The sequence below is a fragment of the Pontibacillus litoralis JSM 072002 genome (assembly GCF_000775615.1).
GTDB lineage: Bacteria > Bacillota > Bacilli > Bacillales > BH030062 > Pontibacillus > Pontibacillus litoralis.
Map to the genome: position 1 here is coordinate 57,672 of NZ_AVPG01000005.1, position 57,671 is coordinate 115,342.

The window sequence follows — 57,671 nt, forward strand, 5'->3', positions numbered from 1 at the left end:
TTTAGAAGGATGTTCACTCCACGCTGATTGATGCTCTTCTACATAGTGACCAACATCTCCTAAATACAATACTAAAAATCCATTAGGTTGCTCTGGTATATGAACGAGACACGTTTGCTCACGGATGGTGCAGGTTCTCGTTACCGGTGATCGAGAGTTATCCATTCTAGTTTCATCCTTTTACATCAATGTTAATCTTCTATAATGTATGTATAATTTCTTGTGGTGTATAGTTAGATGCCTTAATCATGATACATATTAAGAAAAGTTTCTGTTCCTTTTTTGAATGACCTTTGATAAAATAGTAATAGAATGTCGAAATAGAGGTGAGCATTTTGCGCTTATTCTGGACCATTTTTTGGAGTTTTCTGTTAAGTTCTATGGTAACTTACGTCGTATCTAGCATGAATGGTGGAACATTTGATCTTACAAATGCAATTGTTCTAACTGTTGGATTCGTCCTAGCAGTTATCTTATTAGCTGAAGGTGCGCTAAGAGAAGATACAAACGCATAACAAAGGCTATTTCATTTTTTCGTGAAGAAAAGCTAAAATCCTCCTTCTTGCAGAAGAAGGAGGATTTTTTTCTGTTGTTCATGGTTTTCGTTTATACGTCCAAACGCGATCTTTATTAGTGTTTGGCGGAAAAACTTTGCCTGCTTCTAAATGAATTTGTTGGGGATTTTGAACCATACTTCCTGTTTCCCCAATTTCAACATATACACCGTTATTAGGTGCTTTTTCACCGTGTTTAAATTGATGTCTTTGCCCCATATTTCTATACTCCTTTACGTGTCATTGTTCATAGTTTGACTAATCAATGAAGAAATATACGAATCGACGATGGTTGGGGAAAGGTACATTCTCGTCCGTTCATCTGTTTAGATATTTAAACGGATACATAAATTTGTTGCATGTACAATATATAATAGAATAAGCCGTATATGGACTTTTCAATTCAATTAATAAATACCATATACGTTTTGTTGCAATACAGGAGGATATTATCATGGAAAAATTAATCGAGCTTATTCAATTTTTATTTCTAGGGTTATTCCAAGGATTTACAGAACCAATTCCTATTTCGTCTAGTGGACATTTAGTTATGTTACAAGATTTATTTGGCGTTGATTTACCTGGCTTATCCTTTGAAGTGTTCGTTAACTTTGGATCTCTTATTGCGGTAGTAATCATATACCGTAACGACTTAATCCGCTTAGCATCAAATGGATTAGCTTACTTATTTAAACAAAACCGGGAAGCAAATGTCCAAGAAGATTTCCGGTTCATTATGTATTTACTCATTGCCACAATACCAGCAGGTGTAATTGGATTACTGTTTGAAGATTGGATTGAAGGAACGTTTAGCAGTGCCAAAATGGTCGGTATCACCCTTATCATTACAGGTATTGCTTTATGGATTATTCGTAACTTAAGAGGGACAAAAGGGGACCATGACCTTAACTGGAAAGCAGTCATCATTGTTGGCCTTGCGCAAGCAGTTGCTTTAATTCCTGGCATTAGTCGCTCTGGTGCAACCATTGTAGCTGCGATGTTGTTAGGGTGGAAGCAAGAAACAGCACTACGCTTTTCCTTTATGTTGTTTATCCCAGTAAGCGCAGGAACGCTTCTCTTAGATTTGAATGAGTTATTTAACAATCCGAACATCATTCCTTATTTAGTCGCCTTTATGGCATCGATTATCGCAACGTACTTCTCCTTACGATGGTTTATGAACATCATGGCAAAAGGAAACTTGAAATACTTCTCCTTCTATTGCTTTATCGTAGGTGCATTGGCGTTTCTTTTATTGTAAATGAAAAAGCATAGGCTTAGTCGCCTGTGCTTTTTTAGTAGCTTTATTAATTATCCACCACTAACAGGGGGAATAAAGGCAACCACATCTTCATCCTGCACTGTGGCGTTCGTTGTTGCATATTCTTCATTCACTGCTACCATAACGTCATCTAACCCTTGCACGCCATATTGTTGTTGCAGCATTCCCTTTATCGTAGCAATCGTTTCACCTGCTGCATCGATTTTTATTCGATCTTCTCCTACTGCTTCTTTCAAATGCGCAAACAATAATACTGTAACCATTACATTTCCTCCTTACTTGGTTTACCGAATGGATAAGCCTTTGTTTCTTGTTGGTTGCCAATCCATTCTGTTCCATCATGCCAATGTTCTTTTTTCCAAATAGGGACAATCTCTTTTATTCGTTCAATAGCATACCGACTCGCTTCATAAGAATCTGCTCGGTGAGGTGTGGATACAGCAATGATAACCGCTATGTCTGAAATGTGTAATTCCCCAATCCGGTGCGTAATCGCACATTGCGCATCTGGCCATCTTGCTGCAATTTCCTCCCCTATTTGTGCTAGTTTCTTCTCCGCCATCGGAATATATGCTTCATACGTAAGAGATAGTGTTTGCCTTCCTTTCGTCCACTCTCGCACTGTTCCAAGAAAGGTATTAATAGCGCCACATTCTCGTCTCGTCACTTTATTTACAACCTCTTCTATTGAAATATTTTCTGACGTTATTGCATACAACTTACTCATTGGTCACACCTCTTCATTAATTCTGCTACGATCCATGACACATACGCTTTTTCATCATTGATGGAGAAAGTACTGACTTGACAATCGCTTCCTTTCCACTCAACTACACATTGAACATTTTTTAATAACAGCAAACCCTTATCTTCCTTTGATTTCAACAGGACACATTTCGGATAATTCGCATGCTTATACCCTTCCACCAAAACAACATCCAGCTCAAAAGAAATATAGTGAGCTAAAGCTTTTTCTAACGTCCATTGATCTTGTTTTGAAGACAAAATCATTTGCCCTCCACCTTCGACTCCGCTAACAATAGCTCCTGCATCTCGATGACGCCCACTATCTGTATCGTCATCACAAAAAGTAGGCTTCCCCCCATGACCGTGGTGCTTCAACGTACCGACTCGCAGTCCACTTTTTTGCAGTTCTTCTACAAGCGTCGTCATTAGCGTCGTCTTCCCACTTTCTTTATAGCCAACTACTTGCCATACGACAAAAGGAAACTGCTCCATATGAACTTCCCCCTTTAGGATGAATGTTTCACTTTGCTTTTGCTACGAAAAGGCAACCACCAATTCCAATCTCCTAATAACTTCATTAAGCTTGGTACTAGCAATAAGCGAATTATCGTTACATCAATAAAGATAGCAATTGCGATACCTATACCAATTTGTTTAACAGGGACTATATTTGTAAAGGCGAATGCACCAGTAATAACAATCATGATAAGCGCAGCTGATGTAATAATTTTGCTCGTATTTGCAAGCCCTTGCGCTGTCGCTTCTGTATTATCACCCGTTTGACGATAAAATTCATGGATACGCGAAATCAAGAATACTTCATAATCCATACTTAAACCGAACACAAGGCTAAACACGATTACAGGTAAAATTAACGCAATATTTGTTTGCTCAAGCCCGAAATGTCCTCCTTGAAAGAGCCAAACGAGAATACCAAATGTCGATGTAAGACCAATCACATTCATCGCTATTGCTTTTAGCGGAATAACAATGGAGCGAAAAGCAATCATTAAGATAAAGAAGGTCGAAACGATAATGATTAACAGCGTTAGCAACACATTATCTAATATTTCCTGGTAAATCTCTTGATTGAATTTCGGTAATCCACCGAACATGACGTCTACATCCCACTTTGTATGACTCCAATCCGTCATTAATTGATGCGCCTCTGAAGAATTATCAGCCACCGTTAAATGAACAGGGATGAACAACTGATCACCTGTAATAAATTGGTCGATAGCTGGCTCAAGCTGTTGCTTCACCTCCGGCTGCTCAAGTGCGGCTGCTAGTTGTTCCGATGATGTAAAATCACTTACGGAAAAGAGCGTTTCTACCGAATCAACAACACTAGGTTCTTTTAGTCGATCCTCTAGCTGTTTCATATCTTCTAGCCCTTCATTTGTCAGCCAATCGCCATCTCGCTCCGCAATTACATAAGTTGTACTTTCATATTCAGACATAAATGTTTCATGAATGGTTTCATACGCTGCACGTGATTCATAACTTTCGGGCAGCGAATCAATGGTCGGGATAGAGACATTCATATTCGAAACAGGTATAATACCGATTCCTAACACAATGAGAGCCAATACTGTTACGATAATAGGACGTTCCATCACTTTACGAGCGAATGTACGCCATTTCGTTTGTGTATCGTTCCTGATTGGTATAATCGACCATTTATGAATGTTATCCCCTATCACATATAATAATGCTGGTAACAGAGTTAAAGAGGTAAGCACTGCCATTACAACGACAACCGCTCCACCAATCGCAATATTCATAAAGATGTCTACTTGAATTACACTCATAGCAACTAAGCCGATAAAAACACATAAAGCAGAGAAAAGAATCGATCGACCTGCTGTTTGGATCGTCGTAATGAGCGCTTCTCTTTTATTCGATTGTTGCATTTCTTCTTTATAACGGTTAATAAACAATAGGGAAAAGTCAATGGAAAGTGCTAAACCAATCATAGGAGCAATGTTTAATATAAATATGGATAACGAATACGCATCACCTATAATCGATAGCAAACCAAATCCTGCGATAATCGTAACCGCCCCTACGACTAACGGCAAAATAGAGGCAACAATCGTACGTAAGGCAAATAATAAGATAAGAAGTGCAATCGGTAAGCCTATTAATTCAGCTTGTTTCAAATCGTCTTGACTAGCTTTGTTAATATCTTCAGAAATAACAGGAGCACCTGTCAATTGCACACCATCCCGCTCATCTGTTATCGCTTTCACACTTGAAATTACGTCGTTCATTTCTAATGATTCATCATTCACATGCACAGCAGCATAAGCAACGTCTTCTCCATACATCGAATCATCATCTAATGGAGATTGAATGCTACTGGCTATTTGTAACGAATTTATATCTTTTATTATAGATGCCATCGCTTCATCTGATTGATTCTCGAACAGCACAAGTAACGTAGATTTCGGAAAACCAAATGACTGTTGTAATTCTTCTTCCACTTGTTCATATTGGCCATCCGTACGGAATCCATCTCCCTCTAATAAAGAAGGTAACTGAAATGCGAAATATCCCATCACTCCAATGAAGATGATCCAACAAGCAAGCAACCATTTATAGCTACGAACCATTTTAGACGCTATCTTCCCCATACCGCATCAATCTCCTTTACGTTTCTTAACCCTTCAGATAAAAATACCCCTTGCTGGGACTTCCAACAAAGGGTATGTGTGCATCAATCTGGAATGCCTAGCGCAATTTTCGCATAACGAGACATTTTATCTTTCGTCCATGGTGGGCTCCATACAATGTTAACGACTGTCTCTTTCACTTCTGGTAAATCAGCAAGAACACGTTTAACATCTTCCTCTATTGTACCTGCTAAAGGACAGCCCATTGTTGTAAGAGTCATCGTAACTTGAGCAACACCATCTTTGTCCATATCGACTCCATATATTAATCCAAGGTTCACTATATCAATGCCTAATTCAGGGTCAATGACATTTTCTAATGCACCCATCATATTATCATGTAATATTTGATCCATAGGTGGTTTATCCCCCTTCTTCATCGTTATTGCTAATTATATCGAATATAACCTAAGAATGAAAGGAAGACCTCTTCTTCTTATAAATGCAAGTCAAACCAATTCGCCGTTTCTTCTATTGCATACGTCGATACTTTGTGATCTCGATCCAATTCTCTTAAGAAACGAATGTTTTCAGGGTTTTTATAATGCGGAATTGCATCTGTATAAAAGCTGTAAGCATGATCAAAAGGTACCACATTGTCCTTCTCTCCATGCCAAAAAAACAACGGTCTTCCTTGTAATCGATCTATTTGCAAGGAAAGGTCAATAGGTGCCAGCTTTTGAATGAATTGTTGCTGCTCTTCTTCAGTAAATGGCACATCTAAACCCGTTTCCTTTACATAAGCTACTTGCTCTTTTGCAAATCGAACTGGTTGTGGTGTACCCATTAATACAGCCGCAACTTTAATCCAATCAAATTGAGTAAGCGCTGCACTTGTAGTAATCCCACCCATACTCGTACCAGCTAAACCGAAACGATTGCCGTCTAGTAAATGGCGCTTCTTCATGTTCTCATAAATAACTGGAATTTCTTTTAAATTGTGCGCAACAACGTCCCACAATCGGTACATTAACTGTTCATTATTTAATTGTGTTCGTCGTTCGCCATGCAAGTAGCAGTCAGGTAATACTACTCGATAACCTTTTGTCGCCAGTGCATATGCAATCGGTAAATTTTGTTCTTTCACACTTGTAATCCCATGAATGTATGTTACTACAGGTAACGGTTCATTTTCTTTTGTAGCATCTACTACGATTAATACCGGAATATCCTCAATCTTTTCTCGGTAAACCCCTATCATGTTGTATTTTCCCTTCCTTTATTAACATATATATGTTATATTTATGTATTTTCACAATACCTATGCTACCATTGTGTCTTAAGAAAAGAAAGGAAAACGGTTTTGTCCCTTTACATGACATATAGGACAAGTTTACACTTAAACAGTCAAAGGTGGTGCTTATATTGGAAAAACATTTAATTGCATTAGATTTAGATGGTACGTTATTAACCGATGAAAAAGAAATTAGCAGTCGAAATAAAGAAATTATCACAGCCGCACGTGATCAAGGTCATATTGTATGTATTGCGACAGGCAGACCACACCGTGCGAGCATTCGTTATTATCATGAACTAGGATTAGACACACCAATGGTCAATTTCAATGGGGCATTGATTCATCATCCATTAAACGATCAATGGGATGCTATTCATTCCCCTATGTCCATTCGAACAGCTCAAGAAATTATACATACATGTTATGAACTTGGTATGAAAAATGTATTAGCCGAAGTACGAGATGACCTTTATTTAGATAAACACGATCAAGAGCTGCTTGATATTTTCCATTCAAGTAACACTCCGATCACAATCGGCAACTTAAGTCAAAACTTAAAAGAAGACCCCACTTCTATTCTAATTCATCCAGAGGTAGATCAGGTTCAACCGTTACGTGACCAATTAACGAATAAACACGCTGAGATGATCGATCATCGTAAATGGGGTGCACCATGGCACGTTATTGAAATCGTTCGCGCTGGCTTAAACAAAGCAGTTGGACTACGTAAAGTTGCTCATTATTACCACATACCTCAAGAGCGAATCATCGCATTTGGAGATGAGGACAACGATTTAGAAATGTTGGAATATGCCGGAGTCGGTGTTGCTATGGATAACGCAATATCTCAATTAAAAGATGTTGCCAACTACGTAACAGCCTCCAATGAGGGAGATGGAATTGCAGAATTTCTAATCGATTACTTACAACTACACAACATTATGAAATAGCAACTTTCCCCACACATGAAAATGATTAATTGAACCATACTAGGCTTGAACACCTTTATACGTGTTCAAGCTTTTATTTCTTTGTTGTGGGGGGATATACGTTGAGCAAAAAGAGCAAATCTAAGCGCTTCATTCAGCAAGGTACAGACGCTGTAAAGAAGCATGATGAACGTTTCCCATATCGAGATATTTACGCCAATGTGGAAAATAAACGATAAACACTACGGGAGGTTTTGATTCGTATGGATAGAAGTAGTAACTTATTTCAACAAGCTGTACAAGCCGTCAGTAGCATAACCAATCGTAACGGTACTGTTGATCAGGAAGAACTTAGTGTAGCTCACAGTTGTATTGAAGCCGCCCAGCTTAATGCCTCGCAAGAAGAATTAGAGCAGTTGCAACAGTTCAAACAGCAACTAAAGCAACAACAAAAGTAAGTACGAATAAAAATGATTTAAGTGGCTTTAGCTCTATATTGCATAGAGCTAAAGCCACTAATATTTATGTAAATAATACTTCTCATTTTGACACATTTCTAACTCAGTTAGTTCATGTTCACTCCATCCTTTAACGCTTACTATGATTTACAAACATTCTACTTGTGATTTTTCCTCAAACTTTTTCAATCCAAAGTCTTCATTTGTTTCTAAAACCACACTTTGTGTTAAAAAAATTTCTTTTTCAAGTGGATTTAATTTCGAAAATTCTTCTCGTGTAATCATCCTATCTTCAACATATGCAAATGGGAAATTAGCTTCTGTTTTCGCAATAATAAAAGCTGGATTTGCATTTGATCGGTGTATAACTTCATAACTATGTGGAATATGTGGTTCATTCACTTCTTCTGTAAGTATATATTCGATATTAAAGAAATGATTTGCGTTTATTATTTCCACTATCTACTTGACAGGGGACAGTTCTTTCCTAAACTTTTTAATTTTGTCAATACTTTTTTACTACAAAAACAAAGAGAATTGCGCTTTTTGATAGTATTATGAACATTATGTACATCTTCGATGAAAACGTTTTAATTTTAGTATAATAATAATGAGAGATACTGTCATCACTTACATCTAGCACTATACATGATAGAAAAATGACAGAATAGTTACTGTTCTGCATCATTTTTTGAAGGAGAGATAAATACCAGATGGAGTTTAGACAACTGAGATACTTCGTTTCCATAGTGAACACAGGTAGTTATTCAGCCGCAGCAAAGAATTTATTCGTAACACAACCTACGTTAAGTTATAACATACAGAAATTAGAAAAGGAATTAGGAACCCATTTATTCTACCAATCGAATCAAAGTTTAAAATTGACTGATTCAGGTAGACTGCTTCATGAAAAAGGACAAAAAGTATTAGAAGAAATGGATGAATTAGTTGAGACGATCCAAAGAAAGAACATCACGAAGAAGAATAGTTTAAAAGTAGGGATTACTGTTTTATTCGCTATTCAATATATGAGACAGATTGTACATTTCACGTCCACTAATCCTCATATAGATGTACATTTTATACAAAGCGGATCCATTGACTTACAGAAAAAGCTCGCCAATGAAGAAATTGATATAGGACTACTATCCTTCCCTATATATGAACCATCTATCCATATAGAATGTATTAATACATCTAATTCAAATTATTCTGTTGATGTTGTTATGCCCTTTCATCACCCATTAGCACGTAAAAAATCAATTTCATTTGCTGATTTAGAGCCGCACACTATATGCGCTTTTTCAAAGGACTTCGTGCTTGGACGTGTTCTTCATGAACGATGTCAGGAGTTTGGATTTAAACCAAATATCATTTTTACTAATAACAACTGGGAAGTGCTATTACAAAATACACTCATAACCAATGGTTTGACCTTAATGCCTAATGAGTTAAAACAGTTTAGTAATTTTATTAATTTGAAATGGATTCCGCTCAAGGATAAAGCAAACTTCTTCGAAATAGGTATTGCTAGGCGTCGAAATGAAGAATTAAAAGATGCCGCCGCTCGTTTTATTGAGTACATTAAAGACAATTAAACACGTAAAAAGGAACCTACTTAACATGTGAACTGAATCCTTATAGGGTTCAGTTCAATCAGTAGATTCCTTTTTTTATTGACGTATTTTGAATTGTTATTGAAATAACTCTCAAAACATCCTAAAAATCCTAGCCAATAGTACTCAAATGAGGTTGAGCATATTCACCTATAGTGTAACCAACATTTTTGTAATACTCCTCTAAATGCCGTATAGGATATGGACGAGTCGAAGAATATAGATCCGTAGCTGGGATATAACCTACCAAAAATTTAAAAGTGCATGAAATCAAATATACAAACCTTGATTTCATGCGCTTTTCATTTTCCTTTATTCATACATTTCAATGCTATTTCGACTTCTGTCCCAAACTCTTTTTAAAGTAATTAATGGCTTCTCATTGTCTTTGTTAACATCAACAGCTTAAATATGACAAACCGTCTATTGAAATTAACTCACGAATATTACCATTATTTAACCTCTAGTATTTGTTCTTTCGCGTGGATTAATTGGGTAATTAACTCGTTATATGGAGCTTCATGTTCGAATTCTTTCGACATTCTAGCTACTGCCCCATTTAAGAAATCCACTTCTGTATAACGGTGATTTTGGACTAAATCTTGGTGCATGGATGGGTAATGAGAGCCAATGTTCTTGGACGCTTGCAAAACGTAATCAACTATTTCTTCCTCGTTTAGACTAGCTCCTTTTTTATTCGCAACGATAACAAACTCTTTTACAATTTGTCTTGTAATTGGCTCTGCTTGATCGGTAGAACAATATTGGTGTAAATTACTATCTAACAATGCACAAATTGCGTTCATTGCTCCATTTGTACACGCTTTACGCCAAATGGAAGTAGTAACATTTGTGCTATAACTTGTGTTTAATCCTGCTTCATTTAATAATTCAACAATTTGTTTTGCTTCTAACTCTTCTTTTTCACCAACGACAAAGTTCTGAATTTCTACTTTACCAGTACCGTTGAAATAAGCATGTCCTGGGCCTTTTAAACTAGCAGTATAAAGTGTCACTCCCATAAAAATATTATGCAAAGAAATATGTTCTTGAAGAATCGTTTCGTGCCCAACACCATTTAATAAACAAATAATCTTCGTATGTTCGCCAATTACCGGTTTAATATCTTCTATCATCTCCTGAAGTCCCATTGATTTCGTAAATACAAACACAAGATCCATTGTTTCTTTCACTTCAGAAGGATAGAATACAGGAATGTTCACGTACCTTTTTTCTTCCCCATTATCCACTAATAGCCCATTTTTACGAATTAGTTCAATATGTTCAGGCCACTTATCAATCAAAGTCACTTCATTACCAGCATCATGTAACATTACACCAAATCGACTACCTAACGCTCCTGAACCTGCAATTGCCACTTTCATTAGGATCACTTCCTATTCTTTTTATTTACTAGCTACTATTGCTTCATTTTCGATGAATGTATGAGCATGTTCTTGACCAGTTAGTACACGTCTTGCTCCTTTTGCTAAAGCAAGTAGCTCTTCTTCTCCTGGAACTATATGAACCGGCGCTAGAAAGGATACTCTTTCTTTCACCATATTCATTACATATTCTGAATAAGCCAACCCACCAGTTAAAATAATGGCGTCTACTTTCCCACATAAAACAGTGGCTAATTCGCCAATTGTTTTTGCAATTTGATAGGCCATAGCTCGTAAAATAAGTTGTGCTTGTTCATCCCCGTTCTTCGCTTTTTCTTCTACTATACGAGCGTCATTAGTACCGAAATAAGAAACAAGGCCACCTTTTTTACGAGTAAGCTCCGTCATTTCTTTTTGAGTACGTTGAAAACACATTGGAATAATCTCTTTTAATGGTAAGCCTCCTGACCGTTCCGTTGAAAATAGTCCTTCATCGTCAGAAACAAGGTCAATAATTCTACCATTCCTATGCGCACTAGCCGAACTTCCACCGCCTATATGAGCAACAACTAAGCGACTCTCTTCATACGGCTTTCCTAGCTGTTCATCGGCTATTTTCATACTTACGGCACGCATATTTAACACATGTCCTATACTTTTTCGTTCAATGGAGGCTGATCCCGAAATGCGAGCGACATCTTCCATTTGATCGACGGTAACAGGGTCATAAATAAAAGCCTGACAATCTTCAGTTCCGAAAACTTCTGCAATTCCTTTTGCCAAACTAGCCCCTAAATTAGAAGCATGTTGTAACACTGGGCGATGTTCTAAACAATCAAGCATCGCTTCATTCACTCGATACGCACCAGCCTTTACTGGTGGTAACAATCCACCACGACCTACGACAGCATCGAAGGAACCGATTTTCATGTCCATTTCTTGAAGAAACGTTGCAATATCTTGGTAGCGAAGATGATATTGTTGCATAATCGAATCGTATTGCGAAATTGTTTCATAATGATAAGTAAATTCTTTTTTAAATGTTAATTCATCATTTTCATAACAAGCAACCTTCGTTGAGGTAGCTCCTGGGTTAATCGCTAAAACACGATGCTTCATTTAATCAACATTCCTTTCTCGCATTAGCGCGACTAATTTGTAAGGCTAGCAATAGGGAACGCCTTTTTTCTTCCGCCGTTGAACTTCTTGACGTTAATATGATTGGAGCTTGGGCACCAATGATAAGCCCTGCCATTGCACCATTACCTAGTAGGATCATACTCTTCGATAAGGTGTTCCCATTCACGACATCGGCCGCTACTAATACATCGGCATCACCTTGGATGCGACCTTTGTATTGCTTTTCTGCCGCGATCGCAGGAAATAGTGCTAAATCTAATGAAAGAGGACCTTCCACAATACAATTCTCACTAGGCTCAAATCGTTTCGTTAATTCTTCCGCATCTACAGAAGGTTGTAATTTCGGTTGTACAACTTCCGCAGCTGATAAGACGGCAAATTTAGGCTGTTTGTATCCTAATGCTTGCATCACTTCTGTCGCATTGTTAATAATCGACTCCTTCTGATCCACATTAGGAGATAAAAGCATCCCACCATCTGTCACCCCAATGAATCTAGGATAATGAGGCGTTTCAATGAGTGCTAAATGAGATAGTACATCACGCTTACGAATACCAGTTTCTCGATTAACTACTTGTTTCAGTAACGTACCTGTTTGAATATTACCCTTCATAATAAAACCACATTCACCATTTCTTACTAATTCCACACCTTTAAATGCAGCTTCTTCATCTGACTCGACGTGGACAATATGATAAGAAGTGTGATCGATATCCATGTTCATTAATAACGGGTCTAACATTGCTTGATCATCTATTAAAAATGGAACAATGAGCCCTTGCTTGGCTAATTCAAACACGCTTTCCAATGCACTAGAACTGGCCGCTTTCACAACTGCCACTCGTTGCATTTCTTCTTCTTGTTTCATTAATGATTGCTCTAATTCATGAAAGTTACGAACCATTTTACCTCCACCTGCCTATTCGATATCCAATTTATAATCTTCCGGGGAAATGATCGGCCATACTTTAGTAAACAAATGATTAAATATGATTCCAAATACAACTGGTGCAATCACGAATACCCCAGTAGTAACCATGACGTTCATAATCGTCCATCCACCTTCAACTAAGTTGATATGGTTGATTGGTCCTACAAGTCCACTAAAACCGAATCCAGCACTCATCGGAGTACCTTGAATATTGAATACAGCAGCTAAGATTCCTACGCAAGCCGCATTACAAATAATTGGAATCATAATTTTAGGTTTTGCAAAGAAATTCGGCATCGACATTTTTGGTGATCCAATGAAATGAGCTAAGTTCGTTCCAATTGGATTCACTTTCCAACCTGCGATTGCTAAACCGAAACCAGCTGCACAAATACCTAAGTTACCAGCACCAGCACCAAGCCCTGTCAAAGATATGGCTACCGCTATTCCAACCGTAGTGATTGGAGATACGATTAGAAGAGAAAACGTAATTGCAATAAGAATACTCATGATAATCGGTTGGAAGTTCAACAGTTGTGCGACAAACATGCCGATTAACGTTGTAATATGAGCAACATAAGGAAGCAAGAACACACCGAGACCACCAGCAACAACTAAAATAATAGTCGGGATCAGCAAGATAGAATACGCCTTTAATCGATTTCCTAGTAGAAGGACAAGTCCAGCTGCAATAGCACCAGTAATCCCCATGTTAATGACATCACCAGTACCACTTAATGTCATGGCTCCTTCAGAAAAGTTAACGGCCCCTCCACCAAACAATACAGCGAGACCAATTGATGCGGATTGAATCGGTGTAAACTTAAATTGATAGCCGATAATGACACCGACTACTAATCCTAGTACAGATGTAGCCATACTTGTCGCATTTAGAATCACTTGACCTTGAGGGAATACTCCTAACAATGCTTTAAATAATTCCCCTAATAATGCTCCTGGTATTAAAGCAATAACGGTACCAATAGCTAGCCCATTTAATACGTTCATTGTAAATTTTTTTGCGGTTAATTTTTCCGTTTCCATATGAATTCTCCTTTTTCAGTTGATGAAAAGCATATGTTTGTCATGTAAACCTTGCTCAACATTTCACAATTAATAAAATATTTATAGCTAACCATGAACAAGGATACGGAGAAAAAGTACGATTACTGAAGGATAATTGTAACGTCTAAAGGCTTCATGATCGCGCTTTATATAGAAGCCTTTAGTACGTTATTTGATAACATTATCATTTGATTGGTTTAGCGTTTACTTGCGAACTTCCCACTTAGGGCGTTTGTCATGAGAGAAGAAGCTGTTACGCTTTCTGCGACTTTGCATACGTTCTTCACAAAATACATTAGCCGCTTCAGAAGTACATTGACCATTCGCTTCTGCTTGTTGATAAATCTTTAATAATGAATCATAGATTGCTTTCGTTTTCGCAAGCACACGCTCTTTGTTAGGTTCATATAGCTCATCCGCTACTTGGATAAGTCCTCCCCCGTTTACAATATAGTCAGGAGCATACAATATTCCTTTCTGCTGCAACACCTTGCCATGATAACTTTCTTGCAACTGGTTGTTGGCTGATCCAACCACACCTCTTACGTTGATGCGTTCAATTGTGTCATCATTTATAATGCCACCAAATGCACATGGGACAAATATATCTGCATCTACATCGTAAATCTCTTCTCCAGATACCACTTGCACAGAGGCTCCTTTTTCGGATGCCCTTTTTACTACTTGATTAATCGCTTCTTCATTAATATCGGATACATATAAAGATGCACCTTCATCGATTAAACGATTTGCTACTTTGCTACCAACTTTACCTAGTCCTTGTATAGCATAAGTACGACCACTTAATTCATCTGTGCCGAATAACGTTTTGTTTGTTGCTTGTAAGCCATAAATAACACCTAGTGCAGTTGGAATGGAAGAATCTCCACTTCCTCCATATGCTTCTGGTACTCCTACAATACAACTTGTTTCTTTTAAGGAGTGAATAAAATCTTCAGGTGCTGTCCCCATATCTGTTCCTGTATAGAACCTGCCATTTAAAGAATCAACAAATTGTCCAAAAGCACGGAACAATTCTGGTGACTTATCCTTCTCGGGATCACCGATAATTACGGACTTGCCTCCACCAAAATCAACATCTGCTGCTGCACATTTATACGTCATCCCTTTTGACAAACGCAACACATCTTTAAGTGCGGCATCAAAACTCTCATAAGGTTGCATCCGGCAACCACCTAATGCTGGACCTAATGTAGTATCATGTATGGCAATAATAGCTTTTAAGCCAGTTTCCGGATCGTTACAACATACAATTTGCTGATGTTCGTGCATTTGCTCAAATAATTCCAATGATATACCCCTCTCTTTTTCTCTATTTGTTAGTAGTAGTACATTTTTTTTCCTACTACTATTCCACTAGCATCTATCATTGTTTTACATTTGTTTCTTCCTATTAAATTATATATGGATTGGATTACCTAGCGCTAATTCAGCAGCATCCATTATACTCTCTCCCATTGAAGGATGACTGTGAATAGTTAATGTAATATCCTCTGCTGATAAACCATTTTCAATTGCAACTGCTAACTCAGCAATTAAATCGCTAGCACTAACACCTGCAACTTGTGCACCTAATATTGCATTACTTTGCTTTTCCGTAATAAGTCGAATAAATCCTTGCGTTTGGTTTAACGATAACGCGCGGCCATTCCCTGCTAACGGAAATTTGCTAGCTTTAACTTGATAACCAAGCTCTTTTGCTTCTTTTTCGGTATAACCGACGGTTGCAAGCTCTGGTTCTGTAAAGCACACTGCTGGCATTGCTAAATAGTCAACCGCTACACCTTTACTTCCACTAATTGCTTCAGCAGCTACTTTCGCTTCATAGCTTGCTTTATGTGCTAATGCCGCTCCAGGTACAACATCCCCTATAGCGAAGATGTTCTTCTTATTCGTTCTTCCTTGTTCATCTACTTCAATTAGTCCATTAGCCGCTACTTTAATACCAGCTAATTCTAATCCAAGATCGTCTGTATTCGGACGACGCCCAACGGATACTAGTACGTAATCAGAGTCAACAGTATGCTCCTTGCCATCCTGTTCGTACGTAACCGTTACTTGCTCATCTGATTGAGTGACCGATTTCGCCGTGGCATTTGTCATAATAGATACATTTTTACGTTTGAAGTCATCTTCTACAAGCTTAACCATATCACGCTCAAAGCTTGGCAAAATATGCGATGTACCTTCTAATATCGTTACTTCAGATCCGAAGTTTGCATAAACGCCTGCTAGCTCTACTCCAATATACCCGCCGCCTATGACCGTCAGCTTCTTAGGAATCTCTTGTAAGTTTAGTGCGCCAGTCGAATCAATAACGCGCCCTTTAAAAGGAAACCCTTTTATTTCAATCGGACGGCTACCCGTTGCAATAATCGCATGCTTAAACTGATACGATTGACCGGATGCTTCATCAAACATCACTCGAATTGTAGTGCTATCAATAAAATGGGCTTCTCCTTTAATAATCTCCACTTTATTCTTCTTCAGTAGCATTTCTACACCTTTAGTCAGCTTGCTAACCACATGATTGTCTTTCCATGCTTGGGTTTCTTGAAAGTTAATCGATGTATCATTAGAATGAATACCTAATAATTTAGAATCTAGTGACACTTGAAACTGATGACTTGCATTAATAAGTGCTTTAGATGGAATACACCCTACATTTAAGCAAGCTCCACCAATAGATCCCTTTTCAATGATGGCTACTTTTTGACCAAGCTGGGCAGCACGAATGGCTGCCACATACCCACCTGGTCCTGATCCGATCACAACGGTATCCAACTCTTTTGCGAAATCTCCTACTACCATGAGTTACTCATCACCCTTCTACAAAAAGTAATTCTGGATCAGCTAAATATTCCTTCAAATCATTGATTGCACTTTGTGCGGTAGCACCATCAATAATACGGTGGTCAAAGCTAAAGGAAATCTTTAACATCGGTGCTACAATCGGCTGTTTGTTCTCATCAGGAATGACTTCATCCTCAATTCTAGCAACACCTAAGATTGCTACTTCTGGTTGGTTAATAATTGGTGTGGACCATACACCGCTTGTAGCAAGTGAACCTACGTTCGTAATCGTCATGGAACCATTTCGCATATCCGCGCTAGTCAATGTTCCATTCATTGCTTTTTCCGTATTTTCTTTTAGACCTTCTGCTATTTTGAATAGACTTTTGCGTTCTGCATCACGAATCATTGGAACGAATAAACCTTTATCCGTATCTGTTGCAATTCCTACGTTATAATAGTGTTTGTATACGATTTCATCTGTTTTTTCATCAATGGTTGCATTTAATTCTGGATAACGAGATAGAATAGCCACAACTGCTTTGACAAAATAAGCTGTGTAAGTAAGTTTAATACCTCGCTCCTTAGCAATGACTTTGAAACGATCTCGATGCTCTACTAGTTTCGTTACATTTACGCGATCTAAAACAGTCACATGAGGTGAAGTTGCTTTACTATTCACCATCGCTTTAGAAATCGCTTTACGTGTTGATGACATCTTCACTCTCGTTTCCATTGCTTGTACATTTGGTTGTGAAACAGGCGCTACTTCTGGAGTCTCAACTGGCTGTATAGTTTCTTCCACTTGCTCTTCCTTCGCCTGTCCTGTAGCCAAATAGTGATCGATATCTTCTTTTGTAACGCGATTATTTTTGCCTGTTGCAGGAACTTTCGTAAGATCGACTTCTTGCTCTCGAGCGTATTTGCGTACTGCTGGAATCGCTAACATACGAACATCAATCGATGCTGCTTTCTGGGACTGTTCGGGCTTATTTGTGGAAGCACTTTCTTTTGTTGGCTCTTCTACCTTTGGCGCTGGAGCGGCTTCTTCTTGTGCTTCTCCTTCTATTTCAATCTCGACAATTGCCTCGCCGACTTTCGCCACTTCTCCTTCTTCAAACAACAATTGCTTTACAATCCCTGTCACAGGAGATGGCAATTCGACAACCGCTTTATCACTTTGGATTTCTACAATTGTATCGTCTTGCTTTATCTGGTCACCCGGTTTAACTCCCCATTGCACAATTTCACTTTCATGTATTCCTTCGCCACTATCAGGTAATATGAATGAATATACCATGCTGCATCCTCCCTTATTTAAAAGTCGTAAACTTCCTTCACTTTCGCAATAATATCTTGATGATCCGGAAGCCACTCTGATTCCGCTGCACCAAATGGATAAACAGAATCCGGAGCAGTTACTCTAGAAATTGGAGCTTCTAAGTACATAAACGCACGCTCACCGATTTCAGACATCAATTGACCTGTAACGCCAGATTGACGCTGCGCTTCTTGTGCCACGACTACCCTTCCTGTTTTCTTCACTGATTCTATAATTGTTTCCATATCAACAGGTGCAATCGTTCTTAAATCTAGTACTTCCACGGAAATATTCTCTTTCTCTAATTCATTAGCTGCTTTTAACGCTTCACCAATCATTAAACCGTAACCAATGACCGTTACATCTGTACCTTCACGAGTAATAGCTGCTTTATCTAATGGAACACGATAAGCTTCTTCTGGCACTTCTTGTTTAATAGAACGATATAATTTCAAGTGCTCTAAGAAAATAACAGGATCATTGCTTTCAATAGAAGAAATAAGTAAGCCTTTTGCATCGTATGGATTACTTGGTATAACGATGCGTATACCAGGGATTTGAGCCAATATACCTTCTAAACTATCAGAATGAAGCTCTGGCGTATGCACTCCTCCACCATATGGCGCCCTTACCGTTATTGGCATACTTCTTGAACCTGCCATACGATAACGCATACGGGAGAATTGAGCCGTAACAGGCGACATCGCTTCCAAAATAAATCCTAAAAATTGAATTTCCGGAACAGGTCTAAATCCTTCTGACGCTAATCCAACAGACATACCTAGAATTCCTGACTCTGCTAAAGGCGTATCAAATACTCGATCAACACCATGCTTTGCCTGAAGTCCATCTGTTACACGGAAAACGCCTCCGTTAGGTCCAATATCTTCTCCATACATTAAAACGTTCTCATCTGTTTGCAGTTTATAATCCAATGCATCATTAATGGCTTGTACAATCGTTTTTTCACTCATGATCGGTCATCTCCTTTGCTTCGTATTCAGCAATTTGTTCTTGAATATTTTGAGGAGAAACTTCATACATATTTTTTAGGAAATCTGAGATTTTTTGCTTATCTGCTTGGCCAATAGCTGCTACAGCTTGCTTAATTTCCTCTGTGCACGCTTCGACTACTTCATTTTCTTTCTCTTCATTCCAAAGACCTTTATCACCTAAATACTTTCTCATTCGATGAAGTGGATCTTTACGTTCCCAGTCAGTTAGTTCTTCTTCACTACGATAACGAGTTGGATCATCGGACATCGTATGTGGACCAAAGCGATACGTTAACGCTTCAATCAATACAGGCCCTTTACCCGCTAGAGCGTGTTCACGAGCATATGACACAACAGCATACATAGCAAGAGGGTCCATACCATCTACTTGAATACCAGGAATTCCAGCTGCTACCGCTTTTTGAGCAAGTGTTTCAGCTTGTGTTTGTTGTTCAACAGGAACAGAGATACCGTACCCGTTATTTTGTACAACTGCTATATATGGCACTTCATAAACACCAGCAAAGTTAATTCCTTCGTAGAAATCTCCTTGTGACGTAGCACCATCTCCATTTAAGGAAAGTACAACATTCTTTTTATTTCTTTTCTTCATGCCTAGGGCTACACCCATCGCATGTGTAATATGTCCACCAACAATAACTTGTGGAGAATAAGCGTGTAAATCTTCTGGATAGTTATTCCCATCCATATGCCCTTTGTACCATAGGAATGCCTTTTCAACAGGTAAACCGTGCATTATAAGAGGAACTAAATCACGATACGTACCTGCAAAGAAATCCCCTTCACCTAGGGCGTATTGAGAAGCCACTTGGCTCGCTTCCTGGCCACCACCTGGGGCGTAGTTGCCTAGCGCTCCTTGTCTGTTTAACAATGTAACACGTCGATCATACGTTCTTGCCCAAACGAGTCTTCTCATTAATTCCGTTAATTGCTCGTCAGACATATTTGGCTCTAGTCCGCGATCCACAACCTTACCGGATGGATCTAGAACTTGGTAAAAAGGGAAAGCATCTTTATAACCCTTCACAAGGTTATCGAATTTTAATTTTGTTGCATTTTTTGTAGCCATAATTACATCCCTTTCTGTGCTTATTTGTAAACGCTTTACACTTATAGATTAGCATGCTTTGTATGGTTGGGATAATTGAACTAATCTATAAGCACATAGAAAACCTATAAAACGCTTTCATATCACGTGTTGAATCACAGAAGAAGTCGAAATATGTCGTAATTGTGACGAGAAAATGAGGTGTTGATAACCCTTTTTCTCGTCATTTTCCCTTCCCAATCATTAAAAAAATCCTCAAAGAGATGATCATCTTCTCTTTGAGGTTCTTTCTTCTTTATTCAGATTCTATAATAGCTGTCATAGACTCGATGACAGTCATATGCTCATTATCCCATTCATCAGCGGATGCTTGTGGGTTAATCAATACTGCTTTCATATTCATTTGTAATGCCGGAGCAATTTCATTAATAAAGTTATCTCCAATTGATACAGTTTGTTCCGGTGTTACATTCCACTTATCCATAATACGTGTAAAATGCTGCTTCGTATTAGCGGGCTTCTTAGCAGAGGTTACGACGTCATGGAATAGATTTTCTAAGTCTAGCTCTTTCAATAAATTTCGAACGTCATATTCTTCGCTGTTCGTAACGAGTATAATCGTTTTGCTTTGTTTCCATTTCAACAATTGTTGTTTTAGTCCTTTTGTTTTCGTTAACGTGAATTGACCTGACACCATATATTCTTTTGTTTTAACGTAGCTATCATATGTATCCTTCGTCGTGAGTCCGTAATGAAGGGCGTTGGCAAACGGAAACCACCAGCCGTCACCAATTGCAATCATTTGTTCAAAATCAAATTCAATCACAGTTGGATACGTCTGTTGCACCGCATCCTTTGACCATTCTTCTCCAGCCCAATCCCAAACTTGCTCTACGATAAATGTCTCGGGATTAATCGCTAAAATGGTATCGCGCTGAACATCATACACTTTCCCAATTGTAAGGACGTGAAGGCCGCTTACCATCTGCTCGTACTCTTTCCAGAAACGATCTTGCACACCATCTGGTAATTTATGTTTCAACTGCTTTGCGTGATAAGAAAAATGATCCGTATCTTCATATAATGTTCCATCTAAATCAAAAATCAACAGTTCTGCATTTTTCACTAAATTCATTTGTACACACTCCTCTTCATTATCCATTTTCAACTTGAAAGTTTATGCTCGTATTAATTAAATATTAAATCTATGTAAATGTGTGTTAAATCTCGTACTAGTATATTGTAACTACTTCTTATTTATTGAATAATTTTACTAGAGTTCTTACTCAATACATTTTAGGGGGATTTATTAATGAAGAAGTGGTTAGCATTTTTAATGGCACTTTCACTTGCACTAGTATTAGTAGCTTGTGGCAGTAATGAAGAATCAGATGAGCAACCTTCTGGTGAAGAAGATACAGAAGCATCTGAAAATAGTACTGAGTCGGAAGGAGAGGAAACCGATTCCGAAGACCCAGAGAAAATCGTAATGGGCTTTGTTCCTTCCACAGAGTCAGATAAAATCGCTGATACAGTTGAACCTCTTGCTAAACAACTTTCAGAAGAGCTTGGCGTTGAAGTTGAGGGCAAAGTAATGAGTAGCTACTCTGCAGTAGTTGAAGGGATGGGTAGTGGACAAATCCACATCGGGTTCCTTCCTGCATTTGCCTACGTTCTTGGTAATGAAAAGTACGACATTGATGTAATGCTTAAATCAGAACGTTACGGAAGCGATCAATACCGCGCTCAATATGTTGTTTCTGCTGATTCTGACATTGAAGAACTAGCAGACTTAGAGGGTAAAACTTGGGCTATCCCAGATATTAGCTCCACTTCCGGTTTCTTATTCCCTTCAGCACAAATCATGGATGAATTTAGTGTAGAAGACGTTCAAGAAGGATTCTTTTCTCAAACAATTCCTGCTGGTGGTCATGACAATGCTGTTATTACAGTTCTTGAAGGCAATGCTGATGTTGCAACTACATTCGAGGATGCACGTGAAAACGTTCAAGAAGATTATCCTGAAGTAATGGATGAAACGAAAATTATTGGTTACACAGATTGGATTCCAAACGACACGATTTCTGTTATTCCATCTTTAAGTGACGACATGAAAACAAAAATCGAAGAAGCATTCCTTTCTTTCAATGATAATGAAGAAATGATTAAAGTCATGAATGAAGTATATAGCTGGGATGCAATTGTAGAAGCAAACCACGAAGATTATGAAATCGTTGCGAATACGTATGAAAAGTTCAAAGATCAAATTAATATTGATGATATGTAATCGATATTACCCCTTATCTATTATTCTTTCATCGTAGAAATAATAGAACGTTTCATAATTCCACGTTTAACGATGCAGGAGAACGACGAAGGGAAAAGAAGGGAGAGTTTATTCTCCCTTCTTTCTTTTTTCTTGTAGATTCCAAACTGAGACATAAGGAGTGTCCATATCCATGATTGAATATAACGATGTATCTCTCGTATATCCTAACGGGACGAAAGCGTTGCAAAATATAAACCTTACCATTAATCAAGGCGAGTTTGTTGTCATAGTTGGTCTATCAGGAGCGGGGAAATCCACACTAATTCGAAGTATAAACCGGCTCGTTACCCCTACTGCTGGGCAACTACTCGTGGATAACCAAGACATTTTAAAGCTGAACACGAAACAATTACGTCAATTACGCACTAAAGTAGGGATGATTTTCCAACACCATAACCTCGTCAAGCGTTCCACCGTCATAAAAAATGTAATCGCTGGCCGTTTAGGATATACAAACACGCTAAAAAGCATTTTGAACCTATACTCAAAACAAGATTTACAATTAGCATATGACAGTTTAAAGCGTGTCAACATTGAAGAAAAAGTGTATACGCGGTCTGATCAATTAAGTGGTGGACAACAGCAACGCGTATCCATTGCTCGCGTGTTAACCCAACAACCAAATATTATTTTGGCAGATGAGCCAGTAGCCAGTTTAGACCCCCCTACTTCTCATCAAGTCATGACCTATTTGAAACGAGTAAATCGAGAAGATAACATTACGACCATCGTGAACTTACACTTTATTGATATGGCCATGGAATATGCGGATCGAATTATTGGCATGCGTGATGGAAAAATTGTCTTTGACGGACCTGCTTCTATGGTAAATGAAAGTACATTTGAACAAATTTATGGTCGAAAAATAAGAGATGATGACATTAGAGGAGGGACAACCGAACATGAACAAACCTCAGTCAACCCAAGCAACTAACGATTCGGTTCCCGTTATCAAAGGACTAGCATCATCGAAACAAAAACTAAGAAACCTACTTATTTTGCTCATTGTAGGCTCTCTATATCTGTACAGTTCCATTCAAACAGAATCATTTATCACCCGCTTTAATAGTGAATTCTTCAGTAATGTAGGAAGAATGCTCGGGCAAATGTGGCCACCAAATATGGAGTTTGCAAGCACCGTTTGGCCGAAGTTAGCAGAAACAGTGCAAATGGCCGTAATTGGCACATCTATCGCAGCTATGTTTAGTTTGCCTTTAAGCTTATTGGCTTCTTACAATATTATACCTAGCAAAATCGTGTACCGCACAACGAAGTTCTTTCTGAATGTGCTACGAACGATTCCAGAAATATTACTTGCGGTAATATTTATTAGTTTAGTCGGGATCGGTGTATTCCCTGGTATATTAGCACTTGCCGTATTTTCTGTCGGCATTCTCGCTAAACTTATGAGTGACACGATAGAGTCGATTGATATGAACCAAGTGGAGGCATTACGCGCATCTGGAGCAAATACGTTACAAGTAATCCATTACGCTGTTCTCCCACAAATTATGCCCCAGTTTGCTTCTTTCTCTTTATATGTCTTTGAAATAAATGTACGTGCATCAGTCGTGTTAGGATTCGTCGGCGCTGGTGGTGTTGGTTTATTATTAAATCAACAAATCTCTTTCTTTAATTATCCAAATGCGATGGCACTAACAATCATTATTTACGTCGTCGTTGTTTTCATTGATTATATTAGTAATAAAATTAGGGAGGCGCTATTATGAATAGACAAGCGGTATTACCTCCTCGTCCAAAGCGAAGTTTGAAAAGCATGAGCAAAACGTACGGCTTAAGCTTGTTATTTCTATTCATATTTATTTGGTCTGCCCTAGGAACAATCGATAAAGTGAATTGGAGCCGCGTATTTAGCATGCACACAATCGCTAACATAGACCGAGTCATTCCGAAGTTATTCCAACCAAACTTTGACAAACTGGATCGGGTGCTAGAATTGATGTTTGAGACGTTGTTCATCGCTTTTACCGGCTCTTTGATGGCAGCCATTTTAGCAATCCCTTTAGGTTTTCTAACTGCCAAAAATATGATGGGAACAAGTCCAATTGGAAAAGTAGTAAATGCGATATGCAAATTGCTACTTAATGCAATCCGTACATTCCCAGAAATCTTGTTAGCACTTATTTTCGTTGCCTCGATTGGTCCTAGTCCCTTTGCCGGTGTACTTGCGATTGCAATTGGCTCTACAGGCATGTTAGGAAAGCTGTATGGAGAAGTTATTGAAACCATTGATATGCAAGTCGTTGAAGCGTTGGAGGCAAATGGGGCAAACAAAATTCAAATACTGTTCTACGGCATCATTCCACAAATCGTGCCCGAATTTCTTAGCTATGCCATCTATCGCTTTGAAATCGATGTAAGGGCCTCTACTATTCTCGGCATAATCGGTGCTGGTGGTATTGGTACGATGATTGTCATCTCTCAACAAAACCGTAATTGGGATGAAGTAAGCCTAATTTTAATTGTTATCATCGTAACCGTGACCATCATTGATAACATTAGTGCCTTTATTCGTAAGCGATTAGTATAAAAAAAATGCCCTTCTCATGAGGGGCATTTTTTCATTATTTGTTCCAATGCTCTTCTAATTTTACTAAAGCAATACCGTAAATAAAATGAGCACTAAACCAAATTGTAATAGCCGTAACATCATCCAATGGTGGCGTTTCTTTAATAGCCCAATCTGTTAACGGAAAATAGGAAAGCGCGGCAAACATGCTTAATGATAAACCTATTGACCACCTAATGTTCGTGCCACGATCTGTTCGAAATGCTATCCATAACGTATAGATAATCCCAAGAACCCACGACACAAGTAAATGAAAAATCCATTCTATCCAAACTGGCCAATTTATACGTCCAATAATAGGGATAAAATCAACATTCAATAAAAGCGTATAAACGTTAATCCCTGTTATTATTTCGGCAATCCATAAAATAGCACCTAATAACAGCCCTGTTATCGTTCCTATCCCGATTCCTTTCCTTAACATTATCATTCCCCTTTAATTCAAATGTGCGATAACACTTTCTATCTATTGTACAATGTTTCTACGTAATAAATGGTGACATTCTTTTGTACTTTATGATTTCATGCTACTATTAAGTATGAAATTATAGGAGGGATTCACATGACAATTCAAGCACAACCAACACCAAATCCGAATGCATATAAGTTCACATCAGATCGCATCATCTTCGGTGGTGATGGGAGCATTTCTGTAATGGCAGGGCAAACGAGCGAACATAGCATCATGAATGACATTATGGCGATAGAAGGTGTCGACAACGTGTTCGGCTACCAAAACTTCATTACCGTAAACAAAAAAGCAGACGCTGATTGGGAAACATTAGCCGGAGATGTACAATCAGTAATCGAAGGACACGGCTTTTAATTCCAGCTACAAAATGAAACATTTCGATTAACGCAACAATTCCCCGAAAAGCAGGTGATAAACCTTACTCTTTCGGGGAATGGTATTATGCGTAGCATTTTATACCAAAAATGACCCCGCTACAAAAACGAGATCATCTTCATTTAATCATCTTTACGGAACAAACCAAATACCCCTGTCGTTTGGACAAGATTCGTAAATGCATTTGGATCTACTTCTTTAATAATTCGCTCTAAATCATACAGTTCATAACGACTAATGACCATAATGAGCATATTCTTATCTTCTTTCGTAAAGGCGCCACGAGCAGGAACCGTCGTAATTCCGCGAACCATTTTCGAATGAATCGCTTGTTCTAACTCTTCTGCTCTCGTTGTAATAATCATCGCCGTTACCTTCTCATAACGAGTGTGAATCGCATCAATTACACGTGTTGAAACATATAACGTAACAATAGTATACAGCGCTTTTTCCCAATCATAGATAAGACCTGCTAGCGTAATAATCGTACCATTTAAAATGAAAAAATACGTACCAATCGGACGATCCTTAATCCGAGATAGCACCATCGCAACGATATCCATCCCACCCGTTGATGCCCCTAGCTTCAACGACATTCCTACACCAACTGCAGCAATAACCCCACCAAATACCGCATTCAGCAAAATATCAGGTGAGACTTGCATGATAGGAACAATACCAAGAAACATCGTAGTGAATACTACAGATATTAAACTATATATCGTAAACCCTTTGCCGACTTTATACCACCCTAGTATGATCACAGGCACATTCAATATAAAAAAAATAATCCCCGTTGAAATACTAATCCCCGCAAAGTCTCTCAAAACATTGGACATTAGCTGTGCTGCTCCAGTAAAACCACTTGCATATACATTCGCTTCCATTAAAAACAAGTTCAGTGCTACTGCATTTAGTAATGATCCAATAATAACAACCATAATCCGTTTAAATTCAAATAAGAACATATAGCGCCTCCTCAAAAGGGTGATACATTTACTCTTATCTTTTTATCACCATTTGACACAAGAAATCAAGCATTATTGCAATTATTTTTTCTTTTCGTGAATTTTTCTTAAAGAAAGCCTTTTCATGCGAAAACCTTTGACTATCACATGTTTGAAGATTAAACTAATGTCAAAAGGTCTATATCATTAAAGAGGGTGTAATTATGAACGTTCAAATTATTGCTGATTCAGCATGCGATTTACCAAACTCTATTATTGAACAATATGGCATTAAACGAGTACCTATTACGGTCCATTTAAATGACACAGACTATTTAGATGCCGAAACGATTGATCCGAAGCAAGTATATGATGCAATGAGAGATGGAAAAGCACCAAAGACTTCACAAGTATCTCCACAAACGTTTAAAGACCTTTTCGAAGCATACGCACAAGCAGGACAATCTTGTATCTATTTAGCCTTCTCTTCTGAATTATCAGGAACCTATCAAACGGCCAAAATGATGCAACAAGAAGTATTAGAACAATACCCCGATTTCAACTTACACATCATGGATACTCACTGCGCATCACTCGGTTATGGACTCGTCGTTTTAGAAGCAGCTAAAATGGCACAAAGCAACCATTCTTTAGATACCATCTTAGAAGTAGCTACATACTACAAAGACCATGTGGAGCACATTTTCACAGTGGATGATTTAGAATACTTAAAACGCGGAGGTCGTGTTAGTAAAACGGCGGCATTCGTAGGAACGATGTTAAAAATAAAACCACTTCTTCATGTTGAAGATGGGAAATTAATACCGTTAGAGAAAATACGTGGCTCTAAAAAAGTACTAAATAGAATGGTTGACATTATGAAAGAACGTGGCGAAGATTTCTCACAGCAGACGATAGCTATTAGTCATGGCGACGACGTAAAACGTGCCGAGCAATTATCTACTATTATTCAAAATACATTCCAACCGAAAGAAATTATTATTCATACAATTGGCTCTGCTATTGGTGCCCACTCTGGCCCTGGAACGATCGCCTTATTTTTCTTAAATAAACCAATGAAATAAAATAACCCCTTTCTGCACATACTACGATCAGAAAGGGGTTATTTCATGACAAAGGATAATGATAAGAAACCATTAGACAACAACGCCAATCGCGCCAAGAAAAACGAACAAAGGGAAGTCGCCCGTAAGCGAGGCGAAAGACAATATTCGAAGAAAACAGACCATCTTTGAACTGTAGGAAGTGCCTCGTTCGCTTCCTATGTCTGTTCTAATTATCCCTAAAGAAGTCTTCCATCGCTTTTATAACTTGATCCAAGTCATCAATCATCGGCGAATGGCCACAGCCAACCAATTCCTTATAGGAAGCTCTCACGCCAAAATCTTCCACAAACTCCTCTGTCATTTGTTTCGTTACTACTTAATCGTTTTCTCCCCATGCAATCATAATAGGTATATCAATAGTAGCAATTTTATTATTACCTTCTGTTAGCCCATTGTGCATACTACTAATATTAAAGGTGTTTAAGGCTTGATAAGAAGCAGCTAAATTTCTTTGTGTTGTCCTATCTTCCAAATACTTCTCATAACGATCTGCCTCTGGCTTCTTATGCACATAAATTAAAGCATCCCATATTTGTTGCAGTAAATGATAACTCTTCGTATCATACGCTGTCTGCATCATTATTCTTTTATCATCTTCTAGCATAACCTCTAGAAGACGCAGATGCGAGTAAAAACAGCCCTTTGCAATAACCTTGGTAATTGGCGCATAATTGCTGACAAACCGCACCTCCTAATGACCAACCTACCAAATAAAAATCCTTTAAAGCCAATTAATCAACCCATTTTTTTAGATCATCAGAAAAGTCGGCTATTTCCGTAATTGGCTTCGGATAGCTCGACTCACGAAATCCACGCAAATCAATCGCATACACTTTAAATTCAGGTGATAATGATTCCATGACTACATCCCAATGTACAGATGATGTCATATTGCCGTGAACAAGAATAACAACCTTATCCCCACCTTCCCTTTCTCTATAGGCGATTTCTTCTCCGTTATCCAGCTTCATTTTTTTAATATAACGTTCTCCTTTTTACTTATTTCTACCAGCTAACTTAGACCGGATCGTCCCAATAATCCCCAGCGGAAAAAAGATTACAACTAGAATATACAGAGTTCCATAAAGAATAATCCACCGTTCAAAAATCCAATGAACATCTGCGAGACTTGACAACCAATGGTGAGCGAGTTCCACTAACCCCGCCCCAATGATAGGACCAATTAACGTCCCAACCCCACCAATAATTGTCATAAGCAATACATCTATCGTGAGATCTGTAGCGAACACACCTGTATTGACGAACCTCAATGACAGTGCATACAACACCCCGGCTAAGCTTGCAACAACACCTGAAACTATACTTGCAATCACTTTGTAATAAACTACTTTATACCCTAACGATGTCGTCCGATTCTCATTTTCACGAATCGCCATTAGTACTTTACCAAATGGTGAATTCGTTAGTCTTCTCAAGCCAAAGAAAATAAGCACGAAGAAAATCAGACACAGTATATATAAGTGGTTTGGTTCTCTAATAATATCCGGGAGACGAAAGGTAAATCCATCATTCCCTCCTGTCATTGGTCTCCATTTTTCAGCAGCAACTAAAAATAAACCCGAAAGCGCCAGCGTTAGCATGGCGTAGAAATGACTCTTCAATCTAAGGGTAAGCATTCCAACGAGTAAACTAACAAAAGCAGCCAGCAATACACCTATAAAAGCACCAATGACGAGCGAACCGATAGTAGCTCCTAGCCGATCTAAAGCTATTCCAGTCGTATATGCACCAAGGCCGAAGAAAATGACATGTCCAAACGATATAATACCTGTGTATCCGAGTAAAAGGTCGTAACTCATCGCAAAGATACCAAAAATAAAGATTTGTATAATGATAAATTGTAAACTTCGTTCTGTAATAACCATTGGGAGTATGAATAACAGAAGGGTTATACATAAATAAAACCATGTACTTTTTTCTAAATTCTGAATATTCATCTTGCACCTCCCTCTACTTTAAACAATCCCTGTGGTTTAAAAATGAGAACAATGGTCATTAATATCATATTAACAGCTAATGATAAAGCAGGAAAATAATAAGCCATGAAAGCTTGCGCCAAACCAACTAGTAAAGCTGCGAGCATTGACCCAGTAAAGCTTCCCATTCCACCAATAACGACAACGATAAAAGCGAGAATCGAAAACTCTAACCCCATTTCAGCATAAATCACACCAGAGTATGGCGCATGCAGCATTCCACTCAAAGCAGCAAGTGCTGATCCAATCATGAATACACTCATAAATATGACTTTAATATTCACACCAAGCGTCTGAATCATTTCTTTATCCATTACACCAGCTCTTACGATTAAGCCGATGCGAGTACGTCTTAATATATAAGAGGCAACCATAAAAACGAGCAATCCTACTATAATAATAAATATTCGATATTTAATAAATACAATATCTCCAACAATGAAACTTCCTTCTAAGAAAGCTGGTGGAAAAACCGCTTTCTGATTTGGTCCAAAGACTACTTTAATGAACTCTTGCAAAACTAACATAAACCCAAGAGTAATTAATATTTGTTGAATGTGATTCCCATATACAGGACGGACAATTAGCTTCTCGGTAATTACTCCTAACACAAGTCCAGTCACGATTGCTACACCAATACCAAGTGTAAAACTTCCACTCGTTTGGTACGCCCACACGCCTGTAAACGCTCCCCAAATAAATAAACCACCATGTGCAAAATTCAATACGCTCATTAATCCAAAGATAAGAGTCAATCCAGAAGCGAGAAGAAATATTAACATCCCTGTGGCAAGTCCATTGATAACTAAATTTATTATTAAATCCATACGACTGCCCCCTATAAAATTCCGAGATATTTTCTCTTTAATTCCTGATTTTCTTGTAATTCGTTCATTTTACCGTTAAGTACCGTTTGACCATCATCAATAATGTAAAAGTGATCCCCTGTATTGCTTGCCATTTGAAAATTTTGTTCAACAAGTAATATAGTAGCGTGTTCTTTCATTTGTTGAATCGATTCTGTTACTTTCTCAACTATGATTGGAGCAAGTCCTTTACTTGGTTCATCAATGAGCAATAAGTCATTTTCATTCACAAATGCACGAGCAATTGCCAGCATTTGTTTTTGACCACCACTCAACTGACCACCTTGTTTTTTCCAATACTTTTTTAAATCAGGAAACAAATCTAGAATCCATTCCATTCGTTTCGTCGTACGTTCATCTTCTTTTTTTACCGCTACTCGCATATTCTCACCGACCGTTAATTCCCCAAATATTCCTTGATCCTCAGGCACATAACCAATCCCTTTATTCGCTATGCGATAAGGTTGTTCATTGATTATTTGCTCCCCATTGTACGTGATATCTCCTTTGGAAACTTTATTAAGTCCCATGATGGTTCTTAGGGTTGTTGTCTTTCCAGCACCATTTCTTCCGAGTAACACCGTAACCTCTCCTGATTGAACCTCTAAAGAAATATCATGTAATATATGATATTGCTGTATGAAAGCTTCCACATTTTTTACTGAAAGCAATGAGGACATCATCCCCCACCTCCTAAATATGCAGATTGCACGATTTCATTATGAACAATCTCATTTGGCGTTCCCTTTGCAATTAATTCACCATGATATAAAACAAGTACTTCATCAGACATGCCCATAATCATATCCATCTTATGTTCAATCAGTACAATTGTACGATTTCCTTGTTGTTTAATTTCATGAATAACATCAATAATAGCTGGCACTTCTTCTAATGACATTCCAGCTGTTGGTTCATCCAGCAACAACAATTCAGTTTCTAAAGCGAGAAGCATAGCGATTTCAAGCTTTCTCTTCTCCCCATGGGCAAGGTTCATCGCTAATGAATTCGCCTTATCTTGAAGAAAAACTAACGCTAATATTTCATCTGTTTTTTCTTGAAACTGTTTATACTGATTAAAATGAGCAAACATTTGATAACGTACCTTCGCTTGTGACTGAACCGCTAGTCGAACATTTTCAAACACTGTTAAATTAGGGAATACATTCGTTATTTGAAAGGACCTTCCTATACCTAGACGCGTTCGTTCTGTTGCCGAGCGTTTCGTAACGTCTGCCCCCTTAAAATAGATTGAACCGTTTGTTGGTTTCATTTGACCACTGAGCAAGTTAAAAAAAGTTGTCTTACCCGCCCCATTTGGTCCAATAATGGAAGTGAATTTTCTTTCAAGAATTTGAACAGAAACCTGATCAACAGCCACATGACCTCCAAAGGATACCGTGACATCTTTCGTTTCCATAATAACTCCCATGCTATTCCTCCTCTCGCATAAACCTTTCGATATACCGTTTCATGTAAGACATGTATTGCATTATTTTCATCATTATGCAGATAGACAAACCCCTACCATACATTTAGGTAAGGGCATTGTCCTCACTTCTTATTCATTCATAATTGGCGGGGCAGTTTCTTCAGGAGTTAATATCCGTTCTAACACAGGAATAGGATAACCATGTTCCTCACTTTCTTGTAGTGTAACAGCATACATTTCTTGCAATGCTTGGTGATCTTCTTCCCTAAATGTCATCGTTCCTTTAGGTGTTTCAAAGCTCATTCCTTCCATCGCGCTAATTAATACGTCTGCATTTGTATCTCCTTCCGTTTGTTGAAGTGCTTCAACAACTGAAATCGCGGCACTCATGCCACCTGGAGTAAATAAGTCCGGCGCTTCCCCATCAAATCTTTCTTTATGCTTTTTAACTAGCCAATCATTCACTTCGTTATCTGGTAATGTGTGATAATAAAGTGTAAAACCTTCCATTCCTACTAATGGTTGTAACGATGGTAAAGTTGCAATATCAGCAACACCAGTCGTCACCTTAATCCCTTGCTCTTGTACTTTCATATCAACAATTTGATTCCACGGCGTATTCGCACCTGCCCAAACAACATATAAATAATCAGGTTTTGCTTCAATAATTTTCTGTATATTAGCCGTGAAGTCTGTTGCATTTTGATCGGCATATTCTTCATGTACGAGTTCCGCGCCTAATGCTTCTGCTGCTTTAATAAATGCTTTGGCTCCATCATGACCAAAGGAATAGTCAGGAGCTAATGTTGCTATTTTGACTCCTTCACCAGCTACTGCCGCCGCTGCTGCTGCTGCATCCTGAGAAGAGTTCCTAGCAGTTCTAAAAATATAATCATTATATTCCGCACCGGTAATACTGTCTGCGGCTGCCGGTTCTATCACCATAACTTTCTCATATTCTTCCGCAAGTGGCGTCACTGCTAATGTATCGCCTGAGCTAGAGGAACCAATCAATACATCGACTTCTTTATCTTCAATTAAACTAAGCGCTTTTTGACGAGCTGTTGTAGGATCTGTTTCTGTATCTTCAATAAAGTATTCAATTTTCTTTCCTGCAACTTCCATTGTACCGTCTGTTGCATAATCCAACCCTAATTCAAATCCTCTTTTCGTTTGCACACCGTATGTTTCCAGAGCACCGGTTAAGGATGCTAAAACACCGATTTTAATCGTATCATCTTGTTCATTCGATACTGTTTCCCTTTCACTACAAGCACCTAGCACACCGATTAACAACACAGCAAGCAGCATACTGAATAAACGATTTACTTTCATGCCAGCTTTCCCCCTTTTATTTAAATCATTGCCGTTAAAAGCAATGGTGTAGCACACGCATTGAGAATAGCTTGAGATGTGATAATTGATAGTTTCATTCAAGTGGTCGTTAACCGTGCCAACGAATGGCAGTTGCCGCCCACGTATATCCAGTTCCTGCTGAAACAACAACAGCAATATCTCCATTTTTTAATAAGCCTTGCTTTTCAGCCAAATGGAGACCATAACAAGGGTCTAGTGCGGACATATGTCCATGATGAGTTAAATAGACTGCTTGTTTTTCAGTCAATCCTATTTCGCTTAACAACTGTGTGAACAGGGAGTGTTTTGTATGAAGTGGTAACAGTACTTTTAAATCACAGAGAGGAACACCGCTTTTTGCTAAAGCTTGTTTAATGACTTTCACGAAGTTAGGTATGGATACAAGGTCTAATCTCTCTTTCATACTTAGTGGGTCAGGTACATCAATATAGTTCATTTTTTTCTCCACTACTTTAGAACTGACGGGATGAACAGAGCCACCTCCAGGTATAAGAACATCTTGATAAAAAGATCCGTCTGTAATAATAGATGAGGCAAGAATTTCACTTTTGGTAGCTTCCTGTGTAATGAGTGCTGCTGCGCCTCCGTCAGCAAAGTTGAACATGAAACGGGAGCGAGGATTATCATAATTTACAATCATTGATTCCTTCGATCCACCAACGAGTAACACATGGTGGATGTCATCATCAGCCATTAACATATCCTTGGCAACTTTTAATGCTATCGGAAAGCAAGAGCTCACATTCATCATTTCAAAACTATACGCATTACTAGTACCTAATTCATGTTGGACTTTAGAGGAAGCCGTCCATACTTGATAATCTTTAAAAGGACTTCCGAAATAAATAACAACATCGATAGATTGCGAATCAATACCCTTTAATATTTCTTTTCCGGCGGCAACCGCCAAATCAGAAGCGTGCATCGTTTCCGGTGCAATACGCTTTTCATATAATCCGAATTTATTCTGGATGACATCTTCAGATATTAAGGTTTTCTTTGACAAATGTGCTGCTGTTTCAATAATTTCTGGTTCATAAATACTTGTTTGTTGTATTCCTATCATCGCTTCGACTCCTTTTCCGGTAACTTCATAACACCTTCACCATCTAGTACAATATCATTATGCTGATTTGTACATGTCGTCTTTAGCGTCCATAACCTTTGCTGATCATCGATGTGCACTATTTCTGCACTAGCAGTTATCGTATCTCCAATATAAACCGGCTTAGTAAATACGAGTGTTTGAGATACATAGATAGATCCTGGACCAGGTAAGTGCATGCCGAATAATCTAGACAACATACTCGCAGTCAAAAGACCATGGCTAATCCTCTCTTTGAAAAACGTATTTGCCGCATATTCTTTATCTATATGGATAGGGTTATAATCACCACTTAGACCTGCGAATAAGATAAAGTCCGTTTCTGTAAACGTTCTAGAAAACCTAGCAGATTGTCCAATTGAATAATCCATTCTCTTATCACCTCGACTGTAATATATGATTTAATTGTTGCTTTTGAATTTTTCCCGTTGCATTCTTAGGAAGCTCATCTAAGAAAATGATTTCATTCGGCACTTTATATTTAGCAATTTTACTTAAACAATGTGCATAAATCGCTTCTTCCTTTATCGCACATCCATCTTTTAAAATAACAAAAGCAACAGGGACCTCTCCCCATTTTTCATCCGTTCTCCCAATAACTGCCACCTCGCTTATTTGCGGCAATTCGTTTATAACTTGTTCCACCTCAAGCGGGTATACATTTTCACCTCCAGAAATGATCATATCTTTCTTTCGGCCTGCTACATAAATGAATCCCTCCTCATCCTGTCTCATTAAATCACCAGAGTAAAACCATCCATCACGAATCGCTTCCGCTGTTTTATCTGGAAGTCCCCAATATTCTTTCATCACATTCGGCCCCTTAATTAGTAGCTCTCCCACCTCTCCGTTACGAACACAATTCCCTTTGTCATCAACAAGTGCAATGTCACAAAACATGACTGGCTTCCCTATTGAACCAGCCTTCCGTTGATAATCTTCTCTGGACAGCATGAAGATGGTCGGAGACGTTTCTGTCATTCCCATTCCTTGTCCAAATGGTAAGCCTCGCTTTAGAAAACGTTGAATCAACTCATTAGGGCAAGGCGCGCCCCCACTATAAAACCACCTTACAGAATTAAAAGAGGCTGTTTCGAATAATGGATGTTTACGGATGGCATCATGTATTGATGGTACGCCCATTACAATCGTAACTTCATGTGCTTCAATCATCTGAATGGTATCTTCCGGGATAAACTTACCTGGAATGACAACAGTTCCTCCAGCTAATAAAATTGGAAAAGCGAACAACCCGATGCCACCAATATGAAATAATGGTAACAACACAATGGCACGGTCTTTCGAAGTAATATCGATTGCATACTGATTGTTTATAGCGTTCCAGAACATATTTTCTTGAGTTAAAACCGCTCCTTTTGGTCTTCCAGTTGTGCCAGATGTGTAGCAAATAATAAACGGATCACATGTCGCATCAATTGCTGTTGTTTCTAGACTTTTTGTACATGTAGGAATTTCCTCATCAAACGAGTAAGCGTTTTCAAAATTAACTTCCGTAGTAAGCTCACGAACCAAATGACTCGTTTCCTTTTCGAATAAAATAGTTTTACAACCACTGTCCTTCACTTGAAAAATCAATTCTAGCGCAGTAAGGCGAATGTTCAATGGAACAGCTACGAATCCTAGTTGAGCAATCGCAAAGTAGGCAATCATATATTCCTCTCGATTATGCGAAAGAATAGCAACACGATCTCCTTTTTGAAGAGCAAAATGATGCTGTAAAAAGGTCGCCATTTCATTCACTTTTCCAGATAACTGATTGTACGTATATGTGTTTTTTTTACTAATGATAGCTACTCGCTCTGGTGTAATCATTGCTCGTTTGTGTACCCAGTTCGAGATATTCTCCAATTTTTCTTTCCTCCTTTATGTGTTAATCCGTTAAAGAGGATTTCCATTGCCTCTTCAAATACGTCATTAGGAACCAGTTGATCCCGCCAAACTACCCAACGCATGCCAATAAATTGACCAACGCCCATAAAGCAATAAGCAACCGTCTCCACATTAAGTGATTTACATTCGCCAGCTTCCATCGCTTTACCAATCGACGTTATAAAACCTGCTGCTATCTTTTGATAATACGCTCGATACAGCTTTTCATCTACTACTACGGCTTGTTGTACAATACTATATAGGTTCCGGTGTTTCGTAACCCATTCAAAAAACGCTAAAAAACCTGCCCGTTGCTTTGCTTCAAATGTATCCTCTTTTTCCATCGCTATTTTAATATGATAACGAAAATCGGAACTTAACTGATAAACTAACTCATCAAACACAGCTTTTTTAGAAGAAAAATAAATATAAAACGTCCCCTGAGCTATATTTGCTTTTACTGTAATTTCTGCTATAGAAGTTTCGTAATATCCCTTTTCTCCTATGAGCTGTTCTGCTGTTTCTAAGATTTTCATTCTCGTCTTGACGCCTTTTTCTGTTAAGTTTTGTGCTTTTATTCCTGACAGATGAACCACCCCTCATTTTTTGTTTATCGTGAACAATTAGAAAAATTAATGCTTTATTTAAGTTCTTTTTAATCTATGCTTGGTCATTTACGATTATTATTTATTTCTTACAGATTCAGCGAATAACACCTTACAACAGCTACTTGCTCAAACTCTCACAATTTCGCCACATATTTTTGTGAAACGACATTTACTTTCTTGCTAATCAGCTTTATTATACCTTTAGGGGTATAAAAACAACTAAGGAGGAACTTTGAAATGAGTAAAAAAATCGTTATTGTTGGCGGGGTTGCAGGTGGAGCAACTGCAGCAGCACGTTTACGCCGTTTAGATGAAAAAAGTTCAATCGTCATGTTTGAACGTGGGGAATACATTTCGTTTGCCAATTGTGGTTTGCCTTATTACATCGGAGAAACGATTCAACAACGAAATAAGTTACTGGTCCAAACCGTGCCAGGTATGTCCAAACGTTTTAACCTAGACATTCGAAATAAAACAGAAGTTCAGTCCATTAACCGTGAGAAGAAAACCGTAACTGTCCAACATATAGAATCTGGAGAAACCTATGAAGAAAGCTATGATGTTCTCATTCTTTCACCAGGTGCTAAGCCAATACAGCCACCTATTCCTGGTATTGAAGCAGACAACATTTTTACACTTCGAAATGTTCCTGATACAGATCGAATTAAACACCATGTTGATGTGACCAAACCGGCGAAAGCCACTGTTATTGGCGGAGGATTTATCGGCTTAGAAATGGCAGAGAATCTTGTTGAACGCGGAGTACAAGTAACTGTCGTGGAAAAGAGCCAGCAAGTAATGGCACCAATAGATATTGAAATGGCAGCATTTGTTCATCAAGAATTAAAAGATAAAGGTGTCGAGTTGATTGTAGAAGATGGTGTGCAAGCTTTTGAGCAAGACGGTAAGCAATTAGTACTAGAAAGCGGACGCACAATCGATACAGATATGACCATTCTCTCCATAGGGGTGCAACCAGAAAATACTCTAGCGAAAGAAGCTGGATTAACACTAGGAAAACGTGGTGGCATCATTGTGAATGAATATTTACAAACGGACGATCCTGCCATTTATGCAGTTGGAGACGCCATTGAAGTAAAGGATTATGTATTAGGGACACCTGTTATGATCCCACTTGCATGGCCAGCAAATCGTCAAGGTCGAATTGTTGCAAACAATATTTACGGCAAAGAAGAACGATACAACGGAACACTTGGTACATCCATTGTGAAAATATTTGATTATACTGTTGCAGCAACAGGATTAAATGAGAAATTTTTATCTGCTCATGATGTGCCTTATCAAGTTGTCCATTTACATCCTGCTTCTCATGCCGGCTATTACCCAAATGCTAAGCAAATTTCGATTAAATTATTGTTCAATCCCGAGAAGGGCAACATACTTGGCGCACAAATGGTAGGAAAAGACGGTGTTGATAAACGAATAGACGTTGTAGCTACAGCGATAAAAGGAAACTTAACGGTGGAAGATTTACCAGATTTAGAGCTTGCTTATGCACCGCCTTTCTCTTCCGCCAAAGACCCTGTGAATATGGCAGGTTACGTTGCCACTAACGTTTTACACGGAGATGTCAACGTCGTACAATGGCATGAAATCGATCAAATCGTAGAAAATGACGGCTTCCTTGTTGATGTTCGAACACCTAAGGAATGGGATAAAGGCTTCATTAACGGCGCCATTAACATCCCACTAGATGAATTAAGACAACATTTATACGCACTACCGAAAGATAAACCAATTTACGTGTATTGCCAAGTCGGACTTCGTGGCTATTTGGCTACACGAATTCTAAATGAAAATGGCTTCCAAGCACGTAATGTTGACGGCGGTTGGAAAACTTACTCAACAGCTCATCAGCTTATTTAATTGGATAAAAGAACACCTCCTGCCAAAAACTATAGCCAGGAGGTGTTCTTAATGAGCAAACGCAACAACCAAAACAGAGGAAAAGCCATTGCACCCAACGTAAATCCACAAGGGTATACAGAAGATGCAGCCGAGCAGCAACCACACTCCGAACTGGAGCAGCGTGCCAAAAAGAAAAACACGAAATAAACAAACGAGAGGGAGCCACTGTTTCACGTTCCCTCTCCTTATTAAATACCTTTCCCCTTCCTCCTCAAAACAGATAAATATTTTTCTGAAAAATCAATAAAATGAATGCAACCTTTATGCTTCTTATTCGACTAACTAGTAGAAAGGAGGCTTGCTTAATGAAAAAACTAATCTTTATTAGCCTAGTTCTATTGTTAGTAGCGTGTAATAACGCCCCTACAGACACACGGAATAATACGCTGAGTGATGATGTGGAAGAAATCAACTTGGACGAGAAAAGTCAACAAGCTAATATAAAACAGAAGAATGGAGAAGCTTCTACTAGTTCGAAAGTAGCTGATGCGGATTCCTCCCCAATTGTTCACACGAGCCAAGAGGACAAAATGATTATATACAACGGCCATATTTCAATAGAAACTAAAGAATATCAAGCTTTCCAGAAAGAACTGAAACAACACATTGATAAACAGAAAGGCTACGTGGTCCATCGTTCCATTCACAAGGATGAAGATAATCGGACCAATGCAACGATTACCATTCGCATTCCACAAGAAACATTCCACTCATTTATTGAACAACTCTCCACGACAAAAATAACGATTACAAATCAGGAAATTACAGGTGAAGATGTTACGGAACAATACGTTGACTTCCAAGCTAGACTTCAAGCTAAGCAAAAAACAGAAGAACGCCTCCTTACGTTTATGGATGAAGCAACTAAAACAGAAGATTTACTTCAAATCGCCTCCGACTTGGAACGAATTCAAGAAGAAATAGAAGTCATTCAAGGAAAAATGAACTACTTACAAGATCAAAGCGACTATTCTACCATCACGCTAAATATAACGGAAACTGGTATTGTTTCTTCGACTAAAGATAAAGAAAATTTACAAACATGGGCAAAGACAAAACAAGCATTTCAAAGTTCCATTAGCAACTTACAAGCATTTTCTTCTTTATTAGTTGTGACTTTTGTAGGATATTCACCTATCATACTATTATTTTTAGGTATCGTAATCGCGGTCACTTGGGGTATTGTCCAACAAAGAAAAAGAAGAAATGACAAAAAAAAGAATTCCTAGTACATCTGTACCTTTTCCCTTTTTTTTCATGTGTTACCATTAAATCAACGAAGAAAAAGGGAGGAATTAAACCATGCACCTACAGCAACTGAAACATCATTTTGAACAACAAAAAGGCCATCGAGCCGAATCTGTTAATCAGCTACTCGATTTTTGCCAACAACAGTATGTAAGCGGTTGCATAACCTATTCAGATTACCGTAATTTGTTTGAAGTTCTACATGAAAAAGGTGCCCAGTCTTCACACAAAGACAAACAAATGGTTTAACCACCTCACCGATGTGATATGCATCGGTTTTTTTCTTGTAGAACAGCTACTCAACATAGAAGCCAGAACTAGTTTAACTGCAGTTTCGCGCACATATTTTGATTTTCGAGCAGAAACTTAAGGTTTTTGTACAGAAATCTAGATTTTCGAGCAGAAATACCGGATTTCGCGCACAAACATAAATTTCCGAGCAAAATTCCCTTACTCAAACTCCCCATTAACACAAAAAACCGCCTCTTTTCACAGCTCTCCTGTGAAAAGAGACGGGTTATCCGCGGTACCACTCTTCTTATTCCATAGACATACTTCGCCTAAGAATCTCTCAAGGCTCGATAACGTGAGCAACGATTACCCATACTAATCTTCAAGGTAATGCCTCTGAAGTCCGGTTCTCGATAAGCTTGTTATCAGGCTCCCACCATCCCTGATTCGCTACAAACTCGCTTATCGGTACTCTCTTCTTCGCCGGCAACATATGGATTTGATAACACATTATATACAATATTCTGAGCATTGTAAAGCATGAAAAAAAATCAGCTTTCCATTGTAATCGTACTTTTTCTTTCTCCGTTAACTGTAAACGTTTGACTATCTGCTAATCCGTGCACTACAACGGAAAGATTCTCATAGGCAGGAACGTACTTGCCAACCTTTTTACCGATAGTCACTTCCACGTTATCATCATTACATGTCACCTTAACTGGCATTTGCATATAATTACCCGATTCATACTGATACGTTTCTCCATCGTCGTCATACAGTGTGTTTTCATACACTCCAGAAGTATTTGCATAAATATGGAGCGTCAAATCGGTTTGTGCGGTCATAGTCGACGGGCGAGATGAGCTGAGCGCCACAAACGTCCCCTTACGTATGAAAATAGGCAACGTATCTAACTCAGCATGAATCAGGTGCATCTTATCCCCTTCATATGCTTTATTTGTAAAATAATCCACCCATTCTCCTTCTGGAAAATAAACAGCGCGATCCGTTACACTTGGCTGCATGACAGGAGCAATGACAACATTGTCTCCAATCATAAATTGGTCATTTAAGTTATATGTTTTTTCATCTTCTGGATACTCTAACAGTAACGGACGCATCACTGGCAAGCCTGTTAGTGATGCTTGCTGGAATAGCGTGTATAACTGTGGCATCCATTCATAACGCATCTGGATATATCGTTTTATTATCGCTTCTTCTCTTTCCCCGAATTGCCACGGTTCTTGGTAGTGAAAACCAAGCGCAGAATGATTGCGGAAATATGGTGTAAATGCTCCTACCTGTGTCCAGCGCGTTAATAGTTCTCCATTCGTATCATGGGCAAAGCCACCCACATCAGGACCAGTAAATGGCACACCAGACAAACCGAGATTCATACACATCGGCAACGACATTTGCAAATGCTCCCAGAAGCTTCGATTATCTCCTGTCCAAACCGTTCCGTATCGCTGCACACCAGCAAAACCCGCCCGCGTTAATAAAAATGGCCGCTTGCCTTCTAAATGCTCTTTCATCCCCTCATGTGTTGCTTTTCCCATTAATAAGCCATACACATTGTGCAGGGCACGATGCGTTGCCGGATTGCCATCATTTTTATGCATAACTGATGTATCCATGGTTTTCGCTTCGTTAAATACAGCTGGTTCATTCATATCATTCCAAATACCTTCAATGCCTAAATCGGTATAAAATTTGTGCAAAGACCCCCACCATTTGCGCGTCGCTTCATCCGTAAAGTCAGGAAATGCACTTTCACCAGGCCATACGTCCCCAATATATATGTCGCCTTCGATATATTTACAGAAATAATCGCCATAAATTCCTTGTTGATACACTTCATACTCAGCATCTTTCTTCACACCCGGGTCCACGATTGGAACAATCCGAATCCCACGTTCCTTCAACTCTTGAATAAGCTGCTTCGGATTCGGAAAACGCTCTGGATCAAATGTAAACACTCGATATTCGTCCATGTAATGAATGTCTAAATAAATAACATCAACTGGAATTTGTTTAGTTAAAAAGGTATTCACAAGTTCACGTACTTCTTGTTCACTTTGATAGCTATACCGAGACTGATGATACCCTAATGCCCATTTAGGCGGTAATGGCATCTTCCCAGTTATATACGTGTATTGTTCTAGTACTTGCTTAGGAGACGGGCCGGCCATTACATAATAATCAAGCTCGCCACCATCAGCCTTAAAAGAATACTGCTCATTTGATTTCATATTGAACGTCGTCTTATAACTGTTATCCAAAAAGATGCCATGAGCTTTACCATCGCGCAACACCATAAAATAAGGAATGGACTGATACAATGCGTCGGTTTCTGGATTGTGAGGTGCATACACATCCGTATTCCACATCGTATACGTTTCTCCTCGCTTATCTAAAAAACCTGATTTCTCTCCAAATCCGTAAAAGTGATCACGCTCGGTCCTCTCTTTGTAACAGATCACTTCCCCATTAGCTTTATACGCCATCCCATACTTTTGCTCCGAAACGATTGTCCGCCCTTCTTGATCTTTCACCGTAATGCGAAGTGGATCTTTGTGAATGATAACGTGCATCATTTTTGTCGCAAACGTAAGCCAATCGCCAAGATCCTCTACTTCTATTGCTATATGCTGTTTGGTTGCTACAACAGCTGGTGTTGATTGACACGTTGGCACATCCTTCGCATTCATCGTAATACGGATAATGTCGTCTCGATACACTTGTAAGGTGACATACCCACGTTCTCCTGTAATACACAAGCCCTCTTCCTTCTGCTTGTATTGAACCATGCGCCCAATATCATGAAATGACGTCTCAAATACTTTACTTTCATTGCCTGGGTGAATAGCGAAACTCGTATCGTCTAACATGTCATCTACTCCCTTTCTCTATGAAGGTGTGGACTGCTTATTTTTTCTACTCACAATAACGACAAAGGCAATAAACGCTGCCATAACTGCTACAATAAACCCTACAACTACAAAATTAATACCCGTATCTTCTTCAACGACATAAATATCAGCTATTTCTCTTTCGTGAACAATGTTGTATTCGCCATTGTCTTGCTCGCGAACAATGGAGTCATGGAGTAATCCTCGCAATTGTTTTCCCTGGGGAACATCTTCTAGAGCAACTGTTTTCGCTGTAACGTCATTATTCACAACAATATAAACAGACTCCCCTTCATACGTTCGCTTAAATACACCAAAAGCACCATCCTCGACAACTTGTTCAAAATCTCCCACATTCATTGCAGGAAACTGATCGCTTATAGCCGCTAATTGCTCCATATACGTCTTTAACTCATCATTTCCTGATTGGAATTTCATCATTGGAGCTGACTGGGAATCGGCTCCTTGGTCGACCATAAACTCTGTTCCATATTGCACAACCGGAATTCCTGGCGCGGCATACATGTACGTCAACGCAATCTTCCATCGTGTTGCTGGATTTTCACCTTGCTCCATCGCTTTCCTTGTAAAACGGTCGTTTGGAGCATCAAGAAATAACCCAACTCGGTCTGGGTGTTCGAGTGATGCTACATTTTCTTCCCATAGTTGAAATACATGGTCAACGGATTGACTAGGTTGTTGAAATGCTTTCGACGCTGTTTCCGAAAATGACGTATTTACAACTAAATCGATTCCTGCTTCATGATAACCATTTACAGCAGTAGCATCATTACTGTCCAATTTACCAAGTAATAAAAACGCTTCATCTAACTCCTTTACGTGCGAGCGATACGTTTCTACAAAAGAAAGAGGCATTTCATCAAGGTTTGGAAACGAAAATCCATCTATCCCCGTTTCTTCTATCCAATACGAAGCCGTTTCAAGCATATAATTTTGCACGTCAGCATTGTCTAGGTTTAAAGAAGTAGAATCAGGATCATGATACCAATCTGATTTCGATTCTTCTTCTTTCCATGAATGACTAGTGGCCGTTTCTGTTATAACCATATCCATCACAACGTTCATCTCACGCTTATGCGCTTCTTCTACTAATGTTTGCAACTCCTCCATCGTACCGTAATGCTCATCCACCTTACGGAAATCTGTCACAGACATACCTTGATAACCTTCGCTACTTAAAATCGGTGAAATCCATATTGTCGAAAATCCCAGTTGCTTTATATAATCTAATTTAGCAGTAATCCCTTGAATATCTCCTCCATAGTAGCCCTCCGGATTTTGTGGTGATACATTGTAATCGTTTTCCGAATTACTATTAAAAAATCGATCTACCGTTATGTAATACATTCGTTCCTCTTGCCATTGTTCTCCTTGCTCTTCGGCCATTACGCTCGGTAATGAGCACAAAAGAAGAAATGGCAACATAAAAATAGCAATCAAGCTTTGATGTTTATTCATTTTCTTTCCTCCATTATTCTCATCTACTCCACTTTTAAGATTATCCTTTCTCCCTGCCTGACGTCAATCAGTGGCGACGATATTTTAATTAAATGTAGAAAAAAACGCCCCCAACAAAGGAAGCGCACTTCTTCACCTTTCAATCTTGACATTATAATGTTCCATCCAATAATTTATTTGTCCGAGATGAGCCAACAATTGTGGTCCTGACATCAGTTGCCCGAACCATGGAGTTTGAATTGCTTTTCCTTCACTAGCGACTAATTCTCGAATGCGCTTTCGATCAAACACTTGAAATAATGGCGATGAATGACTCTCTAATATTTCATTCATCCACTCGACAACAGCTTCTGTGTACGCCGGATGATGCGTTTTCGGATAGGGACTTTTTTTACGATATAACACATCGTGAGGAAGCAATCCTTCTAGTGCCTTACGCAGTATGCCTTTCTCCCTATCTTGATACCTTTTTATTTCCCAGGGAATATTCCAAACATACTCAACCAAGCGATGATCACTAAAGGGGACACGCACTTCAAGACTTGCCCCCATACTCATACGGTCCTTTCGATCTAGTAGTGTTGTCATAAACCAATTCTGATTTAAATAAAATAGTTCACGACGTTTGGCTTCTTCCTTCGTATCCCTAGCACATTTCGGAGTTTCTTTCATTGTGTCATGATACCTCGTCATCATATAATCATGTAAATCTAGTTTCTCTTTCCATTCATCTGTTAAAAGTTGATGCCGCAATCTTGATGAACGAATCCATGGAAACCCTTCCCGTTCTAACTCTTCTTGCCGATAAAACCACGGATATCCGCCGAATATTTCATCCGCACACTCCCCCGAAAGAGCTACCGTTACATCTTGCTTTATTTGCCGGCAAAACCATAGTAAAGAAGAATCTACATCCGCCATTCCAGGTAAATCTCTCATTCGAACTGCTTCTTTCAACATCTTGGCTAACTGTTGGTTGTTCATAACACACGTATGATGATTCGTGGCAAACGCGCGCGACATAACATGAATAAACGCTTCATCGCTGTTAGGTTGAAAGGCGCTAGATTTGAAATATTTATCATTTTCCTCATAATTTACAGAGAACGTCGGTAATGCTTCTTCCCCCCGTTGTTTCCTATCATTTGCCACAATGGCTGTAATCGCACTTGAATCTACCCCTCCTGATAAAAACGTTCCAATCGGCACATCTGACACGAGTTGCCTTGTTACAGCATCTTCAAACAATTCACGAATGGTCGTCGCTGTCTTCTCTGCATCATCCTCATGTTCATGACTTTGTACATTCCAATAACGTGTAACTTTTAATCCATCTCTACTGAACGTCGCCACATGACCTGGCCTAAGTTCCTTTACTCCTTTAAATACACCATGCCCTGGCGTTCGCGACGGCCCAAGCGCCAATATTTCACACAATCCTTCTTCATCCAATACCGGCTCAACATTTGGATGAGCCAGTATTGCTTTTAATTCAGAAGCAAATAGTAATCCACCTGCATTTTCCGTATAAAAAAGTGGCTTCACCCCTAAACGATCACGCGCCATAAAAAGCGATTGTTTCGAACCATCCCATATCCCAAAAGCAAAAATTCCATTCAACCGATCTACACAGCCTTCCCCCCACTCCATATAGCTTTTAAGTAGTACCTCTGTATCGGAATGAGATTGAAACCTCCAGCCACGTGCCACTAATTCTTTTCGTATATCTTCGGTATTGTAAAGCTCTCCATTGTAGCAAATCGTGTACGCATGAGCCCCTGATTGAAATGTCATCGGTTGACCTCCACCTTCTGGATCAACAACAATTAACCGTTGATGACCAAACGCAACATGGGGCTTAATCCAACTATTCGTTTCATCTGGCCCACGATAATACAACGTTTTCGCTATATGCTGAATGATATTCTCATATTTGGTTAAATCCTTTTTATAATCTACCCAACCACTAATGCCGCACATGACCTCCATCATCCTTTCTTTTCTTAGCTAGCATGAATCATTACTCTTTCTTCATACATATGTCTATAGAAAGAAAAATTGACGAAGGACAAGCGGATCCCTTTCTAAAATCTTTTTTTAAAAAAATTAAAAGAATGGTTGACAATGATAACGATTATCATTATCATAGTAATTAAGAAAGATCGCTACTTTCAGAGATTTTCCTACCCCCCTCAATAATAGAAAAAAACACGACTTCCTCACGTATAAGTGATAGTCGTGTTTTTTTATGGATTATGCAAGACCCATAGGTAAACGTCCAAAGCCAAGTATTATTGCAATAAGAAGCATAATAATAAGCTGAATCCATGCACTCTTTGTCGGTTTGTCTTTCGATGTACGTACTAAAACCATTTCCATTGCAAAAATAATCCAAACTCCTGCAATAGCTTTTACGATAACTTCTCCTAATACTGCACCTGAGGCATTCCCCATATATTGTGCAAATAAATCGCCACCAGAATACAAAATTAGAAAATAGTTCAAACGCAAAATCATATGCGAAATTTTACCTGGTTTCTCTTTACCTGAACGATAAAACCATAATGCCAAAGCCAATAAAATTAAAGCAAGTACCCACGATGTAATATGTAAGTGAGTCATAATTATCTTCCTCCTCTTCCAATAATAAATCATCGCTATCATACCAAAAAAATGTCGAAAATGCGAACACTTCGCTTCCATCCCCCTTTTCCTTTCACACATTCCTAAACAAATCACGAAAGAATTTCAGAAAATAAACAAAAAATTCATTATAGCTGTTATAATGTGAATATTGGTGGAATTTTTAAAACATGGAGGGAATAAAATGGTAAGCACACGTACAAGTGAACAAATTATTGATCAAACACAACATTACGGGGCTAAGAACTATAACCCACTTCCTGTAGTCATTGCAAAAGCTGAAGGCGCTTGGGTAGAGGATCCTGAAGGCAATCGCTTTATGGACATGCTTAGTGCATATTCTGCTGTAAACCAAGGTCACCGTCATCCTAAAATTATTGAGGCATTAAATAAACAAGCTGAGCGTGTAACATTAACTTCTCGTGCATTCCACAATGATCAGCTTGGACCATGGTATGAAAAGATTTGTAAATTAACGAATAAAGAAATGGCACTTCCTATGAACACAGGTGCTGAAGCAGTTGAAACAGCGATTAAAGCAGCTCGCCGTTGGGCATACGAGGTGAAAGGTGTTGCAGAAAACCAAGCAGAAATCATTGCTTGTGAAGGTAACTTTCATGGACGCACAATGACAGCGGTTTCTTTATCATCTGAAGCAGAGTATAAACGTGGTTTCGGACCAATGCTACCAGGGATCAAAATCATTCCTTATGGAGATGTTGAAGCACTTAAAGAAGCCATTACAGAAAATACAGCCGCTTTCCTATTTGAACCAATTCAAGGAGAAGCAGGTATTAACATTCCGCCAGAAGGTTTCCTTAAAGAAGCTTATGACGTATGTCAAGCAAACAACGTGTTATACATTGCTGACGAAATTCAAGCAGGACTTGCACGTACAGGAAAAATGTTCGCATGTGACTGGGAGGAAGTTTCTCCTGATATCCTTATCCTAGGTAAAGCACTTGGCGGAGGCGTATTCCCAATCTCTTGTATCGTAGCCAACAAAGATATCCTTGGCGTATTTAACCCAGGATCTCACGGCTCTACATTCGGAGGAAACCCTCTAGCATGTGCTGTCTCCATTGCTTCCTTAGAAGTACTAGAAGAGGAAAAACTAGCACAACGCTCCCTAGAACTAGGCGACTATATGATGAGCGAACTAAAATCTATCGACAACCCGGTCATTAAAGAAGTTCGTGGTAAAGGGCTATTTATCGGTGTTGAATTAACTGAACCAGCTCGTCCATACTGTGAACAACTAAAACAACTAGGCCTACTATGTAAAGAAACACACGAAACTGTAATCCGTTTCGCACCACCACTTGTGATCGACAAAGAAGACTTAGATTGGGCAATCGATAAAATTAAACAAGTATTAGCAGGTTAATAGAACGGCGATAGCCGCCAGGTTTAGCGTACCATCCCACTTTACAAAGTTAAAAGAGGCTATTGGCAATTTGTCAATAGCCTTTTCTTGCTTCTTGCTGAACTTATTCTCCCACAACTTCCTTCTGCAACCGATAAAACGCTGCAAAAGCTAAAAACGCCATCATCGAACATGTAAAAAAAGGAATAAGCAATGGGAATATATATAAGCTAATATAGAGTATAATGCCAAGGCTAACAGCAATGGTAATAAATAACTTGGGACTACCTAAAGTGAGAAGCAACGATTGTTTCAATTTAATTCCAAGCTTCATATCAAAATGAGCGGAAACAATGAAAAAATTAACCGTAAAGACGAACAACAAAATACTAAATGCTAGAAAGATATTCATCAGCATCACATTACGACCAGTAAAGTATATAATGTCTAAGACCAGAATACCCCAAAGCACTGTAAAAATAGTCCCACCTAACATACTATGTTTATAATTTTCTTTATAGTAATGAATAAAGGTACGCGTTCTATCTTCCATTTCTTCTTTCCTAACCCACTCTCTTGCCTTACACATAACTGCTACCGACGCTGGAAAAAACAAGACAGGCACTAACAAGGCAACTGGCATCATAACATAGACGAACTGTTCCACACTTTGTATGTATATTACATTTATAAGCAGGAGGGCGATGGGAATATTGAATAGAAACCATTGAATATTAACTAGGGAGAATTGCATAAACCATTCACAAACCGCGTATATTCCTCCCATAAATCCTACTTCGTTTTTCATTTCCATTACCCTCCTTGTTTCCTTACACCCACCACATGTCGGCTGGTTGCTCTTCTATGTTCACCGCTTTTAAATTTTTCACTGCTTGGTTAAAGCCTTCTTTAATCGACATAATAGGATCTTCGTGTTCAATGCTAATAGCGTGATCGTAACCAAACGTACGTAAAGCACTTACCATATTAGACCATTCTTGGATACTGTGACCGTAACCAACCGAACGGAAAGTCCATGCCCTCGTTTGTACGTTACCATATGGCTGCATATCCGTTAGACCATACATATTGACGTTTTCTTGATCAATATACGTGTCTTTTGCATGGAAATGATGAATTGCATTGGCTTTTCCTAATATTTTGATTGCGGCAACTGGGTCAATACCTTGCCACCATAAATGACTGGGATCTAAGTTAGCACCAATAGCTTCGCATGTTGCTTCACGAAGCTTTAACATCGTGTGCGGTGTATGCACAAGAAATCCCGCATGTAGTTCTAAACCTATTTTCACACCATGTTCTTGTGCGAATCTCCCTTGCTCTTTCCAATACGGAATAAGCTTTTCTTCCCATTGCCATTGAAGCGCGCTCGTATATTCATTAGGCCAAGGAGTTACAGGCCAATTAGGTGTTGTATCCCCTTCCGCTCCACCTGGTGTACCTGAGAATGTATTGACAACTGGCACACCCATTAAGTGGGCAAGCTTCACCGTTTTCACAAAAATATCATGGGATGCTCGACCAAATTGTGGATCAGGTGAAATTGGATTACCATGGCAACTGAAGGCACTAATTGTTAAGCCACGTGATGTAACTTTTTCTATATATTCTTTTCGTTTTTCTTCACTCTCTAGCAATTCATCTACTTTACAATGGGCATTGCCAGGATAACCTCCTGTACCAATCTCTACTGCTTTAAGACCCGCGCTTTGCACATAATCAAGCATTTCCTCAAAAGACATATCAGAAAAAAGTACCGTGAACACGCCTAATTTCATTCCATACTCCCCCGTTCTTTATGTGAATTTAATACTTGTTCCCGCTCCACTACTTGCGTAAATCGCTTCAATGAGCTTCGTAACCTTTAACGCTTGTTCTGGTTTTACTACAAGTTCCTCATTCCCTAAACAGCTTTGGACAAAATTACGAGCTTGAGCATACCCTTCAGAAGGTGCATCTTCTTTTAATACAGGCTGGCTGTTCCATACAACGCCATAATCTGACTGGTATAATTCCAGCGGAAACACATTTAAGCCTCCATCAGCTCCAGAAATACTTAATGTTGTATGGTCTTCTTTAATATTCGCTGCCCATGAGCATTCAAATTGCATCGTTAAATCGTTCTCAAAAGTAACATAACTCGTTACATGGTCGTCTACTTCAAAGGTTTCATGATCAAACGTACCCCAGTCGTTCACTTGCCCTGGTTGTTTACTCAAACGGTTATACGTCTTGGCATTGACTTCAACTGGTTTCGGATCATCCATCAGCCACAAAGATAAATCTAATAGATGGCAACCAAAATCAATTAAACTACCTCCACCTTGTAATGCTTTATTCGTGAATACACCCCAACCAGGCACTTTCCTTCTCCGCATGGCTTGCACTCGTGCGACAAGTGGATCGCCAATCGCATGATGTTGAATGGCCTTTTTGGCAATTTGTGCTTCTTGCATGTAGCGGTAATGATAAGCGATAGCTAGTAAGCGATCATTCTCTTCTGCAGCTTGAATCATCGCTTCACATTGTTCCGTTGTAATAGCCATTGGTTTCTCACATAATACGTGCACACCTGCATTCAACGCAGCAATTGTAATCTCCGCATGAAATTTATTAGGTGTACAAATTGTAACCGCATCCACCAATGGAAATAATGATGCATACTCATCTAACACATACGGAATGTGAAAATTCTCTGCAACTTGTTGGGCTCGTTCTTTGTTCACATCTTGTACAGCTATCAGTTCTACTTCATCACTTAGTTGTTGAAAAGCCGGAATATGGCGCGTTTGAGCAATACCACCCACGCCAATAATCCCCATTCGTAATTTATTCATCTTCTTCCTCACTTCACTATTGTCGTAATTTGTTTCGTTTCATTGGATTGTAAGGCTGCTAGTATGACTTCTAGTGAACGCATTCCTTCTTCACCATTAATGAGTGGTTCTTTATTTTCTATAATACAATCGATAAAATGATCCACCACACAGGAACTCGTTTGGCCACCCGCATCATTTGTTTGAATTTTCCCTAATTGATATTTCACAACTTCTCCATCACGATAGGAAGCAATAAGAGCATGTTCTGGATCATCTTCCATACGTAGCGTTCCCTTTTCCCCATAAATAATCGTCGAGTTATCTTCATTCGGCACGTAAGCCCAGCTTGCTGCGAGCGTTCCAATAATGCCACTTTCTGTACGTAGAATACACACAGCATTATCATCCACTGTACTATTTTCTTTCACATTATTCTCAATAAAGCCAGCAACGTCAACAATTTCCTCATTTAAAATGTAACGTAATAAATCTGCTTTATGAACGCCTAAATCGCCCATTGCTCCGATAAACGCCTCATCCTTTCTGAAGAACCAGCTATCAGAACCGTCAGCACTCCACCCTTCAGGACCACCGTGACCGAAAGTAGTACGGAAGCTAGTCACTTTACCAATCGCTCCAGAAGCAATTAAGTCGCGCGCTTTTTCATGCGAAGACGCAAAGCGTTGATTATGCGCAATCATCAGTTTCTTATTAAAATCCTTTGCAGTTACAATCATTTTCTCCGCTTCTTCTCTCGACGTTGCCATTGGTTTCTCACATAGAACGTGGCAATCCTTCGTTAAGGCAGCAATCGTTACAGGAGCGTGTAGAGCATTCGGTAAGCACACACTTACTGCATCGATATCTTCCATTGCTAGTAATTGTTGATAGCTCGTATATGCCTTGGCATTGTATTGAATTGCCGTGGCTTTCGCGCGTGATTCGACTTTGTCACATACCGCTACAATTTCAGCTTGTTCATTGTTATGATACTCAATTAGGTGTCTATTTTGCGCTATACTTCCACACCCAATTACCGCTACTTTCAATTTATTCACTTTCCTCACTCCTCTGCCACTTACTTTTCTTTAATTTCTTCTAACGGTTGTGCATTTCCATATACAAACTTAGGTGTACCTTTATTCGCTGCCCATTGAACACCGTTCTGGATTACCTTCTGTACTTGTTCATGATAATATGTTGGGTACGTTTCATGACCAGGTCGGAAGTAGAATATGTTCCCGCGACCACGTTTGAACGTTGCCCCACTTCTAAATACTTCGCCACCTTCGAACCAACTTACGAAAATAAGTTCATCTGGAGTTGGAATGTCAAAGTGTTCCCCGTACATTTCCTCTTTCTCTATTTCAATATACTCACCAATACCCTCTGTAATCGGGTGAGATGGATCGACTACCCATATACGCTCCTTTTCATCTGCTTCACGCCACTTCAAATCACACGTTGTACCCATCAGTTTCTTAAATACTTTGGAGAAATGACCAGAATGTAGTACAACAAGCCCCATACCTTCTAATACACGTTGTTTTACTTTCTCAGCAATCTCCTCTTGCACTTCATCATGCGCTTTATGTCCCCACCATACAAGTACATCTGCTTGATTTAGTACATCATCTGTTAAACCGTGCTGTTCTTCATCTAATGTAGCTGTTGTAACGTTGTGACCTGCTTTTTGTAGAAAAGCTGCGATAGCACCATGAATCCCTTCTGGGTAAATATCTGCTACAACTTGATTTTCTTTTTCATGTCTGAATTCATTCCATACTACTACGTTCATTGTCATCTCTCCTATGGTTTAGTTAATAGACTTGCAGGAATCTCGTTTAATAATTTGCGTTGGTATAATAGTACTTCGCTTCACCATATCTGGCTTCGTAAGTAACTCAATAATATTATTCGCTGATGCAAATCCTAACTGGTAAGACTGCGTATCCACAGTTGTAATAGTAGGACTTGATAATTTTGAAATGATAGTATTGTTAAATCCCACGACACTGACATCTCTAGGTACTTGTTGTCCATGAGCTTGTAACGATTGCATAACAGACAATGCGTTGTAATCATCCGTAACAACGAAAGCAGTCGGCGGTTGTGATAAGGCTAACAATTCAGTCACTACTTTATCTGCATTACTTCGATTAAGCTGAATCGGTTGAATGTAACGATGATCTACATGCAGTCCATTAGCTCGATGGGCCTGCTTATAGCCTTCTAATCTTGCAGTAGCTACTTCAAAATGAAAATCTCCTCCAACAAATCCAATCCTCTTATGCCCTAGCTGAATTAAATATTCTGTAACTTCCTTACTTGCTGCTACGTTATCGTTATCGACATACATAACGTTATTCGAATGAAACAGCGGTTTTCCAATCATTACAAAAGGAAACCCTTGCTCAACTAAATACGGAGCAACTTTATCATCATCTTTCGAATACAATACAATAATGCCATCTACTCGTTTTCCTTGTACCATGTTCACGACATCTTGGAAAATCGCTTCTTCAGAATCCCCAGTCGTAATTTGTAAATGATAATGGTGTTGGTGGCAAGCGTTACTTATTCCACGCAATAGTTCAAAGAAAAACGGATTATCTAACGAATGACTCGATGACCCCTTCATGACAATGCCAATCGTTTCTGTCGATTGCCTGACTAGCACTCTTCCATTCACGTTAATATGATAACCTAGTTCTTCCATCACTTTTCTTACTTTTCGCTTCGTCTTATCACTAATCCGATCACTATCCGAAATGACTCGTGATACAGTAGAAGGGGATACATTTGCTTGCTTTGCTACATCTTTAATTGTTACAGACAATACGATCTACCTCTTTCTACACTTACCTATTTCACCGCTCCCTCTGATACCCCTTTAATAATTTGTTTCTGGGCAAAGAAGTAGCCAATAATTACTGGAATAATTGCTATAGTTAAGCCAGCTAACGCTAAATGCCATTGTTTCGTATATTGACCGAAGAAGTAGAACATTTTCAATGGAATAGTTGCATTTTCTTCACTTAATACTAAGGATGGTAATAAGTAATCATTCCATATCCATATAACATTCAATATGCCAACGGTTACAGAAATCGGTTTCAATAATGGGAAAATGACATGCCAAAACACTTGAAAACGATTAGCACCATCCATAATAGCTGCTTCATCTAGCGACTTAGAAATACCTGTCATCGCTCCATGATATAAGAATATGGACAAGCTACAGCCAAATCCTAAATACATAAAAATCAAACCACCTGCATGCAGCATTTCTGCTTGTCCGAATAACGATATAAGTGGTATCATGACGGATTGGAAAGGAATTAACATTGCCGCTACGAAAATCAAGAATAGTACACCACTTAATTTACTTTTATTACGTGCTAAAGCATAACCAGCCATAGCAGAAAAGAATAAAATAATTACTACACTTAACACTGTAATCATGACACTATTAAATAGGGATTTAAAAAACTCCAAATCTTGAAACGCTTGTATAAAGTTACTCCATTGTAGTGATTCAGGTAACCCTAACACACCAGAGAAAATTTCACGTTTCGTTTTAAAAGCGTTTACAATCATAAGATAGAACGGAGCGATCCATAATAAGCCTAGCAGAATCCCTAGTCCTTCTATGAAATATAATCCTCTGCTTTCTTTTTTCATTATAGATCAACCTCCCTTTTCTTGTTGTAATACACTTGCGTAAGTGCAATGACTGCGACAATCATGAAGAATATTACTGCTTTCGCCTGTGCATAAGCCATTTCATTTTCAGCAAAAGCCGTACGAACGATTTCCATTGCAACCATTTGCGTGTCATTCCCAGGGCCACCATTGGTTAATGATAAGTTCTGGTCATAAATTTTGAAAGCTGTTGAAAGCGTTAAGAACATACTAACCGTAAACGCAGGCGCAACAAGTGGAAATGTAATATGCTTAAATCGTTGAAAGCTATTTGCTCCATCAATCTTAGAAGCTTCAATCAAGTCTTTCGGAATACTTTCAAGGTAAGCAATGTAAATGATCATAATATAGCCACCCATTTGCCAAGAGGTTAAAATGACAAGCCCCCAGAATCCTGTTTCGGAATTCGATAGCCACCCTTGGAATGCCGCAATTCCTGTTAGTTCTCCAATATCATTAAATACACTTACAAAAATAAACTGCCAAATAAAACCTAAAATAAGTCCACCAATTAAGTTCGGCATAAAAAATACTGTTCTTAATACATTGTTCGCTTTGATATTGCGTGTCACAATTAACGCAAGTCCTAACCCAATAACGTTTAACGAAACAATGGATACGAAAGCGAATTTAGTCGTAAACCAAATGGAAGAAAGAAACTCCTCTTCTTTAAATAATCTTACGTAGTTTTCTAAACCCATAAACGTCGTTGCTTTCAATCCATCCCAATCTGTAAAGGAAAATATAAATCCATATATAAAGGGTACGACAACGACAAGCCCTAGACCTAGCATCACTGGCGTAAGAAAGAGCCAGAATGCAATACTTCGATTATGCATGTGAACCATCCCCCTTCCATGTCAGTAGCTTATAAAAAGAGGCTAACAAGTTTCCGCCGCTGTTAGCCTCTTCTTATTTACTGATTACCGAGGCGCTTTCGCTTTTATTATCCAGCTACTGCCGCCTCTGCGACTTCTGTTACTTCCTTCTCCTCCTTACGATAAGTCAACATCGTTCGCTTTCGCTCTCCGTGTTTCCTTTATCTCATGCGGATCAGTCCAGTCCCTTCGTCGCATACCGAGGCGCTTTCGCTTTATTAATTTTATTTTCTCGGTTCTTCCCATGATTTTGTCGCTTTTTGCTCTAGCTCTTCCCAAGTAATATCACCAGCAATGTATTCTTGCATATAAACACCAAGTTTGTTCGTTGTCCATGATGTAGGAGCACCCATGAATACCCAGCCTAATGTATTTCCTTCTTCTGCGTACTTATATATTTCTTGTGATAGAGGATCTGCAATTTTAGAAGAATCAAATCCTTCATAAGCAGGGATAAACTTAAACTCTTCCATAACAAATTCTTTTCCTTGGTCAGATGTATATAACCAATCTAAGAAATCTTTACTTGCTTGAATTTCTTCTTCACTAGAATCCCCATTTAATGACCAATACATTGGTACGCCAACTGGAATGCTACCTTCATAACCTTTTACCGGGATTGGTAATAACCCAATGTTGTTCTCGGCCAAATCTGTATCCATTTCATAAATTGTATTATATACCCAATTCCCTTGTTGAATCATCGCCACTTGTCCTAAAGAGAACAACTCTTCTACTTGCTGAGAGTAATCAAGGCTTAATGTTGGTTGAACAGAATACTCATTTTGTAAATCTAAGAAACGTTTCATTTGGTCTCCCATTTCAAAGGCAACCGTTTCCGATTCATACGCTTTCATTACATCATGATCAAATTCATCTGCTAGATAAGCATTTGCTAAGTGAATCCCCATTACCCAAGTTTCTTTACCAGGTAAGGCAAATGGTGCTTCAATTCCAAGCTCTTTTTTCTTGTTGTCTAACGTTTTAGTCGCTTCTTCTAGATCATCCATCGTTTTAATTTCTGTTGGTTCAATACCGGCTTCTTTAAATACTTCCTTATTGTAAATAATGCCGTACCCTTCTTGATTATAAGGTAAGCCGTATACG

62 protein-coding genes, 1 pseudogene and 1 other annotated feature (2 of these 64 cut by a window edge) are annotated in these 57,671 nt (G+C 38.8%); of the genes and pseudogenes, 18 read left to right on the plus strand and 45 right to left on the minus strand.

What is annotated here, in order from left to right:
• On the minus strand, positions 1-165 hold the start of the coding sequence (locus tag N784_RS05370; RefSeq protein ID WP_052127145.1) for a hypothetical protein. The gene continues 591 nt to the left of window position 1, outside the view; the window shows 165 of its 756 coding nt (coding positions 1-165); the start codon lies at positions 163-165; the stop codon falls past the left edge of the window.
• A 170-nt stretch (positions 166-335) separates the two neighbouring features.
• Here N784_RS05370 and N784_RS05375 point away from each other — a divergent pair, with 170 nt between their 5' ends.
• Positions 336-515 carry a YjzD family protein gene (locus N784_RS05375; protein WP_036833116.1) on the plus strand — a complete coding sequence of 60 codons (180 nt, stop codon included), beginning with the start codon at positions 336-338 and terminating at the stop codon, positions 513-515.
• 78 nt (positions 516-593) lie between these two features.
• Here N784_RS05375 and N784_RS05380 read toward each other — a convergent pair whose 3' ends face one another.
• Complete coding sequence (locus N784_RS05380) at positions 594-773, minus strand: YjzC family protein (RefSeq protein WP_036833117.1); 180 nt, start codon at positions 771-773, stop codon at positions 594-596.
• A gap of 235 nt (positions 774-1,008) precedes the next feature.
• Here N784_RS05380 and N784_RS05385 point away from each other — a divergent pair, with 235 nt between their 5' ends.
• Positions 1,009-1,815, plus strand: a complete 807-nt coding sequence (locus N784_RS05385) for an undecaprenyl-diphosphate phosphatase (protein ID WP_036833118.1) — start codon at positions 1,009-1,011, stop codon at positions 1,813-1,815.
• A 50-nt stretch (positions 1,816-1,865) separates the two neighbouring features.
• Here N784_RS05385 and moaD read toward each other — a convergent pair whose 3' ends face one another.
• From moaD to N784_RS05415, 6 genes are all read right to left on the minus strand, one after another.
• Positions 1,866-2,099, minus strand: coding sequence for a molybdopterin converting factor subunit 1 (gene moaD, locus N784_RS05390; protein ID WP_036833120.1), 234 nt, complete (start codon positions 2,097-2,099; stop codon positions 1,866-1,868).
• Positions 2,099-2,563 carry a molybdenum cofactor biosynthesis protein MoaE gene (locus N784_RS05395; protein WP_036833121.1) on the minus strand — a complete coding sequence of 155 codons (465 nt, stop codon included), beginning with the start codon at positions 2,561-2,563 and terminating at the stop codon, positions 2,099-2,101. Before N784_RS05395 ends, moaD begins: the two co-directional genes overlap by 1 nt.
• Complete coding sequence (gene mobB / locus N784_RS05400) at positions 2,560-3,075, minus strand: molybdopterin-guanine dinucleotide biosynthesis protein B (protein WP_036833123.1); 516 nt, start codon at positions 3,073-3,075, stop codon at positions 2,560-2,562. Before mobB ends, N784_RS05395 begins: the two co-directional genes overlap by 4 nt.
• 14 nt (positions 3,076-3,089) lie before the next feature.
• Positions 3,090-5,219: an MMPL family transporter gene (locus N784_RS05405; protein WP_036833125.1), complete on the minus strand. Its 2,130-nt coding sequence runs from the start codon at positions 5,217-5,219 to the stop codon at positions 3,090-3,092.
• Between the two features lie 83 nt (positions 5,220-5,302).
• Positions 5,303-5,614 (minus strand): metal-sulfur cluster assembly factor, encoded by a 312-nt coding sequence (locus N784_RS05410; RefSeq protein WP_036833127.1) that lies wholly within the window; start codon positions 5,612-5,614, stop codon positions 5,303-5,305.
• 80 nt (positions 5,615-5,694) lie between these two features.
• On the minus strand, positions 5,695-6,459 hold the full coding sequence (locus N784_RS05415) for a prolyl oligopeptidase family serine peptidase (RefSeq protein WP_036833129.1): 765 nt from the start codon (positions 6,457-6,459) through the stop codon (positions 5,695-5,697).
• 161 nt (positions 6,460-6,620) lie between these two features.
• Between N784_RS05415 and N784_RS05420 the strand changes: the two genes are divergently transcribed.
• The 3 genes from N784_RS05420 (at position 6,621) to N784_RS05430 (ending at position 7,882) form a co-directional block, all read left to right on the plus strand.
• Positions 6,621-7,445: a Cof-type HAD-IIB family hydrolase gene (locus N784_RS05420; RefSeq protein WP_036833222.1), complete on the plus strand. Its 825-nt coding sequence runs from the start codon at positions 6,621-6,623 to the stop codon at positions 7,443-7,445.
• Between the two features lie 101 nt (positions 7,446-7,546).
• Positions 7,547-7,663: a hypothetical protein gene (locus N784_RS05425; RefSeq protein ID WP_036833131.1), complete on the plus strand. Its 117-nt coding sequence runs from the start codon at positions 7,547-7,549 to the stop codon at positions 7,661-7,663.
• A 24-nt stretch (positions 7,664-7,687) separates the two neighbouring features.
• Positions 7,688-7,882: a DUF3813 family protein gene (locus N784_RS05430; protein WP_036833133.1), complete on the plus strand. Its 195-nt coding sequence runs from the start codon at positions 7,688-7,690 to the stop codon at positions 7,880-7,882.
• A gap of 147 nt (positions 7,883-8,029) precedes the next feature.
• Here the strand turns inward: N784_RS05430 and N784_RS05435 are convergent, their stop codons facing one another.
• Complete coding sequence (locus tag N784_RS05435) at positions 8,030-8,341, minus strand: hypothetical protein (protein ID WP_036833134.1); 312 nt, start codon at positions 8,339-8,341, stop codon at positions 8,030-8,032.
• Between the two features lie 254 nt (positions 8,342-8,595).
• Between N784_RS05435 and N784_RS05440 the strand changes: the two genes are divergently transcribed.
• The gene (locus N784_RS05440; RefSeq protein ID WP_036833135.1) at positions 8,596-9,480 is read left to right on the plus strand and encodes a LysR family transcriptional regulator; all 885 of its coding nucleotides are present in this window, start codon (positions 8,596-8,598) and stop codon (positions 9,478-9,480) included.
• Between the two features lie 470 nt (positions 9,481-9,950).
• Here the strand turns inward: N784_RS05440 and N784_RS05445 are convergent, their stop codons facing one another.
• The 10 genes from N784_RS05445 to N784_RS05490 all read right to left on the minus strand — a co-directional run bounded on the left by N784_RS05445 (position 9,951) and on the right by N784_RS05490 (position 21,353).
• A complete protein-coding gene (locus tag N784_RS05445) occupies positions 9,951-10,883 on the minus strand; it encodes a 2-dehydropantoate 2-reductase (protein ID WP_036833136.1) in 933 nt (310 codons plus the stop codon).
• Between the two features lie 21 nt (positions 10,884-10,904).
• Positions 10,905-12,002, minus strand: coding sequence for a butyrate kinase (gene buk / locus N784_RS05450; RefSeq protein ID WP_036833137.1), 1,098 nt, complete (start codon positions 12,000-12,002; stop codon positions 10,905-10,907).
• Positions 12,003-12,006: 4 nt separating this feature from the next.
• Positions 12,007-12,927, minus strand: a complete 921-nt coding sequence (locus N784_RS05455; protein WP_036833138.1) for a phosphate acyltransferase — start codon at positions 12,925-12,927, stop codon at positions 12,007-12,009.
• Between the two features lie 15 nt (positions 12,928-12,942).
• Positions 12,943-13,998, minus strand: coding sequence for a PTS transporter subunit IIC (locus N784_RS05460; protein WP_036833139.1), 1,056 nt, complete (start codon positions 13,996-13,998; stop codon positions 12,943-12,945).
• A 225-nt stretch (positions 13,999-14,223) separates the two neighbouring features.
• The gene (locus tag N784_RS05465; protein ID WP_052127150.1) at positions 14,224-15,312 is read right to left on the minus strand and encodes a Leu/Phe/Val dehydrogenase; all 1,089 of its coding nucleotides are present in this window, start codon (positions 15,310-15,312) and stop codon (positions 14,224-14,226) included.
• Positions 15,313-15,438: 126 nt separating this feature from the next.
• A complete protein-coding gene (gene lpdA / locus N784_RS05470) occupies positions 15,439-16,851 on the minus strand; it encodes a dihydrolipoyl dehydrogenase (RefSeq protein ID WP_036833143.1) in 1,413 nt (470 codons plus the stop codon).
• 10 nt (positions 16,852-16,861) lie between these two features.
• Positions 16,862-18,133, minus strand: a complete 1,272-nt coding sequence (locus N784_RS05475; protein ID WP_036833145.1) for a dihydrolipoamide acetyltransferase family protein — start codon at positions 18,131-18,133, stop codon at positions 16,862-16,864.
• Positions 18,134-18,150: 17 nt separating this feature from the next.
• Positions 18,151-19,128 (minus strand): alpha-ketoacid dehydrogenase subunit beta, encoded by a 978-nt coding sequence (locus tag N784_RS05480; protein ID WP_036833146.1) that lies wholly within the window; start codon positions 19,126-19,128, stop codon positions 18,151-18,153.
• Positions 19,121-20,239, minus strand: coding sequence for a pyruvate dehydrogenase (acetyl-transferring) E1 component subunit alpha (gene pdhA / locus N784_RS05485; protein WP_036833148.1), 1,119 nt, complete (start codon positions 20,237-20,239; stop codon positions 19,121-19,123). The genes N784_RS05480 and pdhA overlap by 8 nt, the downstream gene beginning before the upstream one ends.
• Positions 20,240-20,513: 274 nt before the next feature.
• Positions 20,514-21,353, minus strand: a complete 840-nt coding sequence (locus tag N784_RS05490; protein ID WP_036833149.1) for an HAD family hydrolase — start codon at positions 21,351-21,353, stop codon at positions 20,514-20,516.
• Positions 21,354-21,530: 177 nt separating this feature from the next.
• Here N784_RS05490 and phnD point away from each other — a divergent pair, with 177 nt between their 5' ends.
• From phnD to phnE (N784_RS05510), 4 genes are all read left to right on the plus strand, one after another.
• On the plus strand, positions 21,531-22,505 hold the full coding sequence (phnD, locus tag N784_RS05495) for a phosphate/phosphite/phosphonate ABC transporter substrate-binding protein (protein WP_036833150.1): 975 nt from the start codon (positions 21,531-21,533) through the stop codon (positions 22,503-22,505).
• Positions 22,506-22,677: 172 nt separating this feature from the next.
• Entirely contained in the window at positions 22,678-23,481 is an 804-nt protein-coding gene (phnC, locus tag N784_RS05500; RefSeq protein WP_052127146.1) for a phosphonate ABC transporter ATP-binding protein, read from the plus strand.
• Complete coding sequence (gene phnE / locus N784_RS05505) at positions 23,450-24,277, plus strand: phosphonate ABC transporter, permease protein PhnE (protein WP_084600140.1); 828 nt, start codon at positions 23,450-23,452, stop codon at positions 24,275-24,277. Before phnC ends, phnE (N784_RS05505) begins: the two co-directional genes overlap by 32 nt.
• Positions 24,274-25,098 carry a phosphonate ABC transporter, permease protein PhnE gene (gene phnE, locus N784_RS05510; RefSeq protein WP_156965184.1) on the plus strand — a complete coding sequence of 275 codons (825 nt, stop codon included), beginning with the start codon at positions 24,274-24,276 and terminating at the stop codon, positions 25,096-25,098. Before phnE (N784_RS05505) ends, phnE (N784_RS05510) begins: the two co-directional genes overlap by 4 nt.
• Before the next feature lie 34 nt (positions 25,099-25,132).
• Here the strand turns inward: phnE (N784_RS05510) and N784_RS05515 are convergent, their stop codons facing one another.
• Positions 25,133-25,561: a hypothetical protein gene (locus N784_RS05515; protein ID WP_036833152.1), complete on the minus strand. Its 429-nt coding sequence runs from the start codon at positions 25,559-25,561 to the stop codon at positions 25,133-25,135.
• 138 nt (positions 25,562-25,699) lie between these two features.
• Between N784_RS05515 and N784_RS05520 the strand changes: the two genes are divergently transcribed.
• A complete protein-coding gene (locus N784_RS05520) occupies positions 25,700-25,963 on the plus strand; it encodes a NifU N-terminal domain-containing protein (RefSeq protein WP_036833153.1) in 264 nt (87 codons plus the stop codon).
• Positions 25,964-26,106: 143 nt separating this feature from the next.
• On the opposite strand, the gene N784_RS05525 is transcribed toward N784_RS05520, so the two are convergent.
• Positions 26,107-26,952: a YitT family protein gene (locus N784_RS05525; RefSeq protein WP_036833154.1), complete on the minus strand. Its 846-nt coding sequence runs from the start codon at positions 26,950-26,952 to the stop codon at positions 26,107-26,109.
• Between the two features lie 203 nt (positions 26,953-27,155).
• Between N784_RS05525 and N784_RS05530 the strand changes: the two genes are divergently transcribed.
• Together N784_RS05530 and N784_RS16565 are read left to right on the plus strand one after the other, a co-directional pair.
• Complete coding sequence (locus N784_RS05530; RefSeq protein WP_036833155.1) at positions 27,156-28,016, plus strand: DegV family protein; 861 nt, start codon at positions 27,156-27,158, stop codon at positions 28,014-28,016.
• Between the two features lie 45 nt (positions 28,017-28,061).
• Complete coding sequence (locus N784_RS16565; RefSeq protein WP_156965185.1) at positions 28,062-28,187, plus strand: DUF3941 domain-containing protein; 126 nt, start codon at positions 28,062-28,064, stop codon at positions 28,185-28,187.
• Positions 28,188-28,374: 187 nt separating this feature from the next.
• Here N784_RS16565 and N784_RS17175 read toward each other — a convergent pair whose 3' ends face one another.
• From N784_RS17175 to N784_RS05580, 11 genes and pseudogenes are all read right to left on the minus strand, one after another.
• Positions 28,375-28,638 carry a hypothetical protein gene (locus N784_RS17175; RefSeq protein WP_332307842.1) on the minus strand — a complete coding sequence of 88 codons (264 nt, stop codon included), beginning with the start codon at positions 28,636-28,638 and terminating at the stop codon, positions 28,375-28,377.
• 10 nt (positions 28,639-28,648) lie between these two features.
• Positions 28,649-29,029 (minus strand): annotated as a pseudogene (locus tag N784_RS17180) (alpha/beta fold hydrolase).
• A gap of 24 nt (positions 29,030-29,053) precedes the next feature.
• The gene (locus N784_RS05540) at positions 29,054-30,016 is read right to left on the minus strand and encodes a branched-chain amino acid ABC transporter permease (RefSeq protein ID WP_036833157.1); all 963 of its coding nucleotides are present in this window, start codon (positions 30,014-30,016) and stop codon (positions 29,054-29,056) included.
• Positions 30,013-30,882 (minus strand): branched-chain amino acid ABC transporter permease, encoded by an 870-nt coding sequence (locus tag N784_RS05545; protein ID WP_036833159.1) that lies wholly within the window; start codon positions 30,880-30,882, stop codon positions 30,013-30,015. The genes N784_RS05540 and N784_RS05545 overlap by 4 nt, the downstream gene beginning before the upstream one ends.
• Positions 30,883-30,893: 11 nt before the next feature.
• Positions 30,894-31,601 (minus strand): ABC transporter ATP-binding protein, encoded by a 708-nt coding sequence (locus tag N784_RS05550; RefSeq protein WP_036833228.1) that lies wholly within the window; start codon positions 31,599-31,601, stop codon positions 30,894-30,896.
• Positions 31,601-32,353: an ABC transporter ATP-binding protein gene (locus N784_RS05555; RefSeq protein ID WP_036833161.1), complete on the minus strand. Its 753-nt coding sequence runs from the start codon at positions 32,351-32,353 to the stop codon at positions 31,601-31,603. Before N784_RS05555 ends, N784_RS05550 begins: the two co-directional genes overlap by 1 nt.
• Positions 32,354-32,482: 129 nt before the next feature.
• Positions 32,483-33,688, minus strand: coding sequence for a substrate-binding domain-containing protein (locus N784_RS05560; protein WP_036833163.1), 1,206 nt, complete (start codon positions 33,686-33,688; stop codon positions 32,483-32,485).
• Positions 33,689-33,797: 109 nt separating this feature from the next.
• The gene (locus N784_RS05565) at positions 33,798-34,796 is read right to left on the minus strand and encodes a 3-oxoacyl-ACP synthase (protein WP_036833165.1); all 999 of its coding nucleotides are present in this window, start codon (positions 34,794-34,796) and stop codon (positions 33,798-33,800) included.
• Entirely contained in the window at positions 34,793-35,206 is a 414-nt protein-coding gene (locus N784_RS05570) for a MaoC family dehydratase (RefSeq protein ID WP_036833167.1), read from the minus strand. The genes N784_RS05565 and N784_RS05570 overlap by 4 nt, the downstream gene beginning before the upstream one ends.
• A 7-nt stretch (positions 35,207-35,213) precedes the next feature.
• Positions 35,214-36,704: an o-succinylbenzoate--CoA ligase gene (locus N784_RS05575; RefSeq protein WP_036833169.1), complete on the minus strand. Its 1,491-nt coding sequence runs from the start codon at positions 36,702-36,704 to the stop codon at positions 35,214-35,216.
• Positions 36,665-37,261: a TetR/AcrR family transcriptional regulator gene (locus tag N784_RS05580; RefSeq protein ID WP_084600141.1), complete on the minus strand. Its 597-nt coding sequence runs from the start codon at positions 37,259-37,261 to the stop codon at positions 36,665-36,667. Before N784_RS05580 ends, N784_RS05575 begins: the two co-directional genes overlap by 40 nt.
• A 309-nt stretch (positions 37,262-37,570) precedes the next feature.
• Between N784_RS05580 and N784_RS05585 the strand changes: the two genes are divergently transcribed.
• From N784_RS05585 to yppF, 4 genes are all read left to right on the plus strand, one after another.
• Positions 37,571-39,220, plus strand: coding sequence for a CoA-disulfide reductase (locus N784_RS05585; protein WP_036833171.1), 1,650 nt, complete (start codon positions 37,571-37,573; stop codon positions 39,218-39,220).
• Positions 39,221-39,271: 51 nt separating this feature from the next.
• A complete protein-coding gene (gene sspL / locus N784_RS16220; protein WP_084600142.1) occupies positions 39,272-39,409 on the plus strand; it encodes a small, acid-soluble spore protein L in 138 nt (45 codons plus the stop codon).
• Between the two features lie 158 nt (positions 39,410-39,567).
• Complete coding sequence (locus tag N784_RS05590; RefSeq protein ID WP_036833173.1) at positions 39,568-40,491, plus strand: DUF4349 domain-containing protein; 924 nt, start codon at positions 39,568-39,570, stop codon at positions 40,489-40,491.
• A 73-nt stretch (positions 40,492-40,564) separates the two neighbouring features.
• A complete protein-coding gene (gene yppF, locus N784_RS05595) occupies positions 40,565-40,759 on the plus strand; it encodes a YppF family protein (protein WP_036833175.1) in 195 nt (64 codons plus the stop codon).
• Between the two features lie 256 nt (positions 40,760-41,015).
• Positions 41,016-41,234, minus strand: a binding site (T-box leader).
• Positions 41,235-41,292: 58 nt separating this feature from the next.
• Here yppF and N784_RS05600 read toward each other — a convergent pair.
• The 4 genes from N784_RS05600 to N784_RS05615 all read right to left on the minus strand — a co-directional run bounded on the left by N784_RS05600 (position 41,293) and on the right by N784_RS05615 (position 47,754).
• Positions 41,293-43,632: a glycoside hydrolase family 31 protein gene (locus tag N784_RS05600; protein WP_036833176.1), complete on the minus strand. Its 2,340-nt coding sequence runs from the start codon at positions 43,630-43,632 to the stop codon at positions 41,293-41,295.
• A gap of 18 nt (positions 43,633-43,650) precedes the next feature.
• Positions 43,651-45,132, minus strand: coding sequence for an alpha-amylase family glycosyl hydrolase (locus N784_RS05605; RefSeq protein ID WP_052127148.1), 1,482 nt, complete (start codon positions 45,130-45,132; stop codon positions 43,651-43,653).
• 132 nt (positions 45,133-45,264) lie between these two features.
• Positions 45,265-47,112 carry an asparagine synthase (glutamine-hydrolyzing) gene (gene asnB / locus N784_RS05610; protein WP_036833177.1) on the minus strand — a complete coding sequence of 616 codons (1,848 nt, stop codon included), beginning with the start codon at positions 47,110-47,112 and terminating at the stop codon, positions 45,265-45,267.
• A gap of 273 nt (positions 47,113-47,385) precedes the next feature.
• Positions 47,386-47,754: a YisL family protein gene (locus N784_RS05615; protein ID WP_036833178.1), complete on the minus strand. Its 369-nt coding sequence runs from the start codon at positions 47,752-47,754 to the stop codon at positions 47,386-47,388.
• 205 nt (positions 47,755-47,959) lie between these two features.
• Here N784_RS05615 and N784_RS05620 point away from each other — a divergent pair, with 205 nt between their 5' ends.
• Positions 47,960-49,162, plus strand: coding sequence for an ornithine--oxo-acid transaminase (locus tag N784_RS05620; protein WP_036833179.1), 1,203 nt, complete (start codon positions 47,960-47,962; stop codon positions 49,160-49,162).
• 103 nt (positions 49,163-49,265) lie between these two features.
• Here N784_RS05620 and N784_RS05625 read toward each other — a convergent pair whose 3' ends face one another.
• The 9 genes from N784_RS05625 to N784_RS05665 form a co-directional block, all read right to left on the minus strand.
• Positions 49,266-49,949 carry a YesL family protein gene (locus tag N784_RS05625; RefSeq protein ID WP_036833181.1) on the minus strand — a complete coding sequence of 228 codons (684 nt, stop codon included), beginning with the start codon at positions 49,947-49,949 and terminating at the stop codon, positions 49,266-49,268.
• A gap of 22 nt (positions 49,950-49,971) precedes the next feature.
• Positions 49,972-50,940, minus strand: a complete 969-nt coding sequence (locus N784_RS05630) for a sugar phosphate isomerase/epimerase family protein (protein ID WP_036833182.1) — start codon at positions 50,938-50,940, stop codon at positions 49,972-49,974.
• Positions 50,941-50,958: 18 nt separating this feature from the next.
• Positions 50,959-51,999, minus strand: coding sequence for a Gfo/Idh/MocA family protein (locus N784_RS05635; protein WP_036833183.1), 1,041 nt, complete (start codon positions 51,997-51,999; stop codon positions 50,959-50,961).
• Between the two features lie 8 nt (positions 52,000-52,007).
• Positions 52,008-53,039, minus strand: a complete 1,032-nt coding sequence (locus N784_RS05640; protein ID WP_036833184.1) for a Gfo/Idh/MocA family protein — start codon at positions 53,037-53,039, stop codon at positions 52,008-52,010.
• 20 nt (positions 53,040-53,059) lie between these two features.
• Positions 53,060-53,779: a ThuA domain-containing protein gene (locus tag N784_RS05645; protein ID WP_036833186.1), complete on the minus strand. Its 720-nt coding sequence runs from the start codon at positions 53,777-53,779 to the stop codon at positions 53,060-53,062.
• A gap of 18 nt (positions 53,780-53,797) precedes the next feature.
• Positions 53,798-54,820 (minus strand): LacI family DNA-binding transcriptional regulator, encoded by a 1,023-nt coding sequence (locus N784_RS05650; protein WP_036833188.1) that lies wholly within the window; start codon positions 54,818-54,820, stop codon positions 53,798-53,800.
• 26 nt (positions 54,821-54,846) lie between these two features.
• Positions 54,847-55,665: a carbohydrate ABC transporter permease gene (locus tag N784_RS05655; RefSeq protein ID WP_036833190.1), complete on the minus strand. Its 819-nt coding sequence runs from the start codon at positions 55,663-55,665 to the stop codon at positions 54,847-54,849.
• Complete coding sequence (locus tag N784_RS05660; protein ID WP_036833192.1) at positions 55,665-56,525, minus strand: carbohydrate ABC transporter permease; 861 nt, start codon at positions 56,523-56,525, stop codon at positions 55,665-55,667. Before N784_RS05660 ends, N784_RS05655 begins: the two co-directional genes overlap by 1 nt.
• A 263-nt stretch (positions 56,526-56,788) precedes the next feature.
• A protein-coding gene (locus tag N784_RS05665; protein ID WP_036833194.1) for an ABC transporter substrate-binding protein crosses the window boundary here: on the minus strand, positions 56,789-57,671 show its 3' portion. It continues 410 nt past the right edge of the window; 883 of the gene's 1,293 nt are visible here — the last part of the coding sequence; its start codon lies beyond the right edge, outside the window — the gene reads right to left on this strand; it ends in the stop codon at positions 56,789-56,791.

Excerpts from the sequence above, each read along its gene's own strand:
- N784_RS05380 (WP_036833117.1), bottom strand. The coding sequence starts at position 773 with ATGGGGCAAAGACATCAATTTAAACACGGTGAAAAAGCACCTAATAAC.
- N784_RS05385 (WP_036833118.1), top strand. The coding sequence starts at position 1,009 with ATGGAAAAATTAATCGAGCTTATTCAATTTTTATTTCTAGGGTTATTC.
- moaD (WP_036833120.1), bottom strand. The coding sequence starts at position 2,099 with ATGGTTACAGTATTATTGTTTGCGCATTTGAAAGAAGCAGTAGGAGAA.
- N784_RS05395 (WP_036833121.1), bottom strand. The coding sequence starts at position 2,563 with ATGAGTAAGTTGTATGCAATAACGTCAGAAAATATTTCAATAGAAGAG.
- mobB (WP_036833123.1), bottom strand. The coding sequence starts at position 3,075 with ATGGAGCAGTTTCCTTTTGTCGTATGGCAAGTAGTTGGCTATAAAGAA.
- N784_RS05405 (WP_036833125.1), bottom strand. The coding sequence starts at position 5,219 with ATGGGGAAGATAGCGTCTAAAATGGTTCGTAGCTATAAATGGTTGCTT.
- N784_RS05410 (WP_036833127.1), bottom strand. The coding sequence starts at position 5,614 with ATGGATCAAATATTACATGATAATATGATGGGTGCATTAGAAAATGTC.
- N784_RS05415 (WP_036833129.1), bottom strand. The coding sequence starts at position 6,459 with ATGATAGGGGTTTACCGAGAAAAGATTGAGGATATTCCGGTATTAATC.
- N784_RS05430 (WP_036833133.1), top strand. The coding sequence starts at position 7,688 with ATGGATAGAAGTAGTAACTTATTTCAACAAGCTGTACAAGCCGTCAGT.
- N784_RS05440 (WP_036833135.1), top strand. The coding sequence starts at position 8,596 with ATGGAGTTTAGACAACTGAGATACTTCGTTTCCATAGTGAACACAGGT.
- N784_RS05445 (WP_036833136.1), bottom strand. The coding sequence starts at position 10,883 with ATGAAAGTGGCAATTGCAGGTTCAGGAGCGTTAGGTAGTCGATTTGGT.
- buk (WP_036833137.1), bottom strand. The coding sequence starts at position 12,002 with ATGAAGCATCGTGTTTTAGCGATTAACCCAGGAGCTACCTCAACGAAG.
- N784_RS05455 (WP_036833138.1), bottom strand. The coding sequence starts at position 12,927 with ATGGTTCGTAACTTTCATGAATTAGAGCAATCATTAATGAAACAAGAA.
- N784_RS05460 (WP_036833139.1), bottom strand. The coding sequence starts at position 13,998 with ATGGAAACGGAAAAATTAACCGCAAAAAAATTTACAATGAACGTATTA.
- N784_RS05465 (WP_052127150.1), bottom strand. The coding sequence starts at position 15,312 with ATGCACGAACATCAGCAAATTGTATGTTGTAACGATCCGGAAACTGGC.
- lpdA (WP_036833143.1), bottom strand. The coding sequence starts at position 16,851 with ATGGTAGTAGGAGATTTCGCAAAAGAGTTGGATACCGTTGTGATCGGA.
- N784_RS05475 (WP_036833145.1), bottom strand. The coding sequence starts at position 18,133 with ATGGTATATTCATTCATATTACCTGATAGTGGCGAAGGAATACATGAA.
- N784_RS05480 (WP_036833146.1), bottom strand. The coding sequence starts at position 19,128 with ATGAGTGAAAAAACGATTGTACAAGCCATTAATGATGCATTGGATTAT.
- pdhA (WP_036833148.1), bottom strand. The coding sequence starts at position 20,239 with ATGGCTACAAAAAATGCAACAAAATTAAAATTCGATAACCTTGTGAAG.
- N784_RS05490 (WP_036833149.1), bottom strand. The coding sequence starts at position 21,353 with ATGAATTTAGTGAAAAATGCAGAACTGTTGATTTTTGATTTAGATGGA.
- phnD (WP_036833150.1), top strand. The coding sequence starts at position 21,531 with ATGAAGAAGTGGTTAGCATTTTTAATGGCACTTTCACTTGCACTAGTA.
- phnC (WP_052127146.1), top strand. The coding sequence starts at position 22,678 with ATGATTGAATATAACGATGTATCTCTCGTATATCCTAACGGGACGAAA.
- phnE (WP_084600140.1), top strand. The coding sequence starts at position 23,450 with ATGAACAAACCTCAGTCAACCCAAGCAACTAACGATTCGGTTCCCGTT.
- phnE (WP_156965184.1), top strand. The coding sequence starts at position 24,274 with ATGAATAGACAAGCGGTATTACCTCCTCGTCCAAAGCGAAGTTTGAAA.
- N784_RS05515 (WP_036833152.1), bottom strand. The coding sequence starts at position 25,561 with ATGTTAAGGAAAGGAATCGGGATAGGAACGATAACAGGGCTGTTATTA.
- N784_RS05520 (WP_036833153.1), top strand. The coding sequence starts at position 25,700 with ATGACAATTCAAGCACAACCAACACCAAATCCGAATGCATATAAGTTC.
- N784_RS05525 (WP_036833154.1), bottom strand. The coding sequence starts at position 26,952 with ATGTTCTTATTTGAATTTAAACGGATTATGGTTGTTATTATTGGATCA.
- N784_RS05530 (WP_036833155.1), top strand. The coding sequence starts at position 27,156 with ATGAACGTTCAAATTATTGCTGATTCAGCATGCGATTTACCAAACTCT.
- N784_RS16565 (WP_156965185.1), top strand. The coding sequence starts at position 28,062 with ATGACAAAGGATAATGATAAGAAACCATTAGACAACAACGCCAATCGC.
- N784_RS17175 (WP_332307842.1), bottom strand. The coding sequence starts at position 28,638 with ATGATGCAGACAGCGTATGATACGAAGAGTTATCATTTACTGCAACAA.
- N784_RS05540 (WP_036833157.1), bottom strand. The coding sequence starts at position 30,016 with ATGAATATTCAGAATTTAGAAAAAAGTACATGGTTTTATTTATGTATA.
- N784_RS05545 (WP_036833159.1), bottom strand. The coding sequence starts at position 30,882 with ATGGATTTAATAATAAATTTAGTTATCAATGGACTTGCCACAGGGATG.
- N784_RS05550 (WP_036833228.1), bottom strand. The coding sequence starts at position 31,601 with ATGTCCTCATTGCTTTCAGTAAAAAATGTGGAAGCTTTCATACAGCAA.
- N784_RS05555 (WP_036833161.1), bottom strand. The coding sequence starts at position 32,353 with ATGGGAGTTATTATGGAAACGAAAGATGTCACGGTATCCTTTGGAGGT.
- N784_RS05560 (WP_036833163.1), bottom strand. The coding sequence starts at position 33,688 with ATGAAAGTAAATCGTTTATTCAGTATGCTGCTTGCTGTGTTGTTAATC.
- N784_RS05565 (WP_036833165.1), bottom strand. The coding sequence starts at position 34,796 with ATGATAGGAATACAACAAACAAGTATTTATGAACCAGAAATTATTGAA.
- N784_RS05570 (WP_036833167.1), bottom strand. The coding sequence starts at position 35,206 with ATGGATTATTCAATTGGACAATCTGCTAGGTTTTCTAGAACGTTTACA.
- N784_RS05580 (WP_084600141.1), bottom strand. The coding sequence starts at position 37,261 with ATGAAAATCTTAGAAACAGCAGAACAGCTCATAGGAGAAAAGGGATAT.
- N784_RS05585 (WP_036833171.1), top strand. The coding sequence starts at position 37,571 with ATGAGTAAAAAAATCGTTATTGTTGGCGGGGTTGCAGGTGGAGCAACT.
- sspL (WP_084600142.1), top strand. The coding sequence starts at position 39,272 with ATGAGCAAACGCAACAACCAAAACAGAGGAAAAGCCATTGCACCCAAC.
- N784_RS05590 (WP_036833173.1), top strand. The coding sequence starts at position 39,568 with ATGAAAAAACTAATCTTTATTAGCCTAGTTCTATTGTTAGTAGCGTGT.
- yppF (WP_036833175.1), top strand. The coding sequence starts at position 40,565 with ATGCACCTACAGCAACTGAAACATCATTTTGAACAACAAAAAGGCCAT.
- N784_RS05600 (WP_036833176.1), bottom strand. The coding sequence starts at position 43,632 with ATGTTAGACGATACGAGTTTCGCTATTCACCCAGGCAATGAAAGTAAA.
- N784_RS05605 (WP_052127148.1), bottom strand. The coding sequence starts at position 45,132 with ATGAATAAACATCAAAGCTTGATTGCTATTTTTATGTTGCCATTTCTT.
- asnB (WP_036833177.1), bottom strand. The coding sequence starts at position 47,112 with ATGTGCGGCATTAGTGGTTGGGTAGATTATAAAAAGGATTTAACCAAA.
- N784_RS05615 (WP_036833178.1), bottom strand. The coding sequence starts at position 47,754 with ATGACTCACTTACATATTACATCGTGGGTACTTGCTTTAATTTTATTG.
- N784_RS05620 (WP_036833179.1), top strand. The coding sequence starts at position 47,960 with ATGGTAAGCACACGTACAAGTGAACAAATTATTGATCAAACACAACAT.
- N784_RS05625 (WP_036833181.1), bottom strand. The coding sequence starts at position 49,949 with ATGAAAAACGAAGTAGGATTTATGGGAGGAATATACGCGGTTTGTGAA.
- N784_RS05630 (WP_036833182.1), bottom strand. The coding sequence starts at position 50,940 with ATGAAATTAGGCGTGTTCACGGTACTTTTTTCTGATATGTCTTTTGAG.
- N784_RS05635 (WP_036833183.1), bottom strand. The coding sequence starts at position 51,999 with ATGAATAAATTACGAATGGGGATTATTGGCGTGGGTGGTATTGCTCAA.
- N784_RS05645 (WP_036833186.1), bottom strand. The coding sequence starts at position 53,779 with ATGAACGTAGTAGTATGGAATGAATTCAGACATGAAAAAGAAAATCAA.
- N784_RS05655 (WP_036833190.1), bottom strand. The coding sequence starts at position 55,665 with ATGAAAAAAGAAAGCAGAGGATTATATTTCATAGAAGGACTAGGGATT.
- N784_RS05660 (WP_036833192.1), bottom strand. The coding sequence starts at position 56,525 with ATGCATAATCGAAGTATTGCATTCTGGCTCTTTCTTACGCCAGTGATG.